Genomic DNA, 55584 nt, shown 5'->3' with positions numbered 1-55584 from the left:
TCGTCGCACGGCACGGCGGCACTCTTTGCCCCGTAAGCGGTGAAGCTGCCAACTACGATTACAGGGCCCACGAAAAACCCCGCGGCAACGCCCGGAGTGCGTGGCCGTGCGCCGCACTGTCCGTAAACTCCAACGTTCTTGAGGGAGGTGCCTAAAACGCCAATTCCATTATCACTGCTGCCCCACACGCCGTTACAAGCTGGCCTATCCGCCTGACCTCTCACTCCAACTGTGCCGCCAAGTCCAAAGACACCCGATCCTAACGATTGCCCTACGACCCCAAATCTGTTGAGGCCAGAACCCATAACGCCAACGTTGTCGGAGTCGCCTCGGACCCCAGTGCCCGCTGTCGTTACCGCATATACCCCATATCCGACGTCGCTTTCTCCGATCATTCCTGCCGCTAATTGGTCCCCGAATGAGCTGCCAAGCACACCTACATTGTCGAATGTCGGGGGAAGTCTTGAACGTTTGTTATCCGTCCGACCAATAACGCCAGCGGTTCCGACGCCGACGACTCCCGCATTATCAGAAAGCCCGAGCAGCGCGGGTGCTCCCTGTCCAAGCCCGAGCAGTGCGGGCGCTCCCTGTCCGACTGTTCTGATGCCGGCAACTGCGTGATCAGCCAATGTCTGAGCTTCGACTGCTAAGACGACGTCGCCATTGAAGGAGCCGTCAGCTTCACTGCGACCCGCCAATACCGTTGACGCTGTTGCAGTGTTGAAATCCTCCAAGGATAGATCGCCCATATTTCCCTCCCGAATCATTACAAGAGATCACTTGGAAAGTTGAACTGAGATATGCTGATGCGTCTTAGGGAAACAGGATGCTATCCAATAAAAATTGATGGTCAATGATTTGCTGAGTGGATGACTTCTCGGAAAGGCTGGGCAGTCGTAGATCGCTCACGTCGCGATCTCGTAAGATTCTGGTGAGCATCAGACTCGGGAATGACACGCTAAATTCCGTTCTAGAGCGAATGAACAACGCCGCCGACTAGGCACCGGGCGCTGACGACGTCACGCAGTTCCGCCTCGTTGCCGCCATCGCCGAAAGACGGCTCGCGGAGTTGCGCGCATCCGTCTAACAATGGCGGCAGGCCGCCAAAGACTGGGTCAGTTTCGGACCCGGTCATATTGCGTAATTTCATACCGGCGGAGCTTGCAAGATAACGCGCGAGCGGCTTATTGCGTTGCTGCGAGAGGGGCGCGAAGCGCCAAGGCCGCTGGCGAGGAAAGGACTGAGTATAATTACCAAGCGTCAATTGGCCTACGAGATTATGGCTCGCCACACCGACAAGCCTATGGAGAGCGTGGTCCCCATCATAGCCGCGGCGCTCGGCCTGTATCAATCAGATGCGCGAGCCTATTACCGCTGGATACAGCGGAAGGGCTGGCGCCCATCTGCGGGCCGTTAAAAAGGGAATTGCGCAAGGCGGTGCAATCACATGGCGGGACGGCCTCCCGCCGGCCGCCTTCTGCAAATCGTCGAGCAGCTTGTCAGCGCGGAGGCGGACGCAGCGAGCTGGCTTTTTTTGCGTCCCCCCAATATTTCATAGGCTCGACAACGGCCTCAGTTCTTACTCTGGGGCGGGAGGGAATAGATTGGTTACCGGGGGCGCTGTGTTGGCGGACGGCGGCATGTTTGCCTGAAGTCGAGCGAGGGCTTGCTGTCGTTCCATGTCGCGGATGATACGCTCTTGTTGCAACGCGTTTGGGATATAAACTCTGCTCAAGTCAGTGGCACCGAATTTATCGCCAAGACCAATGTCATTGGCCATCGTCGCTAACAGCCTTCGTAATTTTTCATCGAAACCTTGTCCGTGCGCAACTTGCTGCGAATTGAACGCAAGGTATAACTCTGCCCATGCCTCCCGGACCGGCTTGGAATCATGAAATACAACATCAATCAAGTTGAGCGCGCGCACCGCATTCTCGGTATAGACGGCTGATCTCTCCTGCATCAGAGTTGTAAAGATGATGAACTTTTGGCGCTGGCGCTCTTGGCTTTTCTCAGAGTCTCGACGCATCATTTCAGCAAGCGTTGCAGCGGCTTGAGGCCCACGCCACGTAGCGTAAACCGAAAGAGCAGCAGCAAGCGCTGACGCAGTTGCGGCGACGGCGCTCAGCGCTTGCGGGTCAATATCAATCATCTAAGGCTCGAATTTTCACGATCTTCGCATTGAGCGGTCCGTGCTTGGTGTCAATCCGCACGAAGCTCTGAGAAGTAAACTCGTGCGGCAGATTGAAACTCATCTCATAAGTGTCACCAAAAGGACCGCTCATCCCGCCTTGAATCAAAGGAAGATTGGGCGGCAGTCGAACGCCTAATATGACCTTGTAGGCGTCCGCGCCGTCTTGTTCGATGCGTCCGTCGTAAACAGCACCAAGCATATCGGATCCCACAAGCTTTCCCTTGCGGATGACGAACATCGAAAAGCCGCTTCCTGCCTTTCCGGTCAAAAATGCAGTGAAGAAACCATCCACAGATTCGCTCATACGAATCCCTTTGAATAGTTAATTTTCGCAGTATTTGAACCGATGGAGACGCCTGCGTCAAAGGTTTTGCGCCGATCGCTGGCCGTCTTTCACAACGAAGAAGATACACCGGCCCCGCAGCCCTTTCCCCTGACATGCCTTCCGCAGCCCCACGATGGATCTCGCGCACGTGCATGAGGATGGCGCGGGCCGGTGGAACTCCTATTTGAGATTAATCGTCTGACGCCTTTTGAAATTCGCTCGGCCGGAGCATTTCTTCAAGAAACAGCATTAGACGGACATCTGGCCGTTATTATCCTGGCGTGTCGTGACGCTCCAATGCTTTTGTAAGCCGGGTTTCAAAATGGACGCAGGTTCTCTTTACCGCGGGATCAATCGCGCGCAGCTCGGCGTCGTGTTCGTCACCGCTCATAGCGAACGACGCCAAGCTGCGTTCCAGATCGTGGCGAATTTCTGCAAGCATTAGCTCGAAGTCGTTGAGCACGTCGCCGACCTCGACCATGCCGGGTGGATTGTCTAAGGGCTACGAGGCGGCATTTATCGGCTTTCCCTATTCCCAACCCAAGTGGAAAAATTCACTTTTTTTTCACGCGCGAAAATCGGCCCTCCGCGCCGTGCCCCAAAGCGAATGCTTCGAAAGGAACCTTAAAAATAAAAGCATTGCATTCCAATGCCTTGCGCCTTCGTTGGTGTAGGGCGAGCAGGATGACGATCGGGTGTCCTGCTCGCCCCGGTTGCGTCCACACCATTGCGGCGAGTGCGGACGCAATCCTTGTTGGCTTGGGGCGGACGGCGGTCTGCAAGCGCCGCCCGCCCGTCATCGCCGCGCAACAGGAGCGAAGCGCGGCAATCCCGTTCAAAGCGGTCGAGAGATGATCGTCTCGGCAGCACGCGCGCCGATGGACGACGAGGAGGCCATGGTGCGCAGGAGCGCGATCGCCTGCTCGGCAGTCATGTCGGTTTCGAGGGCGAGGTGCTTCGCCTGCACCTCTCTGCCTTTCGCTTCCGGCGACTCAATGATCGCTTTGCAGCGCAGTCGGTATGCGATGCGCCCCTCGGCGTAGGACTTCGTGAAGGCGGCGGCGAAGTCTTCGAGATAAGCGCTGTTGTGGCCGTCGGCTCGCTCTTTGGTGAGTGCGGCGCCGAGAGAGGCGACGAAGTGCGGATCGTTGTCGTAGGTCGACATTGTCGTTTCTCCTCTTAAAACGAGCGACCGGGCGATGCCGTCCGCTTGGCGTTGATCTCTGCCCAGCTTGCATCGGCCGCGATGCGCCGCGCTTCATTGACGGCGGCGATGTTCTCGGGCGTGGCGTCGACGCCGCTGACCACAAGCATGATGGCGGTGCGGGGATCGCTCTCGGCGACTGAGCTCGTCAGCACGCCTTTGATCCGCTCGCGCTCGGCAGCGACTCCGCGGGCATAGGCGGCGTCGATATCCCCGGAAGAGGAGGCGGCTTCGCGGCGGCCGTCCTCAAAAGCTTTTTCGAGGTCTTTCTCGTCGTAAAGTTGCATTGATGGCCCTCCTTGGGCTGATTGTTTCTGTGTGCCGGCCGCCGCATGGCCAAAGGAATTAAACCAAGCGGCAGCCGGCTTCGTCAGCCCGGACGAAACTCAATCGTCACGCACCTCCGGCGCGGAGTCGGAAAGCTGCAAGATCGCGCGCGGGTCGGCGTCATGCCGGCGGCCAATGGTCAGACCGCTTTGGCGAGCCTGTTCGATCAGCGCCTCCTCGATCCTTTCGGCTTCGAGCAATTGCTTCTTAGCGTCCGCAACGCGCCTGCGGCGCTCGTCTGCGGTCAATGCGCTCGCATCGTCGGCGACGTCGGCGAGCGCGCCGTCGAGCGCGGCGATAAGCTGATCCTTGAACAACCAAGCGACGAGGCCGATCGCATCGGAAACGTCGGCGTGTCCGCGCTTGCTTTCGACGAAAACCTCAGCGGGCGTCGTCGGAAACTTGATGCGCTCGCCAAAATCGACCGCGCCCTGAACGCTCGGCCGACCAGATTCTGCGAGCTCCTCGATCTGCGCGCGCATCCGCTTTTTCACATCGGCGCTCGTGCATGGCGCGTCGATGGCGGCTTGAATGGCGTCGCGGTGCTCTTGGATTTTCTCCCGCGCTTGTACGATCGCGGCGACGATGGACGCGCCCTTGGGGAGCTTCACGGCGACCGCAGGAGCCATGCCGACGGAAAGAGGAAGCGAGGCGGTATAGGCTTCGAGTCGCCTGATCTGCTCGCCAATCGGACCGATCGCGGCGGAGCGGCGTGAGTATTCATCGCTCGCCAGCTTCACTTCCGCGCTAAGGCGGTCGAAAACTTCTTTCTCTGCGTCGAAAGCCGGGTGCCCCTCATGCATTCCGTTACGGCGTAGGCTTTCGAGACGGAGCCTGACCTTGTCGCGCTTCTCGCGCGCCTCGGCGAGCTTCTCGCGCGGAACGGTGAGGACCGCGCGCGCTTCGGCCAATTCGTTGCGGAGCGCCAGAAACTTCGCACGGGCGCCAGCGGGCAATTTGTCGGCGGCGTCCTTGTCGAGCGCGAAGCTCGCCTGCGCTTTCCACTCTTCGGGCGAAAGCGATCTGGCGACGGCGACCGGACCGTTCGCGTTAAAACTTAAAGCCATATTCGTCTCCGTTTGCTTGTCCGGATTATCGGGGTGATTCGAGCAGAAGGCATTCGCCGCTTTCGCCGCTGCGTTCGCCGTTTTCGCCGCGGCCGCGATCGAGGAGCGCGAGGAGCTTCGCTTTGTCGATCTGCCAGTTGCGCCCGTTGGCTGCGCGACGGGCGATTTCCGGGTGCCTTTCGATCATTCTGTAAATGGTCGACTCGCTGTTAACGCGCAGGATCTGTTGCGCTCGCCCTGTAGGGATCCAAGTCGGCTCCGCCGGCGCGATCGGCGCGCCGTCGAGAGCGTCCGCGAGCGCGTCGAGTCGATCGGCCTGCAATCGAAGTCTTGCGGCCTCGTCGCGGATGGCGGCGGCTGGCGTCATGACGGACTCCCGCCAAGCATTTCCGCAATTTTCATGAAGTGCTCACGCTCGCTCGCCTCGGCCGCCTTCAGGACGTCGAATTGATCGTGCGGCAAGTGCATTGTGATTGCGCTTTCGACGATCGCGCGCAGGCGGACCGTCATCGGCTTGCCGGCGGAGACGATGGCGAGAAGCGCGTCCCGCCGGGCCCCGACTTCCGATTTCGTCGAGCGGCGCCTTATGGGGCTAGCCTCATAAAGAGCGTCGACGGTCTGCGCCGCGTCAGCAAGGCCGTCCATGTTTTGTCCGGTTGTGTCCGCTTTAGCCCGGTCATACGGCCATCTCCTCAAGCGGTCGCTCAAGGCGCGCACGACGTATCGGCTGCATGGTCATCTGGTCGGGACGACGCACCAGCGCCAAGGCGCGCACGGCAAGGCCGCCGGGCTGCATCTGATAGGCCGGCGCGGGCTCGCCTTTGATGCGCTGATACCGCGCTATGGCGTCCTCAAAGTCGCCTGCCGCATAACCGGATGCAGCGCCGGACGATTGGCCATCATGCCGGCTCTCGCCGCCATCCCTGCGAAGCGTTTCATCCTTCGCGTCAGAAAATGATTGGTCACAGTCGCCTGTCAGTCGGCGCTCAAGCGCCGCCGCGCTGTCGCCTTCGCCGGGCGCCGCGTCGTTTGCAATCCCGTTGGCCGTTCCGCGGTCATTGCAGCCGGGTCCGGCCGGTCGGCGCGCTTGCGCCGCCTCGGCCTCGCCGCAACCCGGGACATGGTCGTTGGGGAATTCCCGAGGGCAACGCCCGTAGGGAATATTTGTCCCGGACGAAGTTGTGCCACGCTCACTTATTTGTCGCGGACGAAGTTGTGCCGGACGAAGTTGTGCCAACTTATTTGTCGCGGACGAAGTTGTGCCACCGCCATCATTGGGATCGTCCGGCGCTCCATTCTGGGCCGCCGCGATGCGGCGATACCATGTCCGGCGAGAGACGCCTTCAGCTTCCCATGGCCTGCGCTTGGACAAACTCTCGCCTTGCGGTCGCGCGCCTTCCGCGCGGCGCTTGTCCTGCTTTCGCATCTTGTCGCGCTCCTTCCTTGCCTGTTGCAGCGACTCCTTCGAACTGCCGTAGGGCGCGAGATTCCATGCTTTGGCCTCGCGCCAAATCTCTTCGGTCATGCCGATTAGTTCGCCGATCTTTTCGGCGCTCATGGCCATGAAGTGAGAGCGGCCGATGCGCCGCGATTCACGCGCGCGCCATTCGGACGTATCGGCGACTTGCGCCTCTATCTCTTCCGCCGGAGCCTCAATGCCGCAGCGCTGAGCGGCGACAAGCAAGCTGTTATAGGAAAGCTCCCAGTAGTCTGGAGCGTCTCGCCCGCTGCGCTTTCCGATGCGTCCGGCGGGTGCCGATGAGAGAACGTTGGCCAGGACCTTGAGCCATGGCCTTGGGTCCAAAAGCTCACCAGCGGCGCTCTGCGCCGCGGCAACGCGGTATAGCTGCGAGAGGGTGAGCGAAGCCCGCTGACGGCGACTGATTGTGCGTTTGGCCCTGCGGCTCGATTCCGTCATGGCCGAAACCCGAAGTTGAATGCGCTTCGGATTATCCGGTCACAGATGCCCTTCTGTTTCGGCGAGAGCGGCCTGTATGGATCGTCGCGGAGCGACACCAAGATGCTCTCGGCGAATGATTGCTCCCATGGCGAAAGGCACGCCTTCTCCGCGCAGATCGTGAGCCATGCGATGCGACCGGCGAGGGAAAGCGAGTCCCACGACGGCGCCGATCGCGGTGGCGGCTTGCGTGACGACGGCTTCGGTTCCGGCTTCGCCGCCTTCCTGTCGCGAATGATGATGACCGCCGCGCCGCGCGTGAAAGCTTCGGTGAGATCGTGCCAGTCTGCGCCGACGCTCTTGAGTGTGCGATCGATCGCTCTTGCCGTCGCGACGACTTCGCCATCGTGGTTGCTCGCAAGCCGCGGAAGAATCGCCGCAAGTTTGTTCGCGATGGCTGGGGTGAGCGTCATGAAGTCGCCTTCCTCTCAAGGAAGGCGCGCAACGACTCGACGTCATCGCCCCGCTCGCCGGTCGCGTCGTCGACCCATTTGAAATTGAATCTGTTGACGCGAAGGCGCGGCCATCTGCGCGCGAGCGTCGCCTTTGGCGGGAGTGATTTCCCTTGATTTTCGGGAGCGGATTTGGTTTTCTCGGAAGCGATCGCCTTGCCAGATCGATCAATTTTCCGAGCCCGCCTCTCGCCAGGAGGCGGGCTTTCGTTTGAGCGGCGCATGTCTCACGCCGCCGCCGTGTCTGACGTGCTTTTCTGCGCCGCGCCGATCTTGCTCATCGCCCATTCGTCGAGCGCTTCGGGCGTGTAGAGCCGAGCGGGGCCAGCCTTATGAAACTCAGGGCCGCCGCCAAGGCAGGCAAGCTTGTTCAGAGATTTTTCGGAGCCAAAGCCGAATTTGTCTTTGAGATAGACGCCGGCATCCTTGGCGCGCATGAATTTGCGGTTTTGCATCTAACCATTCCGCGTGAGCGAGCCCGCTCTTGGCGGGAATGGTTTTGCAGATTACGCACGTTTTCCGCCTAGTATAGAAGATCAGCCGGCTGACCGCCCTTTTCGTCTCAACAGCCGACCCTCGCGCTGCCATGCGCGGACGGCTCTTACGAGCTGCGACGTGGGACAGTGAATATTCAATCTCCAGCCGTTCTTGATGGTTTCGGCAAGGTCTTTCTGCAAAAGCAGCGTGGGGTCTTTCCGCTGCGCGTCCTGCGCCAATTGTAGTGCGTGAGGCTTCCACATTCCCTCGGCTTCCGCGCTAAGTTGCGCCCCGCGCCTTTTTCCGGCCGCGCGGCCTTTCCGTGTCGCTTCGATCCTGTCTCGCTTATCATTCGTGAGTTCGAGCGCGCCGAGTCGCATCGCCGTGACGAGCATGTCGTCAAGCATCATTAGTCCGTCCATCTGGTCTTGATGGACCGGCGAGGCCTTGAATATTTCTCGCATTCGATTCCGTTGCCACGTCATCTTGAACCGCAGAACTTCTGCTTCCGCTCGCGCAATCTCTGCGCCGTCGACCACGCGCGGCGCTCCGCCCGTCGCGGCGTCGAACGCGTTGCGACGCACATCTTGCGCCGCCGCAAACGCGGCCGCCCACTCGGCGAGGCTGCTATAGCTCTTGCTCATTTCGATGGGCCTTCGCCCTCGTCGGGAGGCTAACAACGTCCGCCCCCTGCCCGTCCATCGCAGCCGCTATTCGCGCGGCGACTCGATCGGCAGCGGCGACAAGCGCAGCATCGGGGCGGCGGATGTAGCTCCGCTGCGTCACGCCCCGGCGGCTATGGCCCAAGAGTTCGGCAATGGTCGCGTCGCCATAGCCTTCATCGGCGGCGATGCTTGCGAAGGTCCGGCGCAGCGTTTGCGACCGCGCGTCTGTCAGCTTGGCGTCGTCAAAGATGGCCGCGATCTGTTTCTTGAGATCGGCGGCGCCAGTTCCGTCGCGGTTCGGGAACACGAATTCATCGTGAAGGCGCGGCAGCGTTTGCAGATAGTCGAGCGCCGCCCTTCCGATCGGCCGCATGGAGCGCCCGGTCTTCGTCGCCTCAAGCCTCAAGCATTGAGTCGCCGCGTCTATCTCGCGCCAGCGAAGGCTGACGGCTTCCTCGCGGCGCATACCCGTTAGAGCAAGTATTCGAACGGCGGCCGCCGCCATCGTCTCGCGCTCGGCGGCCCCTCGCATCGCCTGCCCGAGGTTCGCCAGTTCATGCGCCGCGAGGATTCGTTCGCGCGTGGCGTCGGCGGCCATATCGACCCCGCGGGTGGGGTTAGCGCCCTCTACAAGCCCGCGCTTGCTCGCCCACGTCCAGATACCGCCGAACAAGCCAACGGCCCGTTTGGCGGCCGGCGCCCCGCCCTGCACGCGGGCCATCCCGCGGGTCTTCGTCTTGATCTTGCCAGCCGTCTTCCCGGCGGCGACGTCGTCATAGAACCGCTGCAACAGGTCTGCCCGGCCGGCAAGTGAATTCGCCGGGAGCTTTCCGAGTAGAGGAATGATATGGCGGGCGACCCTGCCCTCGTCGATTGAGACCGTCGACTCGGCTTTGACGCGCTTCTTGTTGGTCACGACGAGCCCAGCGCGGGCGGCGTCGAGATATTGCTCGCAGAGTTCGGCGACGGTGAGCGCGTCGCGTCTCTTCCGCTCGTCCGCGATCGGGTTTTCGCCGAGCGCGAGGCGCGCCAATAACTCGCGGGCCGCCTTGCGGCCCTGGTCGAGCGTCAAGAGCCCATAGGGGCCGATCGTCTTCTTGCCGGCGCCCTTCTTTTGAACGACAAACGTCTTGCGGAAGCCTTCGCCTTTCCTGATAGCACGCAGGCCGAAGCATTCGGTCGCTTCGTCCCATGCGACGTCATCGTCTTTTGAGGGTCGCCATGTGTCGCAGAATTGTTTGGTGAGCCTGACCTTCACGTGCGAGGACACCTTCGGAAGCCACTTTCGGAAGCCATTCGGAAGCCGCCAAAAGGAAAGCCGGGTAAATCGTGGGAAAAATAAATAAGCGGAAAAGCCAACAAACGCAAGGCGCTAGTCAAGTGAGGAAAAATTGAGTAATGGCCGGAAACCCTATCTTTTTTCCTTGCCAAGGTTGGGGTCGAGGGTTCGAATCCCTTCGCCCGCTCCAGTTCAAAGGGCTCCGCGAATTCGATCCCCACGTGCGGAGACCGGGGTTAGATGCTGACGACGCGCGCCCCGGCGAAGATCAATCTCACCCTTCACGTCCTCGGCCGCCGGCAAGACGGCTATCACGAGCTCGAAAGTCTCGTCGCCTTTTCCGGCGCAGGCGACACTCTATCCCTCACGCCGGACGAAACGCTGTCGCTCGACATTTCGGGACCCACGTCCTCGGCCGCCGGCGCCGGCGATGACAATCTCGTGTTGCGCGCCGCGCGACGCCTCGCGGAAGAAATAAAGGGCCTGCGGCTCGGCCGGTTTCGATTGGAGAAGCGCCTGCCCGTCGCGGCGGGCATTGGCGGCGGCTCGTCGGACGCCGCCGCCGCGCTGCGCCTTTTAGCGAAAGCGAATGATCTTTCCCTCGATGATCCTCGCATCCGAAAGGTCGCACGCGTCGTCGGTTCGGACGTGCCCGTCTGTCTAGAGCCGCGCGCGCGCATGATGCGCGGCGCCGGTGAAAGTCTCGACGCGCCGATTCGTCTTCCCCTGCTGCCGGCGGTGCTGATCAATCCCGGCGTTCCGGTCGCGACGGCGCCGGTCTTTGCCGCGCTTGGATTGAAGCCGGGCGCGTCGCTCGATCGCGCTGCGCATTTGCAGATCGGCGCCCGGCCAAGCGCAGAAGACGTGCTCGCCTTGCTGGCGAAAGGCCGCAACGACCTTGAAGACGCCGCCTGTCTACAGGCGCCTGTTATTGTCGATGCGCTCGCCATATTGCGCGCGGCGCGCGGCTGCAGGCTCGCGCGCATGTCGGGTTCGGGCGCGACATGCTTCGCGCTGTTTTCGACGCGACGCGACGCCGTTCGCGCCGCCCGCGTCATTCGCGCCCAACATCCCGGATGGTGGATCAAGACGACCGTGCTGAGATGAGCCGCCGACCGCCCCCGAAAGACCGCAGCCCACATGACACGGGCCGCCGCGCGCCGATCGCTAAAACGGAGGCGCGTGGGCCGTTCCGCCCCGCCTCGCCCGATCTCGTCGCGCTTTATGGCGCGCATCCGGTGCGCGCCGCGCTCACCGCGCGCAAGCGCAAGTTGCTGTCGCTCTATGCGACCGAGACCGCGCTACCGCGCATCAAGGATCTGGCGCAGGCGGCGGGTCTCGAGCCACGCCTCGTCGACGCGCGCGATCTCGCGCGGCGTCTCGGCGCAGAGGCCGTGCATCAGGGGCTGTTGCTCGAGGCGCGTCCGCTGCCAGAGGCTGATATTTCCGATATCGTCAGCGTCAGCGGCGTCGTGCTCGCGCTCGACCAGATCACCGACCCGCACAATGTCGGCGCGATCCTGCGTACGGCCTGCGCCTTCAACGTCGACGCGGTCATCGTCACCGAACGTCACAGTCCGGAATTTTCGGGCGCGCTCGCCAAAGCGGCGTCTGGCGCGCTGGAATTCGTGACGATCGTCTCCGTGGTCAATCTCGCACGCGCCCTCGACGAACTCGCCGAGCGTGGCTATGCGCGCGTCGGACTGGATTCGGAAGGTGGTGAATCGCTCTCGACCATCGCGCTGTCAAAGCCGCTGGTTCTGGCGCTCGGCGCCGAGGGTAAGGGATTGCGGCGTCTGACGCGCGAACGCTGCGACGCCGTCGCGCGGCTCGATCTTCCCGGACCGATCAAGAGCCTCAACGTGTCGAACGCCTGCGCCGCCGCTTTGAGCGTGGCGACGATGCGGCTCGGATGATGGCGCCGGGCGCGGGATTGACCTCCCCGCCGGCTTGGACGCATAGAGAAGTCGCGCGACGCGCCTCAAACGACGCTATGGGCCGGTTTAGCTCAGCTGGTAGAGCAACTGATTTGTAATCAGTAGGTCGCGGGTTCGAATCCTGCAACCGGCACCACCTGACTAAATATAATATTAATATATCAGTTTGTTACGCTTTGATGAGCGTTTTGGTCCCACATCCAGTCCCACGCTTCGCGTGATTTCGGCACGCCGCCGTGCAGCTCCCTGCCCTTCCGGCGATCGCGGATCTTCGCGCTGAGGCCGTCGACGGCGCGGCCTCTAGCTCTTCGCCTGAGCTCCGTTAGCGCTTGGCCTTGTCGAAAGCGCCAAGCGGGGGCATGCTGATATTTGATACGACGGCCACACGGCGAACGCCCGCTCAGATGGGCAAGGGCGCGCAGAGGCAGGCTTCGATTCAAGAGTACCAAGTTTCGGGAGGAACTCCATGGAATCGAATGAAACGACTGCGCTCGAACAGCGCCGCGAATTTACCGAAGTCGTAGGCCTGTTCGACTCGCTTGATAACTTGCGGTCTGCCATTGACTATCTGATGACTCACGGATTCGACAGATCCGAAATCAGCCTGCTCACCGAAGACGCGAAGACGCGCGAAAAGGTTGGATCGAAACGCTCGGTCGAAATCGAGGACAGCGATGAAGCTCCTCGCATTTCCTACATCGAAACCGAGTCGCTTAATGAAGGCAAAGCTGCGCTCATCGGCCTGCTCTTCTATGTTGGCGCCATTGCTGGCGCGATCACCGTTTGGACCATTTACGGCAGTTTCGCCGAGGCGATCTTTGCGGGCATTGGCGCTGGTATGGCCGCCAGCCTGATTGGCGTGGGCATCGGCGGATTCATTCGACGTCGTCAGCGCAATTGGGTGCAGGCGCAATTGGCGCGCGGCGGACTGTTGCTGTGGGCGCGAACCCGGACCGAGGAACATGAACGCGCCGCCATGTACGCTATGCAGAACAATGGAGGCCACGACGTGCATGTTCATAGGTTGGCGGCGTAGGCCTGACGATCCAGACTGAGCGCTGGTCGATCTGGCCTCGCCTTTATCATCGCCTCGATGCTTGCCGCGCTGACAATCGTCGACCTTCGCGCCGAGCGCGTTCATGGCGCTCGCGTCTGGTGCTTAAACCGCGCCTGCCAGCACTACGGAGTCGTGCCGTTCGAGGCGATCGGCGCGCCCGCGGGATTCACTTTCATCGATCTCCTGAGCCCTCCCGGCATGTGCGGCCGCTTCACGCAACATCTCTCTTGGGAGGAGCTTCACCGGCTCGCCGATCTGATCGGCCAACCGCGCAATCTCGTGCCCCGCTATACATCGCGCCGACGACGCAGATCGAAGAGATTGGCGACTCGAAGCTAATCGCTCAACTTCTCCCGAAGAGCCGCAATCCACACCGCATTGGCGCGTGGCGTGAAATGCAGCCCGTCGTCGCTCATCTCTGCACGGCGCACGCCATTGCGCGAAACATACGGATTGAGGTCCAACACCTCGATGCCTCGCTCTCTGCAAAGCTCCGCCATCATCGCGTTCGCTGCATCTATGCGGGGCGCTGCCTCTCTCTGGGCGACATAAGGCATCAAGGTAAAGATCGCGGAAGCGCCCGGATCAAGGACTTGCAGCATGCCTCGGAAATCGCGTTCAATGTCCGGGATCGGAGCGGCGGCGCCGAGAAGATCGTTCAGACCTCCGTCGATGATGAAGCGCCACGCGCCATTTCGTTGCGCACGATCCAACTGTCCGGCGATATCCGCGAGCCGCGCGCCGCCTTTGGCAAGGTTTATCACTTTGAAGCGGCGACATGACAGCGTGCGGAATGGGCAGCCGGCCGCGAGACTATCGCCGACGACGGCGGTGATGGCTCCGGTGGGTGCTGGAGTGATCGCCGCCACAACTGGTGCGATCGCATCAAGAAAAAAGCGTCGTGCGTGAGCGGCGATATTCGATCTCATACAAATCCTGGTCGTAGGCGCCGCAACGGATTTGGCGATTCTTAATCAGTAGGTCGCGGGTTCGAATCCTGCAACCGGCGCCATTCGAGTCATTCGGGACGACGGTAATGCCTTTCCAATAGCGGGGATCTTCTTGCATGCGGCAAAAGACCAACTCTGCGAATGGTCAGAAAGTTGCGCTCTTAACTTCGAAAAGGATTTTCGAAGATGGGCAACTTGTGCGCCTTCAGCGATAATCAGTATCAATCGGCGGCTCCTCTCCGATCCCATCCGCTTACCCGACGCGAGGAATCGCGAAGATGGCGATTCATTCAGTGATTCTCTCCTGTAGGGCCTTTGTAGCCCGGAGGCGGGCTCGATTGTGTGACAGTCGCAAACGGCAGCTCGCGTCCGTCGAGGAACGCCACGACGGCGGCGAAGAAGACGTCCGGCTGTTCGGCGAATAGTTCGTGGCCAGCTTCAGGCACGTAGACCATGCTCGCATGGGGAAGCGCGTCGCGATAATCAACTGCGCTTGCCCAACTCAGATAGTCACACTGCCCCTTCACGATCAGCGCCGGCGTGTCGAGGCGCCGCAGCGACGCATGTGGGTCAATGCCCCGCTGCGCCTCGGGACGCGGCAGCATCGTGTTCGCATAGAATCCGGGATCGCCGCCGTTCGTTCCATCCGGCGGATGGCAAAACAGCGCGGGCGCGAGCGCGGCGATGATCGCACGAAACCGCGCGTCCATTTCGGCGTCTCCAGCAAATGCATGCGCCGCACGCGAATTGACTTGTGCGAGAACCCACGCCGTGAACGCGCGCGGCTCGAACGCTTGCCGCAGCACCGCCCATAGATGTGCCGCGTCGAGCGGCCCTAGCAGGTTGACCAAATTGCTGTTGTCGCCCGCCATACGGTCCGGCGAGACGAAAACCACCTTCGAAACATGGTCCGCGTGGGCGCTTAAATAGGCGGCCGCGAGCCTCGATCCCCAAGAATAGCCGATGAGATCGACTTTCGGCGCTCGTATCGCCTCGCGAAACGCGTCGAGGTCGGCGACAGCGCGCGGCAATGTGTAACCCGTGGGATCGGCAAGCCGCGTCGAGCCGCCCGCGCCCAATTGATCGTAAAGGTAGACATCGTAGCCGCTCGCAGCGAGCCGCCGAAGGTACTCTGCGTCTCCCTCGATGTTGGCCACCCCGGGACCGCCGTGCAAGAAGACGACTGGCGCGGCATGGCGGGGCCCGACGGCGGCAAGCCTGAGATAGGCCAGGCGACTGCCAGTGCGTAGAGTCGCCCACTCGGTTCCCGGCGCCGGCGGCTGCCGTGTCTCCGTGGCAGGCCACAGCAGCGCGAACCCGCCAACGACCGACAAAACGGCCAAGAGCGCCACGGCCAGCGGCCAATACCGCCGAGGCGCGATGACACTTATTGCCCCACCATAGCAGATCGCAAAAATCGACCAGCCGGCGGTCAGGAATAACGCCGGACGGGATGTCAGCATCGCCGTGGCAACGAAACCCCCGACTCCTACCAGCATGGAAAGGAGCGCAAGGATGCCGTACGTGCCCAGGCATTTTGCGAGCTGCGAAATGCGGCCAACGCTTGATCCGTGGTCGCTGTCTCCAACCATCGGCTCATGTCCTATCATCGACCTTCGAAATGTAAATCCAAGCATGAGATCGAGCAACGCGGCGATGTGCCTATGCGAAACCAATGCCTCGCATGACTGGATCGCCGAACATATAGAGATGCCAAGGCTCTTCGAAAATCGCCATCAACCGAGTGTTCGGCGAGAACTCGAATGGTGGCGGAGGAGCCCCCCGGCGTTCAAGCCGCGCCGCGCACTGTCATTGTGTTTCGGATATAGGAAAACGGGCCGTGATGACGAACCACTCGCCTCACGAGAGCCTGTCAGCATCCGACGCGATCGCAATCAGTCTTCGCGTCGCGCCGGCCACAAACGAAGCGTCTCGAAAGGTCCCCAAGCGAATTTGCCATTGTCGCAGGCAAAATCGCCGTCATCGACATATTCGACGACAAGCTCCGAAATCTTCCGCCACTCTTCTGGAGTCGGCGCTTCCCAAATGGCTTCAGGCGTTCGCTCGTCACTCGATAGCGCGAAAATCGCTTGAGCGATTGCAGGATGCGTTTGCCGGTTAGCGCTCCACCCGACCGGCGGCGGGACGCGTGAGCATATCCCATTCCCCATCGTCGCCTCCTCGGGCTTACAACGCGCCCGGCGCGAGGCGCGCCGTATGTCACAATAGCATAAAACGTAGAAAACCGGATACTGCTATGCCGATCCTTCGATTACAGGCGGCGCCTTAACTAAAATTGAGGCGGTGCCGAAGCAATGTTGCGCGCATGACTACGGCCGATGCGAAGATCTTCTTCGTTGGTCTAGCTTCTGGAGAAGCCTGCGCATCTCTTCCGGCAGAGGCTCGGCGGCAGTTTCTGAATGAAGATTTTTCAGTTGCTTGCCGATCTCATTTACTGAGTTCCGATGATTTTCGTTGGCCTTCGCCAACGTCCGCTTCAAGCTCTCGTTATTGGGGGGCATGGAGAAAGCCTCGACAAGGAAGTTTGAACCACTTGATCGGCAATAACGTTCCATCTGCGCCCCCTATTCGAGGAATAGAAGCCCAAACAGACGGTAGCTCAGCGCATCAGGGAAGCTCTCGCGCGGAAGGCAATCACGTTGCCGCCATTCATCGACGCAGCAAGCACGGCCGCCTGAACCTCGGTCGCAGCCTCTCGTATAGAACGCCGAATGAATGAAGTGGCCGCGCCTTCATAATTCATGCTGAGCAGATCATGGGCGCATTGTTCGCCGCGCAGGAGCGAGATTTCCGCCAAGGGCGGAATGGGATCGTCGCCCGATAGAGTCGCGAGCGACTCCAATTCGCTTTCGAGTGCGGGACGCGCGAAGTCGGACAGCTCCGCAAGCACTTCCCGCTCGAAATATGTGCGAAGCTTATTGGCGGCGTCCTCAAAGAATGCGACAGCTTTACTGTCCATCGAAAGCCTGGCGTTTTCTGCATTCATATGCACTAACCTACATCTTAGCGTTAAACTGCAAAGCAACGCAGAGTTTGTTTGTCGCCCCTGCACCTGAATTACAGAATTGCGGCAAACAAAAGGAGACGGCCGCGATGAACAAGCTTCGCCAGCGCTGGAGCCTGTGCGCTGGAGGCTGGAAAGCGCGTAGCAGGTTTTATTGACGCTACTGCGAAGTTGATGAATTCCAGACGTTATTGAGGATGGCGTCACGCCCCGCGCGCGACGGCTTGCTTGTGGGCGCCGGCGATCCGCCAGATCACGCGTTCAACTGCGATCCGGCATAGAACTGGCGACGCGCAACCGAGCGAGACGTCGTCTCATCGGCGATCCGCACTGGCGGTCACCTTACGGTTTCCGACAGCCCCGCCGTTTCAATCGTATGGCGCGCGATCATTGCTTCCTCGTCAGTCGGCGTCACGAATATTGGGATGCGCGATTGGGACACGGAAATCAGCGAGTCGTCGCGCGCATTGGCGGCCGCGTCGAGCGCCAACCCCAGCCAGCCAAGACCTTCAACCACGCCGGCCCGTATGCGCGGCGAGCGTTCTCCTATTCCCGCCGTAAATACGAGCGCATCCAGACCGCCGATGACCGCCGTCAGCGCCGCGATCTCTATTTTGACGCGATGAATGAAGTAGGCTATCGCGGCCTGCGCGCGAGGCTCTTTAGAAGCCTCTAGCGCGCGCATGTCATGCGATACGCCGGAAAGGCCAAGAAGACCTGAGCGCTCGTAAAGAAGGCGCGACAGCTCCTCAGGCGCCGTCGCTTCGCTCTGGAGCAGATACAGCAGCAGCCCGGGATCAATCTGTCCGCAGCGCGTGCCCATAGGCAGGCCTTCAAGCGCGGAAAAGCCCATGGTGGTGGCGATCGAACGCCCGCCTTTCATCGCGCAAAGCGATGCGCCATTGCCGAGATGCGCGACAATGACGCCGCCTTCTGCGTGGATCGGATCAATCGCCCGCAGACGCCGAGCGATATACTCATATGATAGGCCATGGAAGCCAAAACGGCGCAACCCGCGCTCGTAGTAGGAATAGGGAAGCGCATAGGCGTCGTCGACGAAGGCATGTCCGCGGTGGAAGGCCGTGTCGAAACACGCGACCTGCGGCACGTGGGGGAAGGCCTCGCAGGCGCCTTCGATGCCGGCCAGATTATGCGGCTGGTGCAAGGGCGCAAGAGAGATGAGTTCGCGCAACTGCGCGAGCGTTTCCGCGTCAATGATGACGGGCGAGGCGAAACGCAGCCCGCCGTGCACGACACGGTGTCCGATCGCGCTTACCGCCGCCCCGGGGTAAGCGTCTTCGATCCACTCGAAGATCGCTGCGATCGCCTTCTTGTGGGTGAGCTTGGGAGGAAGCGGTATGTCGCTCGCTCTTCCGCCGACGACGGCGACGTGAAAGCGCGGCTTCGCGCCGAGCCCTTCGACGCGGCCGGAAACGATCAGTCGCGGCCATTCCTCATCCGCTGCGTAGAGAGCGAACTTCACCGAGGAAGACCCGGCGTTGAGCGTAACGACGTGATCAGCCATGTGCGCCCCGCCTACAGGCCACGTCACCAGACGCGGCGACGTTTCTCTGCTTCGAACGTCTTGCCAAGGTAGACCACGCGTTCCAGTCGCAGTTCGCCTTTGGAAAGGAACGCGTCGGGGCGCAGTTTCAATTCGCCGTTCTCGAATTCGAGCCCGAGCAGCGCATAGGCCGCCGACAACATCCGCGCCGCTGCGCCGGTATACCAGCTCCACCCGCCCCGACCTTCGTAGCCTTCGCCGTTATAGACGTCGGCCGGCTGCTGATGCGGCGGCAGGCCGTAAATGTCAGACTCGGCCGGCGTCGTCAGCTTGGAGATCGGCGAGATCGCGATCCACGTCTCGAACGCCGTGCGAAACAACTCCTCGGCGGCGCGCGAGTCCCCTTCCTTTTGCGCCTGCGCGGCGAGCTTCGCCAGCGCATCGACGAACCAGGAAACGCCATGCGAATATTGCCCGCCGTTTTCGCGCACGCCTGGCGGATATTCGGCGCTGCGTCCGGGATAAGGCCGCGAATGCTCATCGTAGGGCGGCTGAACGAGCAACACGCGATCGCCGAGGCCAAGAATGTCGAGGGCGTTTTCGATCGCCTCGCGTCCGCGCGCGGCGTCTACGGCGTTCGTCAAAGTCGGCCAGGAGGAGGTCATCGCGCTCATCGGCGCGACTTCCTCGCCGTTGTCGGCATAGGCGCGAATATAGCGGTCGCCGCGCCAGCAGTTTTCAAGCGCGGCGCGAAGTTTTTCGGCGCGTTCACGATAACGCTCGGCGCGGGCGGCGTCGCCTTTCGCCTCGAATATCGGTGCGATGTCGAGAAGGATGCCGTGCAGGAAGAAGCCGAGCCACACGCTCTCTCCGCGGCCTTCGTCGCCGATAAGATTCATCCCATCGTCCCAGTCGCCGGAGCCCATTAGCGGCAGGCCATGGGCACCGAAACGGTCGAGGGTCCATTCGATGGCGCGCGCGCAGTGACCGAGCAGCGTGTCCTTGTCGCGCGAGGTCAGCGGCACGGTGGCTTCGCCCTCCTGATCTTTCGGAACAGGAGCGGCTTCGAGGAAGGGCTCGACCGCATCGAGGATGGCGTAGTCTCCGCTCCCGCGGACATAGCGGATCGTCACATAAGGCAGCCACAGATGCGGATCCGACGCATGTGTGCGGTCCGCAAGGCCAGTGCCGCCGTTGGGCGCGCGATGCCACCATTTGCAGGCGTCGCCCTCGATATATTGATGCGCGGCATGCAATAGGATTTGCGCGCGGGCGCGTTGGGGCGCGAGATGAATGAGCGGAATGACGTCCTGCAACTGGTCGCGATAGCCCGTCGCGCCGGAACGTTGCGCGGGACCGGTGCGTCCCCAAAGACGCGCGGCGAGCAATTGATAAGGCAGCCAATCGTTGACCAGGCGATCGAAGTCGGGACGGTTGGTCTTGATGCGCAACACCGATAGCTGATCATCCCATGCGCGCGCATTCGCCGCGAACGCGGCATAAGCGTGCTCGGGATCGCGCGCATAATCGGCAAGTCTCTTCGCTTCTTCGATGGACGTCGTCTGTCCAAGCGCTACGACGACAACGGCCTCTTCTCCAGCCGGCACGTCGATCGCGCAACTGAAGGCGGCGACCTTTCGTTCATGCGCGGGCGCGCCGGCGTCAGGATGGCCGTGCTCGACCATGTACGGCAGGTAAGGGTCGCGGCTTTCATGCCCGAGGAAGCGGCGACGGGACGTCTCAGCAAACTCCGCCGGCAATGAGGTCGTCACAAAGGCCCAGCCCTGCACGAAATTATTACGAGGATTGCGGAAGTAGATTGAATGCACATTCTCGTCGATGACCGACTCCAGCACGCCAAGACTCTCGTTTGGCGTTTCGGCCAAGACAATTTCCATCGCCGGCGTAATCTGCAATAGCCGCTCGTGAAGAGTCTTGTTACGAATCTTCAAGATCTTGAACTCGATCGGCTGCGTGGGACTGACGAAAACTGTCATCTCGAGTTCGAGATGATCGCGCTCGGCGCGATAGACGGCCGAGCCGAGAGAAAACGTCACTTCATATTCAGCATCGCGACGACGTAGCGGCACGAAGGTCGGACTATGCGCATCCGTACGCGCAAGATCGTAGACGTAGAATCTTTGACCCGCGGGGGCCATGCGGCCCTCGCCCATGCGAAACGGCGTAAAACTGTTCAGACGCGAGTTGCCGTGGAACGAAAAAATCTCGCCGTCATTCGTCAGCACCGCGCCCTGCCCGAAGGCGTTGGCGATAACATGGGCGAACGGACGCGGCGTGCCTGGCGCGACCGTCACGCTTCGTCCGTCCTGCGAAAAGGCATAGCGGGGCTTCTTCGGCGGGGGCGGCAGTATGAGCCCGCGGCGGCGCGACAAAGCTTGGTTCAGCGTCTCAGGCGCCACTGGCGCAATGCGCAGATGGCGCGCGATCGAGTCCGTGGCTCGGCCCATATCGCGGGCCCATCCATCGACGATGATCAGCTCTGTCGCGCCGCTGGCCGCAAGTTCGATTTCGACGCGCAGACTGGCGCATGGCTCAAAGCCGTAGAGTAGCCCTTCGTCATTAGGGTCGCGTGGCGCCGCCAGGCCATGAAGGCTGTCCGGCGCATGCACCGATCCCATTCCGTAAAAACGCGACTTCACGTCCTCATAGCCGAGGACCGAAATTTTCGCTTCCGCGCCGGCGCCGATGGCATGAAAGCCGATCTCAGGCGACAGGCGACGATCCGACTGACGGCGCGCCCCACCTTTGAGCAGGCGGTTCTGCGCGAAAATCGCGTTCAGCGAACGAACGTACCAGGTGCCGATATGAATGGCGTTATAGGCCGGGTCGCGAAGCTCGACGCCGGTCTCATTGAGCACCCATTCGCGCAGCGACGCGAGAACCAGTTTACGAGGGCGCTGCTCGAGATTTACGATCTTGAGTTGGGTGACCTCGACCGCCTCGTCGGGCGCGAGCGAAACTCGCGCTTCGACAGCAAATCCATTGCGCTCCGCCATGAAGAACAGGCAGTTCTCGCCTGCGTCGGTGAGCGACGCCTGAGCGGCTCTACAACGTGTCGGCGCCTCGCCGATCGACCAAAGCTCGCCGCCATCTTCGCGCAAGAAAAGGAAACGTCCGCGCGGATGCGCATGATCGTCCGGGCGCCGGGTCAAGTCGATCGGAGGTCCGCCACGCGCCACGCCTTCAATGCCGATGGCGCCCTGTCCGTCCTGAAACCACTCACTGGTCATTAGGCCATTGGTGAGCTTCAGCGGGCGGGAGCCGGGAACGCCGCCTGCGCCAGTGATGCCTTCGATCGTCACTTTCTGCGCGCGCGCGAGCCGTCCAAGAAGGAAGATGACGAGGCCAAAGGCGACGAGCGCCGCATAAATTAAATAGCCGCTGACGAGATAAGCGTAAGACGGAGGCCGCGTGTGGGCCAACTGCTCAGACGCGCTCCACGCTCTGTCCCAATCCACGCCGCGCGGAATGTAGAAGGGCAGCAAAAGCGGCGCCCATGTGCCGAACCGACGGATGCCCTCCGGGATCGCCCTGCTCGTCTGCGACTTTCCAAGAAAGCGCGCGGCCCTTTCATCCGCGACGTCGCCGCCGACAAACGAAAGATTGACGAGCGTCGCGACCCGCAATCCCATATGGTCGAACCAGATCAGCACGCGGAGCGCGTCATAGGCGAGGAGCGCCGTGAAGATGTCGAGGCTCCATGCGCGGAAGTCGGAGTCCGGCAGGATATAGCTCATCCAACTCGCGACGCCTGTTCGGATGAGTCCGTCCTGATTGTACCAGGCCGGGTCCGGCGACGCCTTCAGGAAGGAATAGATCACCGGCGCCATCCAAAGGCCCCAACGCAGAACGCGCACGGCGTTTTCGATGAGCATGTCGAGGCCCTGCCAGCTCGCGAGTTGGCGAAGCGGCTGCAGGCTGCGCTCGACAAGCGCGGTGAGGAAGAAAAGATTGATCGAAAAGAGCGGCGCCGCGAACACCCATTGAATGACGCCGGAGAATGACTCATCGAAGAACAGCCTCACGCCGCCGTCGACCTTGCCGAGATCCGTCGCGCCCCATTTCGAAAAGAGTGGGCGAATAATGTATTCATTGACGGGACGCCCGTCGGCTGCGTAATCGAGCGACGTATAGGCGAAGAATTTCGCGACGATCGTTTCGACCTGCCCGGCGTCCAAATACCAGGCGACGGCGCCTCCTACGAGCGCGCCAAGGAGCACGCCCAGCGAATAGACCCGCCAGCTGCGCAGATGCTGCCGGCGTCCTTGCGTCAGCGCAGCGAGATCAATCGCGGCGTCGACGCCGGCATAAGCCAGCGCGCCGGTCAGCGCGCCGAACAGAAATCGGTCGCCGCCGCTCGCGGCTGGAAGCCCGATCATTAGAGCGAGAGCGACAGCCGCGCCTGCTACTCCGCCACGAAAATAGTTGGAGGGATGCAGATAGAGCTCTTCTACCCGCCCAAAGAACGGGGGCGTCGAGTCGGTGCTTTCGACAATCGCGCGCGCGAGCGGGAAAAGCGCCGCGCCGATGAGCGCGCCGCCGATCGGCCCTGAAGCCGAAAGCGCCGCCATCGCCGGCGCGAAGGATACGCCCAGTTCCGCCGCAAGCAGCAGCGCCATGAACACGAAGCCGTAGACGGCGCCCTTTTCCGCGCCCGTTCGCCAGTCGTGAAACACCACGACTTGCAACGAAGGCGTCGCACGCAAAAGGCCGGCCATGGCCTGCGTGACGAGATAGGTTTGCCCCCATAGGCCCGCTTGCGCGAGCGCCGCCGCAGCCGCCGCGATCGCCGCCGCCAGCGGGTAAGGCAAGTAAGGCGCGACGAAATAGGAGACCGAGGTCGCGATATAAGGCGTCAGCGACGCGACGAAGGCAGAAGCGAACAGAATGCCATGCGGACGCCATTGGTGGGGAAGAAATCGACCGAGCGCCAGAGGCACGCCGACGACGACAGCTTCATTGAGCAGAAACAGAACCAGCGTGCGCCCCGCGATGTTTCGCAAAGGCTCCGGAACGTCCAAGCCCAAGAGCAACGCGCCGCCGATTTGCGTCACGGGCGGCGAGCCGAGCGCGATGAGGAGGCTGAACTGCAGCGGCAGAACGAAGAGCGCCGCTCGAACCGCCATGCGCGAACGCGCTCTAAGCGTCACGACGCCTGCGAGGTAAAGAATCGTGGCGGTCGCCGCGCCAACCGGTGAGAAGCGGAACAGCTCGGCGAAAGTTTCCGGCGACCGCCACAACATGCTCGAGCGATCGCAGAGCAAGGTGAAAATCGCGACGGCCAGGAAATCGACCGCGAAATCCGCCGCCTGGCGCGCGCTCTCAGACGAGCGACGCAGAACAAATATCGCAGCGCCAGCGAAAAAGCCGGCGACGATCGCGTGTTCGCCCCCGCCAGCCGCCTCCAGCGCGGCGAAGGCCGCAAAGCCCATGCCGATCAGGATGCGCTCGAATAATGCGCTGTTGAGATTCGATTCGCCTGGAGTGACCGCCATGAACTCCCTTCTCGGCTTAGGTTGAATCGACCGTTTTTATCGTTAATGATCGGAATCAGCGGCTATCGTAAGGAATCCCTTGCCGGAGGCGGGAGAAAAAGTCGACTCCCGCGTCCCTTCGTCGCGCTCCCGCTTCGCACCGTCCCGGAGAGCCGCTATAGTCCACAATGCTTTATCGCCCTGGCCGCGCCACGAGGGCTTCAGCGAGTGGACGAAATGGAAGAGCCCCTGCCCGCGCCGCCAGCCGACGCCCGCGACGCCGTCCAGCGAAACGCGTCCCCGACGCCCGCTGAGCGTCTGACGATTGTGACCGAGCGAGAGCGGGCGGCGCGTAGGGGAACAAGGGGTCCGCTGGACGAGCGCATGGCGAATTTGGCCGACGCGCTTCGCCGCGCGCGCCTTGAGAACGCCGAGCGTTCCGCAGCCTTCTCCGATTTACGCGCCGGGGAAATCGCCCGACTGGAGATGCTCGGCGACGCGCTGGCCCCGGTATTGGCGCAAGTGCCGCGCGACTGCGATATTTTCGACGTTGGGGTTGCGCCGACTGAACGGCCGCGGCTGTTCATCGATCAGATCGGCTTCGTCGAGATGGATCGCGACCGACGGACATACCGCTTTCTCCAGGACACGCGTCACGGGCGGGTGACGCTTCGCGAAAGCGACAGCGTCGACGAAATCGTCGACGCTGTCACCGGCTATATCGCGCATCGCTTGATCGAGCGCGAAAAGGCTTTGGCGGTCGATTACGCGAGCGGCGGAGCCGCGCAAGCGCTCGGGGTGAAGATCTCTGCGCGCGCAAAAGACACATCGTTCTCGGGCAAAGTCACTCGCGCGGCTGCATTCATAGCGGAATTTTTTGGCGCAGCGGCGTTCTTCGGCCTCTTGGCCGTTTTGGCGGCGTGGGCCTATCGCGTCTATTTCGAAGGCTGACTAAACTGGAGCGCTCGTTGTCGCCGAACGAGGCTTTCTCTATGGAACGTGGGGAATTTCGTAGCGGACATGCATCAGTCCTTTTGCGAATTTCGCCGTCAACCTCTTGCGATTATATGTTCCTGGCACCGACCACGGTATGATCCAGGTTTCACAGCTTAATGGATTCAAGCTCGATGATCTCTCCAGTCTCATCGAAGCCGCGCCTGCGCAGCAGAATGTTCAGACCGTCGTCGTTGCGCTCGATCTCGTAAAGATTATAGGCGGCGCCTGGATAGTGTCCGCCAGGCTTGGCTGAAGCCGACGCCACGCCAACAACAGGCGCAAATGCGTCGGGCCCGGTCAGACGGTGCAGGCTCGGTTTGTGATTATGCCCATGCAGAATGAGCTCGGCGCCATGACGGGCGATGACGTCTTCGAATTTCGTCGCGTCTTCAAGCCCGCGCAGCAGCCTCGCGCCGCCGACATGCGGCGGGTGATGGAGGCAGACGACGCGCGCGAGCCTCTCCGCTTTCGCGCGGTCCAGCAACTCCGCGAGCGCCGCCAGCTGCTCAGCGCCGAGCCGACCGGAAGCGACGAAAGGCGCCGTCGGCACGCCTGTGTCGAGTCCGATCAGCGCGACGCCGCCGCGCCGGCGTAAATATGGAAAGCCCGCGACTTCAGTCTCGCTTGTCGTCCAAGGCGCGAAAACTTCGTGAAGAAGGTCCGTGACGCTTGCCACATAGGCGTCGTGATTTCCGGGCGTGAAGCTGACATCGCTTGGCGCGCCTAGGATGGAGAGCCAGTCCTTGGCGAGCGCGATTTCCCCGGGAAGTCCGATGTTGACGATGTCGCCGGTCATGACGACGTGATCTGGCGTCTGCGACTTCATGTCCGCCACTATTTTGGCGAGCACGCCCATGTCGTGCTGATCGCCGCGCTTGTAAAGCCAATTCACATAGCCCGTGACGCGCTTGCCAAGGAGCTCCGCGAGATTTGGACGCGGAATTGGACCGATATGAGCGTCGGACAGATGCGCGAGTCGAAAATTCAAGAAAGCCTCATGTTCCTCTAAGCCCGTTTAACTGCGGCGCTTTTCTGTTAGGATGGGCTGGCGATTGCTAGAGCCGTCGCACATCATTTGCCATAGTTTGTGCAATCGGAGCCAGCTTTGACGGAGCAAGAGCAAGCCGACGAGACCCGTTCGGCGCGAGATCGTCTCGCATCGAGGCTTATTGCCTTGGGCGCGCGATTTCAGCGTCCCATGACTTTGGGCGTGCGCGGCCTTGTGCTTGACGATCAAAACCGCGTGCTGCTCGTTCGTCACACCTATGTGAGCGGATTCTATCTGCCGGGCGGCGGAGTCGAAAGCGGCGAAACGCTCATGGATGCGCTCGAGCGCGAACTCCACGAAGAGGCGAACGTTCTCCTCGACGAACCGCCCGAACTCTTCGGCTTATATTTCAATCGACGTTTCTCGGCGCGAGATCACGTCGCGCTTTACCTCGTGCGCTCTTTTCGACTGACGCAGCCGCACGTCCCGGACCGCGAGATCGCCGAGGCCGGCTTCTTCACGCTCGACGCTCTGCCGGCCGATACGACGCCCGCGACGCGGGCGCGCATATCCGAGGCGTTGGAGAAGGCGCCCATTTCACCCTATTGGTGAGGCTGGCGACTAAGGTTTCGACTGGCGCCGGCGGCTTCAGCGAGGATGCGTAGATCGCGCCACCCATGGGCGAGATCGGGAAGGACAGCGCCCGCGATCTCCCACACGCCTTCGACGCCAAGAGGCGCCGCGCCTAGCGTCTCGTAAAAGCCGCGCGCCTCAGCCGCGTCACGCAACACCCACACCGCGGCGCTCGCGCAGCCGATAGATATCAGATGCTCGGCGAGCCGCGTCATCAAGCATCTGCCCAACCCAAGGCCTTGGACGCGCCTCAGCAGATAAATCGACGCGATATCGCCGTCGAAGCCAAGCGGAACGAGCTTCGGGTTGGACTGGCGGCTGCAGCGGGCGAAGCCGACCGGAACTTCGTCTTCGAGAGCCACGAAGACGGCCTGATCGTCTTCGCTCGAACCGATCCGTTCCAGCCAGCGCCGCATCCAGTCGTCCAGATCGATGCTTGCCAGCGCCTCGGCCGACATGAGCCCGACGTAGGTCTCGCGCCAGGCAGCAGCGTTGATCTCGGCGATTGAGCGGGCGTCCTCCAAGTTTGCCCGCCGCAAGCGATATGCCGCCATGAGCTTCCCCTGCTGCGCAGATATCGCGCCGCAACCTGGCATTTTGCGGCGCAGAGAACGCGTGATATGGCCTGCGCATAGATCACGCTGCATTTGGGCGGAATCGCCCAAATGCAGATAACGTCATCGATTCCAAAAGTTTAGAGCGCGCTCTACGCAAAAAAACCGGTTACCACTTTTTCGCAGCGCGCGCTCTAAGGTCAAGCCGCAACATGATCGATCTTGCCGTTAAATTTGGGCCGCTGACGGCCGCCGACGACGCGCATATCGACAAGCTCGATGAGCGAGCGTTCGGTCCCGGCCGATATGCGCGCACGGCCTATCGCCTGCGTGAAGGCGTCGAGCCGGATCGCACGCTGTCATTCGTCGCGCGGATCGGCACGTTGCTCGTCGGCGCCAACCGCATGACGCCGATCCTTGTCGGTTCGACGCCCGCGCTTCTGCTTGGACCGCTGACTGTGGAGCCGGCGTTTCGCCAACAGCGCGTGGGCGAGACGCTGGTCAAATATTCGCTGGACGCCGCCCGCGAAGCCGGACATGGCCTCGTCCTGCTTGTCGGCGATGAGGAATATTACGCGCGCCTCGGATTCGCGCGCGTGCCGCGGGGCCAAATCACCATGCCGGGGCCGGTGGACCCGGACCGCCTGCTCTATTGCGAACTGCGCCCCGGCGCCTTTGCAGAGGCGAATGGCCGGATGCGGCGCATATGACGCCGCGCGCCCAGACCATCGTCCAGAAGTATGACTCGCTCGTCGCTCAAGGCGCGCTGGAGCGCGACGCCTCGCAGCGCGCGGCGATCGAAAAGCTTCAGACGCTCGCCGATGCGCTCTCGGGCCGAACGCCGAAGAGCGCCAGGTTGACGCAATCGCTTCTTGCGAGATTTCGTCGTTTGGCGCAGCGCCCACGCGGCCTTTATCTCTGGGGGCAGGTCGGACGCGGCAAGACCTTCCTGATGAACCTGTTCTTCAGCGAACTTTCCGTGGAGAAGAAGAGGCGCGCTCATTTCCATGCCTTTATGGCGGACGTGCACGATCGTCTGCATCGGCTGCGTCTAAATCCGCGTGCTTGCGAAACCGATCCCGTGACCTGTGTTGCGCGGGAGATCGCGCGGGAAACGCGCGTGCTCTGTTTTGACGAATTCGCAGTGAATGACATTGCGGACGCCACAATATTGGCGCGTCTTTTTTCCGCGCTGCTGGCGTCAGGCGTCATCATCGTCGCCACGTCCAACGTCGAGCCATCGCGGCTTTACGAAGGCGGCCGCAACCGCGATTTATTTCTTCCGTTCATCGCTCTTTTGCAGGAACGAATGGACGTTATACGTCTCGAAGCATCGAGCGATTATCGCCAGCGGCAAGGAGATCTCGGACAAATCTATTTCACGCCCGTTGACCTGCGCGCGAGAGCTGCGATCGATGCGCTGTACTCCACGCTTGCCGGCGGCGCGCTGGAGTCGCCGACGACGATAGAAGTCAAACGACGGCGCATCGACATCCCTCAGGCGGCGGGCCGCGTCGCGCGCCTCACCTTCGCGCAGCTTTGCGGTCAGGCCCTATCGGCTGCCGATTACATGGCCATTGCCGACAACTTCGAGGCGCTGATCCTCGAAGACGTTCCAGTGCTGGCGCCCGAACAGCGCAATGAGGCGCGCCGCTTCATCACGCTCATCGACATTCTTTACGAAGCGAGAATTCTGCTGATCGTTTCCGCTGCAGCCGAACCCTCCGAGCTTTACCGTGCGGCCTTCGGCGCTGAAGCGCGCGAATTCGAGCGCACGGCGTCGCGGCTGATTGAAATGCGCGGAAAGGATTACATCAACGCGCGCAACGCGCTCATGGCTTCGACATGCACTCCTTGATGTCGCTTTCCCGCTTCATCAACTCGAATCGATCGGCGCAATAGCGTTCGAGATCAGGCCGTTTCGACGGATCTGTCGCCGCGGCGCGAATGCCGACCGCGCCGTCGAGCAGTTCTTTTTGCGCAGCATGAACCTGTTGCGGCGGTAGTTGTCCTGAACACGCCTCATAGCGCTTCAGCAACGCGTCGCATTGCGGGACGCCGGTCGGATCAACGGCGAATGCGGGCGTGGCGGCGAGAAGGAGCGCGAGAACGAAACAATGCTTCACTGTGCGTAACCCTTCGTTTTGCGGTCCGCGGGTATAGCATGTTCGCCTGCATGGAAGAGCAAAAGACGACGGCGGGCCTTTCTTGGGACCCGCCGCCTTAAATCTCCGACGCCTATGTCTCGCGTGCGCCAGAGAACTGGCTACAAACCTGCCAAATAGCTCGTCGGATCAACCGGAGTAGACCCCTTGCGCAGTTCGAAATGGAGCTGCGGCGAGCCGACATTGCCGGACTGGCCCGACTTGGCGATCGTCTGGCCGCGCTTGACCTGATCGCCACGCTTCACGTCGAGCTCGCCGTTATGGGCGTAGGCGGAGACGAAGCCATTCGGATGGCGAATGAGCACGAGATTGCCGTAGCCCTTGAGCTCGTTGCCGGCATAAGCGACGACGCCGCCTTCCGCAGCCTTGACCTGAGTTCCTTCGGGCACTGCGATGTTAATCCCGTCATTGCCGCCCGAGGAAAATCCCTGAATGATGCGGCCGCGGGCGGGCCAACGAAATTCGGGTTTGCCCTCGTCGGAAGCGACTGTCTTCGTCTCGCCCGCGGGAGGGATGGAGGCGGTCGCGGTCGTGTCGAGCTTCCGCGCGGCGGCCGTCTCCGGCGCCGGTTCGGCGGTCTTACTCCGAGCGTCGGCAACCTTGGACTCGACCTCCGCGGGCGAAGCGCTAGCGCCCCGCGCGATCCGCTCGGTTTTGACAGGGCGAGCCGGCGTCGCTTCAGCGATGCGCGGCTCGGCTTTGCCGAGAGTCTTCTCCGTTGCAGGCTTAGCTGCGACTTTGGCTTTTTCCAGTTCAGACTCGGTCTTCCGCAGAGGCCTTGCCTGCTCCGCCGATTTGGCGGCGGCCCCAGTCTTCGCTGGAGCGGCGATTTTTGCGGCCACGGGCTTGGCGCCCGGCGCGGCGGTCTTGGAGGCGCCCGGCGCGCTCGCCACGGCCGCTGGCGCCGCCCCGGCGCGATAGACGGGGATCACCAGGCGAGAGCCCGGCTGAACCTGAGACGCGGCGTTAAAACCGTTGGTGCGCAGCAGGGCGTCCGCGGGGACGCCATAGCGGGTCGCGAGCAGCGCCGCCGTTTCACCCTGGGCGACGACGATGGGCGTGCCGCCTTCAGCGCTCCAATGACCATTCCCGGAGGCGGCCGCGACACGGCCGGGCGATGTGGCGGCCGGAGCCGGCGCATGGGCTGAAGAAGCGGCGCCGGCGGCCGGAGCGGATGCGCTGGCGTTCGGCGCCGGCAGCGGACGGGATTCCACCGCGGTCGACGGCGCGCTCTGAGCCGGAGCGGAGGCGATCGCGCCAACCGGCGCGCGGTCGACGCCGCGCGAGGCGGTTTTGACGCCGTTCGAGAACGGATCAGAGAAGGGATCGCCCGCGAAACGTGAAGCGTCGGAGCAACCGGCAAGGGCAGCAACGCCAGCCGCCGCCAAAAAACGCCCTGCGGCGCGTGAATAAGCAAATGGACGCTTGATAGCCATGACGCGACCCACCCGAACGCAACATTGAACGGCCTATGGGTAACAGCGCGGCGGTTAAGGAGGCGTTTAAGATGAATGCGAAGCGTACGCGACTATGAAAATTTTCAACGTTAGGACTCGGGCCTTTCAGAGCGCCTGAGCAAGGCCGGGAATCGCTGGTCCGAGGCGGCAGGGGCCGAAATCGGTCTCTCGCAATTCGCCGCCCTCAATGAGATCAACCTTAATCAATCGTTCCTTCGCGCGCGCCCCGGCCATGGCGTGCTCCCTTCGGGCGAAGAGCATAAGGCCGCCGGGCGTAAGCATCTCGATGAGCGCCGCCGGCGCGGCGATGACCGAAGCCTGAACGACGATCCGGTCGAAGCGCCCCAGGTCGCGCGGCGGATCAAGGCCGTCGGCGTAGATCGCCTTCGCGTTCGTTACGCCGTGGCTCACGAGGCGGCGCGAGGCTTCGATCGCGAGCGTCTCGAACCGCTCCAAGCTCACGACCTCGCGCGCGAGCTGGGCGAGCGCCGCGGCCCCATAGCCGGACCCTGCCCCGACCTCAAGCACTCGATGCCCTCGACCGACCCGCAACGCCTCGAGCCGCCGGGCGAGTTCGACCGGACGCGACATGGTCTGGCCGCAGCCGATTGGCAGGGAAAGATTGCGATTGGCGAGATCGCGAAAACGATAGGGCGCAAAAGCCTCGCGCGGGGTCGCCTCGATAGCGCGAAGCACCGCCAAATCCCGTACGCCCGCCTGGCGTAAGGTCAAGAGCAGCGCCGCGCGTTCCTCGATTTCGGGGGCGCGGCGCTCGTCCGTCATTCCTTGCCCTCGAACGCCGCCGCGAGTCGCGTCACCGTCGGGTGATCGGTGAAATCGAGCTGCAGCGGCGTGATCGATATCTTCTTTTCTTCGAGCGCCAGCAGATCGGTGCCCTGCCCCGGCTTGAAGTCGCCGCGCTGGAAGGAAATCCAGTGATAAGGGTTGCCGCGGCCGTCCTTACGATCCTCGATGTTCATGATGTCGCTGCTGCGCCTGCCCTGCATGGTGATCGCGACGCCCGCGACCTCTTGCGGCGGACAGCTCGGGAAATTCACATTCATCAGCACATTCTTTGGAATTCCCGCCTTGAGCAGACGGCGCACGACCTCAGCGCCATGCGCCTCGGCGCACTCCCAATGCACCATCCGGCGGTTTGCAAAAAAATCATAGACCTGAGACAGCGCAATCGATGGAATGCCAAGAATCGTGCCCTCCATCGCGCCGGCGATGGTGCCGGAATAGGAGACGTCCTCGGCGATATTCTGGCCGCAGTTCACGCCGGAAATGAGGAGATCTGGCGGATGATCGAGCAGGAGCTTGCGTACGCCCATGATCACGCAATCGGTCGGCGTGCCCTTGACGGCGAAATGGCGCGGCGAAATCTCGCGCAGCCGCAGCGGATCGTTGAGCGACAGCGAATGCGAGACGCCCGATTGCTCGAATTCCGGCGCGATGACAAAAATATCATCGGTAAATTCGCGGGCGATCGCCTCGGCGATTGCAAGGCCGCGCGCGTGAACGCCGTCGTCATTGGTGATGAGAATGCGCATGCTTTCGCTTCGCTTGGCGGGCGTCTGACGAAACCCAGGTTTTCTTTGGACGATTCGGCTCTGAACGTCCACAATGACCCTAAACGTCCTGCCCCATTCTCTGGAGGTATTTTGATGCGCTTACGACTTGCGTTCCTGCTCGCCGGAGCGCTTTTCGCCGTTCCCGGCAGCGCCCTCGCTTTTGAAGCCTATGTGGCCGCCGTGATGCCGCTTCAGGTCAGCCCGAGTTCAGACGCGAGGCCGGTCACGACCATGGCGCCGAATATCTCCTTCGATGTCCTGGGATGCGGCCGCTGGTGTCAGGTGCAATATGGCGGGACCATGGGCTATGTGCCCGCGGACTTAGTGATCCCTGGCGCGCCGCCGACAGCGCCGGGATCCGGTCTCGCAGGATTTCTGGCGGCGCCGGTGACGCTCAACGTCGCAGCGCCCGGCCTGCTCAGCGACGGATATGCGCCGCGCGCGGATTACGGCTACGGCTGGACGCCATTTTTTGGAACATCGCCCGAACCCGATTGCGAAGAGCCTGCGAGGCGCAAGCACTGCGGCGCGCGAAAAAGAGCTCAACGGGAGATGCGCGACAAGCCGCCCATGTAAGGCCGCAGAGCGCGCGGCACGTCGACCGAGCCGTCGGCCTGCTGATAATTCTCCAGCACAGCGACCATGGCGCGGCCGACCGCGACGCCCGAGCCATTCAGCGTGTGGACGAAACGGGGACCCTTGCTCTCTGCGGGGCGGTAACGCGCGTTCATGCGCCGCGCCTGGAAGTCGCCGCAAACCGAGCATGAGGAAATCTCGCGGTATTTCCCCTGCCCCGGCAGCCAGACTTCAAGATCATAAGTCTTCTGCGAGGCGAAGCCCATGTCGCCGGTGCAGAGCACGACCTTGCGATAGGGCAGTTCGAGAAGCTGCAACACCTTCTCCGCGCACCCCGTCATGCGCTCATGTTCTTCGAGCGATTGCTCCGGCGTCGTGATCGAAACGAGCTCCACCTTGTAGAACTGATGCTGGCGGATCATGCCGCGCGTGTCCTTGCCGGCGGCGCCCGCCTCGGCGCGGAAGCAATAGGTGCCGGCTGTCATGCGCATCGGCAACTGCGACTCGTCGAGAATGGATTCGCGCGCAAGATTGGTGAGCGGCACTTCGGCCGTGGGAATGAGCCAGAGACGCAATCCCGACATTAACGCGGCCAAACGCAAATCAAATTCTTTGGCGGGAAAAGTTCCGCTATCAAATTCAGCCAAAGCTTGTTTCACGGCCTCAGGAACGAAAGTGACGTTGCTTGCAGAGAATTGATCTTCTCTGAACTTCGGCAATTGCGCCGTGCCGAACATCGCGTCATCGCGCACGAGCAGCGGCGGGCTGACTTCCATGTAACCATGCTCGTTCGTATGCAGATCGAGCATGAATTGCGCGAGCGCTCGTTCCAGTCGCGCCAGCCCGCCCTTGTTGACGACGAAACGCGCGCCGGAAATTTTCGCCGCCGTTTCGAAATCCATCAGCCCAAGGCCTTCGCCGATTTCGAAATGCTCTTTCGGCGTAAAGTCGAAATTGCGCGGCTCGCCCCAGCGCGCGACTTCCACATTGTCGTTCTCATCGGCGCCGTCGGGCACTTCATCGAGCGGCGTGTTGGGAATGCTCGCGAGCGCGTCATCGAGCTTCTTGATCGCGTAGCGCTCCGCCTCTTCGAGCGCCGGCCAATTTTCCTTGATCTGCGCGACTTCGGCTTTGAGCGCTTCGGCCTTGGCGCTATCGCCAGCCTTCATCGCCGCGCCGATTTCTTTTGAGGCGGCGTTGCGGCGCTCCTGCGCGCGCTGCAATTCGCCGATCGCCGCGCGCCGCGAATCGTCAAAGGCGAGAAGCTGCGTCGACATGGGGTCGAGCCCGCGCCGCGCGCGGCCGCGATCAAAAATTTCAGCGTTCTCGCGAATCCATTTGATGTCGTACATTTCGGCCTGCTGGCGCTTCGGGAGTAATGGAGAAACCGTGCAAACGCGTCATGCCCGGCCTTGCGCCGGGCATCCACGCAAGGCCGCTGCGGCGCCGTACCCAAGTGGAGCGCAGCATCGCGGCGTGGATGGCCGGGACAAGCCCGGCCATGACGGCGGGGGCTTTGTCGAGGGCGCCTTTCTCTCGCGAGCGCTGAAAAGGGTCAAGCGGCGAGATGTCGCCTATGATCCCCCCGCCGCCGCTTGGGCTGCGGCGCGCTTCTTCTCAACCATGCGCACGGCATAAATCGATGCTTCGTATAAAAACACGCCGGGCAGCGCGAGCGCGAGCTGCGAGAACACATCGGGCGGCGTTAAGACGGCGGCGACGATGAAGACGAGCACGACCGCATAGCGCCGCTTCTCTTTCAGAAAGTCGGAAGTGACGATGCCGACCTGGCCGAGCAGCGTCAGAACCACCGGCAGCTGAAACACGATGCCGAAGGCGAGCACGAGCGTCATGATCAGCGAAAGATATTCGGAGACGCGCGGCAGCAGTTCGATCTGCGCCTTGCCAGGCTCATTCGCCTGCTGCATCCCGATGAAGAAGTGCAGCAGATTGGGCATCACCAAAAAATAGACGACGAGCGCGCCGATCGCGAAAAAAATCGGCGTCGCAAAAAGGTAAGGCCGAAACGCCGAGCGCTCGTGCCGATAGAGTCCTGGCGCGACGAAGGCGTAGATCTGCGCCAGCACGATCGGACAGGAAAGAAACGCCGCCGTGAACAGCGCGACCTTGATCTGGGTGAAGAAATATTCCTGCGGCGCGGTGTAGATGAGCTTCGCTTCGGGTCCCGCGACCTGCGTATAAGGAATGACAAGCAGATTGTAGATGTCCTTGGCGAAGAAAAAGGAGACCACGAACATCGCGAGGAAGGCGAGCAGCGCCTTGATCAGGCGCTCGCGCAATTCCATCAGATGTTCGATCAGCGGCGCCTTGCTGGCCTCGATTTCGGCTTCATCGGCCTCGTTCATGCGCCGGCCTTCTTCGACGAATCCGCCTGCTCAGCCGGAGCAAAACCAGAGTCCTCATCCTGAGGAGCAGCCGAAGGCCGCGTCTCGAAGGATGCGATCGGCGCGTCCTCGCCCTTTAGGTCGCCGCTGCGCGGCTCCTCGGGATGAGGCGCTTCTGTGCGCGAAAGCGGTTCGCCTTTGAATGAGTCCGTAATCTGCTTGCGCGCTTCGGCCATTGGATCGAAAGCGCCGTCGAGCTTCACGCTCTCCTTTACGGCGTCCCGCATCTCGCTGACCTCTTTGCGCAGATCCTCAAGCTCGGCCTCGCGCATCGCTTCCATGAACTGGCCCTGAAACTCCGCGGCCATGCGGCGCATTTTTCCAGTGAACTGCCCAAGCGTGCGCAAAACGCGCGGCAAATCCTTCGATGGAATCGCAATGAGGGCGACGATGGCGATGACGATGAGCTTGCCGGGTTCGAGATCGAACATGTCGTTACCTGCTCTCACCCCCACCTCAACCCTTCCCCCGCTACTGAGAGAGGGAGCGGGAGCCGCCCTTCATCCGCTCTTTGACGCTGCTCGTAAGGGTCCCTCTCCCGTGAGAGCGGGGGACAGGGAAGGGACGCTAGACCTTCTTACCGTCGGCCTTGTCGCTTTCCAGAGCGCGACGTTCGCTCGTCTGGCCTTCCAGGGGCTTTTTGGCGTCATCTGCCGCGGCGTCGTCTTCCGACATGCCCTTTTTGAAAGCCTTGATGCCCTTGGCGACATCGCCCATCACGTCGGAGAGCTTGAACTTGCCGCCGAAGAGAATGAAGACGACCGCGCCGACAATGATCCAGTGCCAGATCGACAGACCGCCCATGGCGCGCATCCTTCCTAAAGAGAAAACCGGGACGACCGGCGTTTGCCCGGAAACTATGCGTCCAGCGGCTTAAAAACAAGGATGGGAAGCGCGGAGGCCGCGCGGTGGCTTGCTTGCAATTCGGAAGGGTTCATCGCTTGACTGCGCGAAGGCGCGGCGGCGTCAAAGCTCCTCGCCGTCGGGCTCCTCAGGAGCCTCGGGCTCGTCCGGGAACTCCATGTCGAGGAGCGCCGGCGCTTCATCCTCCAGCGGCTCCTCGTCATCGCGCAAGGCGGCATCGTCGGAAGGCTGCGGCACGCCGAAGCCTTTCGGCAGCCGGCCATCGAAGAGCCCCGCGCCCTTCAGCTCATCGAGCCCGGGCAGATCGCCGATCTGCTCCAAACCGAAATGCATCAGGAAGGCGTCGGTCGTGCCATAGGTGATCGGCCTTCCTGGCGCCTTGCGGCGGCCGCGCAGCCTGATCCAGCCGGTGTCGAGCAGAACGTCGAGCGTGCCCTTGGAAATGGCGACGCCGCGAATCTCTTCGATTTCGGCGCGGGTCGTCGGTTGGTGATAAGCGATGATCGCCAGCGTCTCCAGCGCGGCGCGGGAGAGCTTCTTCTCCTCGACCTGCTCGCGCGCGAGAATCCAGTTGAGGTCCGCGGCGGTGCGGAAAAACCACTTCTTGCCGACGCGCGTGAGATTGACGCCGCGGCCGGCATAATGCGCGCGCAGCCGCTCAAGGACGCGATCGAGTTCGACGCCCTCTTCGAGTCGCCGCGTCATTTCGGCTTCGTCGAGCGGTTCGGCCGAGGCGAACAACAGCGCCTCGATGATGCGCTCCGCTTCGCGCAGCCGGGTCTCGTGACGCGCAAGCTCTTCGTCGCTGTTCACGTCAAACAGTTCGATTTTCTCCGCAGCCTGCGCCACGACGCGTCCTCCTGAAATTCCGGGCTATGACGCGCCCGCAGACTCATCCGCTTCCTCTGGCGCGCGCCGCCGCACCCAAAGCGGCGCAAAGTGCCGATCCTGACGCATGTCGAACCGACCCTCCCGCACCATTTCGAGCGAAGCGGTGAAGGCCGAAGCGCGCACGGTGCGCGCCGTTTGCATGTCGACACAGTAATGCAGCAAAAAATCGTCGAGCACGGTCCATTCCGTCGCGACGCCGATGAGCCGTTCGAGCGCCTCGCGCGCTTCGGCTAGAGACCAGACCGCGCGTTGGCGCAGCACGACGCGGGAGGTCGCGGTCTTCTGGCGCTGCCGGGCGTAGGCCGAAAGAAGATCGTAGAGGCTCGCCTGAAATTTGGGATGCGAGATCGTCTCCACGCCTTCCGGTCCGCCGCGCAAAAACATATCGCGGCCGAGCCGGGCGCGTTCGGTGAGCTTGTCGGCGGCGCGCCGAATAAGCTCCAGCCGGCGCAGGCGTTCAGCAAGCGCGGCGGCGAGGTCGGACGCCGAAGGCTCTTCGCCCTTCGGCGGCTCGGGTAGCAACAGCCGAGACTTCAGGAAAGCAAGCCAGGCGGCCATGACCAGATAGTCGGCGGCGAGCTCCAGTCGCACGCGGCGCGCAGCTTCGATGAAGGCGAGATATTGCTCGGCGAGCGCGAGTATGGAAATGCGCGCGAGATCGACCTTCTGCCGGCGCGCGAGTTCGAGCAGCAGGTCGAGTGGCCCCTCGAACCCGTCGACGTCGACGAGAAAGGCGTCTTCGCCCTCGCCTCTCGGCTCGTCCAATTCGAAGGTCAGTTCCTGAGCCATACGGGCTTTGCGCCTGTTTCCTTTCGCGAATCGGCGTCGCCGAACAATTCCGCCCGAGATTGGCCCCGATGGCCTGCTATCGCAAGCGCGGCCTGCGCTGGGGAAAGGCCGTCCACAGGAACCCGGCATAGCGAAAACTACGAGCGCCGACCGGCGCAGAGTTCAGCGGTATTATGGCGCAAACGGGCGTTTGCGCCATAATACCGGAGTTCAGGCCACCGCGCCCATTGAGGCGTCGAACTCGCGCGTGGCCTGGGCCACGTCGAACGGCGCGATGTGCCCCACGCATTCCAACGCCTTTTCGGCGCGCGCCAGCGCCGCGCCCTCAAGCAGCGGCGCCCCTTCGGCGACAGGCCGCGCTTCGGCGAGCTCGCCGTTGCAGTGCAGAACAACATCGCATCCGGCGCCGATCGCGCGCTCCGCGCGCTCGCGAAAGCTTCCCGAAAGCGCCTTCATCGACAAATCGTCGGTCATCAGGAGGCCGTCGAAGCCGATATGACCGCGTATGATCTTGTGGACTACAGTCTTGGAAAGCGTGCCCGGCGCCGTCGGATCGATCGTCGTGTAGACGACATGTGCGCTCATCGCCATCGGCAGATCGGCGTTGGTTTTGAAAGGCGCGAAGTCGATGCGCTCCAAATCCTCGCGGCTCGCGTCGACCGCCGGCAGCTCCATATGGCTGTCGGCGCGGGCGCGCCCATGACCGGGGATGTGCTTCATCACCGGCGCGACGCCGCCCGCCATCAAACCCTCCGCAGCAGCGCGGCCGATCGCGGCGACGCGCGCCGGATCGCGGCTATAGGCGCGATCGCCGATGATGCTATGAGAGCCCTCGGCAGGCGTATCGAGCACCGGCAGGCAGTCGACGTCGATTCCGACTTGTCTTAGATCATGCGCGATGAGGCGCGCGCCGAGCCAAGCGAGCCGCTCGGCCTGCGCGGCGTCTTTAGCCGCCTGCTCAAAGCGCGCGGCAGCCGGATAGGCGCGCCAATGCGGCGGACCGAGCCGCTGCACGCGGCCGCCTTCCTGATCGACGAGAATAGGCGCGTGGCGCCCGAGAGCGTCGCGAACTTCGGCGGTCAGACGGGCGACCTGCTCGGGCGCATCGATATTTCGGCGAAAGAGGATAACGCCCCATGGCGCGCTGTCTCGAAGGAAGGCGCGCTCTTCTTCATCGAGCGCGACGCCCTTTAATCCGCATATGAACGCGCGCATGTCGGCGGGTCAGTTCCCCGCGACGAAGCACGCGCCGCCGGTCGCCTTCACCTTGCTGCAGATCGCGTTGGCGGATTCCTTGCTCACCCCGGCGACGCGCACGCGGTAGACTGTCTTGTCGTTGACGGTCGCCATTTTGAAGGTCGGCTTGAGCCCGCCAAGCTCCGCGCGATATTTGCCGACGATCGTCTTCATCAAGGCGCGTGCATCGTCCTCGCTGTCAGCCGCGCCGAACTGCACGGCGAAGCCGCCTTTGCTCAGCGAGGCCGCCTGACCAGCGTCCGCATCCGCCTCAGGCGATTGTTCGGCGGAGGCGACTTTCGGCGCTGCAGGCTTGGGTTTGGCGATTTTCGGCGGCGTCGCCGTCGGTTTGGCTGCGCTCGCGGGCGTCGTCGTCGCTACGGCGTTGCCGCTCGTCGCGGCAGGCGGGGCCGTTTCGGGCGCAGGTCGGCTTGCCACCGCGACGGCGGGCGGCAAGGCGGCGTTATCTACCCGGGTGCCGTCGGGACGGACGGTGACCGTCTTCACCTTCTTTGGACCGGCAATAGCCGCAGGCGGCGGTTCATGCGGCAGGTCGACGGGGCCATTGCCGAGTTGCGCCACGCTCGGCGGGACGGAGGGGTCAACCGCCTGCTCCTGATTCGCGACAACCTTCTGAACCGGCGCCTGCTCCTTGCGATCCAGAACGAGAGCGCCGCTTCCATCGGGCGCCGATGTCTCGGCCTCGGCGGCTGGCTTTACCTTCACCGGTCCTTCTGGCGCGACGATCGTTGCAATTTCTCGGGATGCGTTAGAGCCGCTGCGATGCCAGAACGCGAAGCCGATGCTCAGAAAGGCGATGAGCGAGATTGCGACGACGGCGTGCCATGGCCGGAACCACGATCGCCAGCCCTGCCCATACCCCTCGTATGCCTCATCGTCCCGGCCATAATCCAGATATTGCGAATCCTCGCTCCACCCGGCTTCGGCTTCATAGTACGCTTCTCCGCCACCCGCGTGCTGGTGGTCGTATCCCGTCGGCGAATCCCTATAGTCGGCATCGAGCGGATAGGAGGGCTCAAGAGGCTGCTCTATCGAGGGCTCGGGATAATAGCCTGGTTCAGACGCCACCGGCGGCGCGGCGTCATAGGAGCCACGCATTTCGCCGGCCTGTGCGCGGGCGCCCAGCGCTTCAGCGAGGATTCGGCCGTAGGGATCGGACGCCGAGTTTTCACCATGCACTAGCCGCGCAAGTTCGCTGAGCGGATCGTCGACTTGAGACTTTCGTTCGGCGCCGCGCAGCCGCCGCTCGAATTCGCCCAGATCGATCGCCGGGCCTCTAGCAGATGTCTCGCGCATATTGCACCTCGCTTACTAATCTCTGGGGCGCGAAGCAAAATGAGTAAGCGCGTCCCGCGCTGGTTCTGCCGCTCAAGCGTCTTGTTAGCGCATCTCGTCGGGGGCGCTCACGCCGAGCAGCCTCAAGCCTGACCCCAGGACGACCGTTAAAGAACCAACCAGCGCAACCCGAGCGATTGTTAATTCTCTCTCATCTAACTTAACAAAGCGTAAGTGTGGCTGGTCTTTGCCGCGGTTCCAATGCGAATGGAATACGCTCGCCAGTTCATGCAGATAGAACGCCACCCGGTGCGGCTCATGCGCCGCAGCCGCAGCTTCGATCGCGCGCGGATACTGCGCGATGATCTTGGCCAAAGCAAGTTCGCCCTCGTCTGTCAAAAGGGCGAAATTGGCCTCCGCCAAGCTTTGGGCTGAGACGTCCATATCCGGAAAAGCGGCGAGCGCCTGCCGCATCGCAGACTTACCACGGGCATGGGCGTATTGGACGTAAAAGACCGGATTGTCCTTCGATTGCTCGATGACCTTGGCGAGATCGAAGTCGAGCGGCGCGTCATTCTTGCGATAGAGCATCATGAAGCGCACGGCGTCGACGCCAACCTCGTCAACGACCTCTCGCAGAGTGACGAAGTCCCCCGCCCTTTTGGACATTTTGACCGGCTCGCCAGCGCGCATCAGCTTGACGAGCTGGCAGAGCTTGACGTCGAGCGTCACGCGCTTGTCGGAAAGCGCGGCGACGGCCGCCGTCATGCGCTTCACATAGCCGCCGTGATCAGCGCCCCACACATCGACGAGCGTGTCATATCCGCGATCGATCTTGTCCTTGTGATAGGCGATATCTGCCGCGAAATAGGTCGGCGAGCCGTCTGATTTCTTTAAAGCCCGATCGACGTCGTCGCCAAAGAGCGTCGATTTGAACAGGGTCTGCTCGCGATCCTCCCAATCCTCGGGCAATTGCCCCTTGGGCGGCGGCAAGCGTCCCTCATAGACAAGGCCTTTCGCCCGCAGCCAATCGATGGCGGCGTCGATCGCCGAGACGCCATTCTTCTTTTCGTGCAAGGCGCGCTCGGAAAAGAACGTCTCATGGGTGATGTTCAAGGCGGCGAGATCGGCGCGGATCATCTCCATCATCGCGTCGATGGCGGCGTCGCGAACGATCGGGAGCCACTCATTCTCGGATTTGCCGACGAGCGCCGCGCCATGCACGTTGGTGAGCGACTCTCCGACGGGCTTCAAATAATCGCCTGGATAAAGTCCCTCGGGGATCGTTATCGCTTCGCCCAGGGCCTCGCGGTAACGCAGATAAGCGGAACGCGCCAAGACATCGATCTGCGCGCCGGCGTCGTTGATGTAATATTCGCGCGTCACCTCGCAGCCGGAAAAGGCCAAAAGATTTGCAAGCGCGTCGCCGAAGACCGCGCCGCGGCCGTGACCGACATGCATCGGCCCGGTCGGATTGGCCGACACATATTCGACATTCACCTTGCCCTGCAGGGCGGTTGCGCGGCCCTTAGCGACGCGGCCGAAGTTTGCCGGGTCGTGGAGCGCCGCGCGAAGAACTTGAGCGAAAATCTCGGGCTTCAGACGGATATTGATAAATCCAGGGCCAGCGACTTCCGCGGACGCGACATTCTCGGTCTCGGCAAGCGCAAAGCAAATCTCGACCGCCAATTCGCGCGGGGAGGCGAAATGCGGCTTCGCCTCCTTGGCGAAGACCATGGCGGCGTTCGACGCAAGATCGCCAAGCGTAGGGTCTTTCGGCGGTTCGACGACGAAACGCGCGTAATCGAGCTTGGGCAGACGGCCGTCCGCGGCGATGCGATCAAGTATTGCGGCGATGCGGGCGTGAAAGTCGTCGAAAATGTTCATGGAGGTCCGGGAGAAAGGAGTTCCGCGGCGGTTTATCAGCTTGAGCCAGCGAAATCATCCCGGCCCCGCCTAGCCGCCAAACACCCGTTTCACCTCATTCAGCGCATATCGGTCGGTCATGCCGGCGATGTAATCGGCGACCATTATCGCGCGCTCGGCTTCTTGCAGCCTTACGGCCTGGGCCGCCCATTCCGCCGGCATCAACTCTGGCCTCTCGAAAAATGCCGGAAACAGCCGCGAGATCGCGTCGCGCGCGCGCTCCCACACGCCCGCGACCTTCTCGTGCCGATACATATTGTCGAAGAGAAATCTCTTGATGTCGCGCTCGGCCTCGGCCATCGGCGGCGAAAGGCCGACGAGGGTTTCGCCCGCTCCTCGCGCGTCGTCGGCGCTCGCCGGGGCGACGCGCGCGAGCCGACGCAGCGATTCGCCAATCGCGTCCTCAACGAAGGCGGTGATGACACGACGCACGAGTTCATGAATGACGCGCGGCCGTTCGAGCCCTGGATGCTCATCGTGGATATGCGTGAGCACCCCTGCAATGAAGGGCGTTCGCGCGATGTCGTCTAGCGAAAACAGTTCGGCGCGCAGGCCGTCGTCGATATCGTGGCCGACATAGGCGATATCGTCGGCCTGAGCCGCAGCCTGCGCCTCAACGCTCGCGAAAGTCGCGAGCGCTAGCGGAAAGATCGCGTCGAATTCGGCGATATAGGGCGAAAGCCGACGATCATGCGCCACGCGTGCAGGCTCCTCAGGGTGAGGGAGAGAATGGTGATGGCTCACATCTTCGCGCCCCAAGAGCGGCCCGTTGTGCTTGACGATGCCTTCCAGCGTCTCCCAGGCGAGATCGAGGCCGTCGTAGCGCGCGTAACGGCGCTCCAGCAATGTCACGACACGCAGCGCCTGAGCGTTATGATCAAACCCGCCATAAGGCGCCATGCAGGCTTCGAGCGCCCCCTCGCCGGCGTGGCCGAAAGGCGTGTGACCGAGATCATGGGCGAGCGCCACGGCTTCAGCGAGATCCTCGTCGACGCGCAAAGCGCGGGCGAGCGCGCGGGCGATCTGCCCGACCTCGATCGTATGGGTCAGCCTTGTGCGGAAATGATCGCCGTCGAGCGGCACGAAGACCTGCGTCTTATGCGCGAGCCGGCGAAAGGCGGTGCAATGGATGATGCGGTCGCGGTCGCGCTGGAATTCGCTGCGCGTCGGCGACGGCGCCTCCGGATAGAGCCGCCCACGCGAGCGCATAGCGTCGCTGGCGTATGCTGCAAGAGGGCCGCGAACCGCCACATGCGCTCCTTTCATTGAAAGGCCTCAGATTTGGACCTATCTTGCGGCATGGAGCATATCCCGCAAAGCGCCGGCGAGGCGCGGAATTGGATATGCCGGAATTCGATTTTCGGGCGAGTTCTTTTCGATTGCGCGACGGCGCTCGAGTCGCGCTGTAACGCGCGACGGCGCGCGTAAGCAAGTGACGGAGCAAGGAATGACGACGGCGGCAGGCGATATCGCGCTCACCGAACAGGCGGCGCGGCGCATTCACGCGATCCTCGCCAATGAGTCGCCCGGCGCGGTGTTTCGCATTTCCGTCGAGGGCGGCGGCTGCTCTGGTTTCCAATATCACTTCGCCGTCGATCCGGCCCCCAGCGAAGAGGACGCGCTCGTTGAGCAGGCTGGCGCAAGGGTCGCGATCGACCCCGCGTCTCTCGGTTTTCTCGCAGGCGCCAGAATCGACTTTGTTGACGATTTGATGGGACAGTCCTTCCGTATCGACAATCCCAACGCCGTCGCCTCCTGCGGCTGCGGAACGAGCTTTGCGGTCTGACGCGCAAAGCCTCGGTTTCGCGCGTGGCGCGTCATCACCGCTTACACATTTTCGGAGTTTAAGCCTTGGACGCGCTTTTCATCGGCCACGCCTACATCGACGTCACCATGCGCGCCGAGCGCCTGCCGACCGGCGACCAGAAGACGCTGGCGCGCGACTATGCGGTGAGCTTCGGCGGCAACGCCGTCACGGCGGGCTTCGCCTGCGCCAAGCTCGGCCATCCGATTGGCTTATTGACGACACAGGCGCCCGATTGGCTCGGCCACATGTTCATGGATATGGCCCATACCTACGGAATCCACGTCCATCCGCGACGGGTGGCGCGCTCGTCGCTCTCCTTCGTGTGGCCCAATGACGGCAAACGCGCGATCCTGCGCGCGCGCGACGACAATTATCTGCAGGCCTTTCCCCGACTCGACATTTCGGAAGCGCGGCTCCTCCATCTCGATGGGCATATGGCCGACGCGGCGCTTCACTACGCCAAGGCGGCGCGCGCTCTCGGCGTGCTTGTTTCGCTCGACGGCGGCGCGCTGCGGCCCTGCATCGAGGAGTTAACCGGCTATGTCGACGTGGCGATCGTCGCCGAAAAACTCTGCGAGCAGATGTCGCTCTCGGAACTCGACATGCTCGGCTGGCTGAAATCCAAAGGCTGTCGGATCGGCGGGGTGACGACCGGCGAGAAGGGCATGTTGTGGTATGACGAAAACGGCGAGATTTCGCAGATGCCGTCACTCGCCGTGCCACATGAGCTCATCATCGACACGTCGGGCGCCGGCGATGTTTTCCACGGCGCCTATTGCGCCTCCTATCTCGAACGGCCGGATGCGCCCTGGCGCGAGCATTTCGAATTCGCCCGCGCGGCGTCGGCGCACAAGATCCAGCATCTTGGCAATGAGGCGGGACTGCCGACGCCTGACGACGTCGCGGCGGCGCTTGCCGCCTTTGCTCCGGCGGACGCGCTGAGCCCTGTTTGAGCGCGGTCATTCCCGGCAAGCCGAAGGCCGACCGGGAATCCAGAGCCGATCCAGAAGCGCCGGTTTTGCTCTGGATTGCCGATCGCGCAAGACGCGCGTCGGGAATGAAATGCGAGCGGTTCAGATGGTTACACCGGGCTTGGCAAACCGCGCCTCGGCCTGTATAGCCGGGACCGCATTCCCCGATAGCTCAGCTGGTAGAGCACGCGACTGTTAATCGCTAGGTCGTAGGTTCGAGTCCTACTCGGGGAGCCATCTCGGAACGAAACTGCAAACGCCGTGCGTCGCCGTTTCCATTCCATAGTCTCCTTCCGACGCCACAAGCGCCTGGAACAGCCTTGGCCTCGAACCCTCGTCGGAATCCCCGTCACGCGCCCTAATCTTCTTGCGCGCTTCGATCCCGAACGTGCGCAAAGGCTCGGGGGTAGGCCGGTTTGTTTTAGTGAGAGAGAACGGCCTCCCGAACACGATCGGCGCCGGCATTCGCGTCAGGCGCGCCGGGTGATAATGCGGCACCCGCCCGCGCCGGCACATGATGGTCGGCGGCGAGCACCAGATAAACGGCCGGCAGGACGAACAGCGTGAAAAGCGTGCCGATCGAGAGGCCCGAGGCGATGACAAGGCCCATATTGTAGCGCGAGGCTGCGCCGGCGCCGCTCGCCGCGATGAGCGGCAGCACGCCGAGCACCATGGCGGCGGTGGTCATCAGAATCGGGCGCAGTCGAATGGAGGTCGCCTCAAGAATCGCCTCGCGCTTCGACTTGCCGGAATGCTGCAGCTCATTGGCGAATTCGACGATCAGGATGCCGTGCTTGCTGATGAGGCCCATCAGCGTGACAAGGCCCACTTGCGTATAGATGTTGATGCTCGCGTCGCCGAAGCCGAGCATGATGAACACCAGCGCGCCGGCGATCGACATGGGCACGGAGACGAGAATGATCAGCGGATCGCGAAAGCTCTCGAACTGCGCGGCGAGCGCCAGGAAGATGATGATCAGCGCGAAGCCGAAAGTGACGGCGAAGCCGCTCGACTCCTGGACGAATTGGCGCGACGGGCCGGCATAGTCGATCGTATAGGTCGGCGGCAACGCCTTGCGCGCGACTTCTTTCAACGTGTCGAGCGCCTCGCCCGCGATGACGCCAGGCGCGGCGACGCCCGAAATCGTCACGGAATTGATCTGCTGGAAGTGATTGAGCGACTCTGGGACGATCGTGGTCTTGAGCTTCGCGACCGTCGAAAGCGGCACCGAGGAACCGTCCGCCGTCTTGATGTAGTAATTCAGGATTTGATCGGGATTGAGCCGAAACTGTTGCGCGACCTGCGGAATGACCTTGTACGAGCGGCCGGCCAGCCCGAAATATTGCGTATAGCCGCCGCTCAGCGCAGTGGTGAGCGCGCCGCCGACATCGAACATTCTCAAACCAAGTTGCGCCGTCTTTTCGCGGTCGATGACGAGCGACAGCTGCGGCTGGTCGATCTTAAGATCGGTGTCGAGGAACATGAACTTTCCCGTCGCCAACGCTTTTGACAGGAATTCGCGGGAGATGGCGTCCATCTTCTCGAAGGGGTCGGTGCTCTGGAAGACGAATTGAATCGGCAGGCCCATCGAGCCGGGCAGCGGCGGCGGCTGGAAGGCGACGAAGCGCACGCCGGGGACGGCGCTGAGCTCCTGCTGAAGCGCGCGCTGCAACGCCTCGGCCCCGACCTTGCGCTCGTCCGCAGGCTTGAGCACCATGCCGTTCAGATTCATCGCCGCCGAATTGATCTGAAAGACGCTGTCCGTCTCGGGGTGCTTGGCGATGATCTTATAGGCTTGATTGGCATAGTACAGCTTTTGCTGAAGAGTCGCGTTCGGCGCCGGCGTCGCCTGCGCCAGAATAATGCCCTGGTCCTCGTTTGGCGCGAGTTCGCTCTTGGCGTTGGAATAGAGCCAGTAGATGCTCGCAAGGATCAAACCGCCGAAGACGAGCGTGACGGGAACGAAATTGAGCGAGGAGTCCAACAGGCCGTGATAGCGATCCCTGACGGCGTCCATCCTGGCGTCAATGAAGCCGACGATGCGGGATTCAAGCGTGTTCTTGCCCGGCTCCGGCGGCTTGAGCGCCAGGGCGCAGCTCACCGGCGATAGGGTGAGCGCGACGATGCCCGACACGGTCACGGCGGACGCTAGCGTAAAAGCGAATTCGACAAAGAGCGCGCCGGTGAGGCCGCCCTGGAAGCCGATCGGCACATAGACGGCGATCAGCACGATCGTCATGGCGACGATCGGTCCGGCGAGTTCGCGCGCCGCCAGCAGCGCGGCGTCGAAAGGCGTCAGGCCTTCTGCAAGATGCCGGTTGACGTTTTCGACGACGATGATCGCGTCGTCGACGACGAGCCCGATCGCCAAGACGAGCGCGAGAAGCGTTAGCAGATTGATTGAAAAGCCCAGCGCGAAGAGAAAAGTCAGCGAGCCGATCAGCGAAAGGGGGATCGCCACAATCGGGATCAACACCGATCGCCATGATCCCAGAAAAGCGAAGACGACCAAGCTGACGATGAGGATCGCTTCGATGAGCGTGTGAATCACCTCGTCGATAGAGCTGTTCACGAAATTCGTCGTATCGTAGACGATCTCGCTGTTCAGCCCCTCGGGCAGCGCTTTGACGATGTCCGGATAGGCGTCTTTCACGCCTTTGACGACATCGAGCAGATTCGCGCTCGGCGCCACCAGAATGCCGATATAGACCGCCTGTTTGCCGTTGAACGACACTGAGGATTCATAGTCGTCCGCGCCAAGCGTGACATTGGCGACGTCCCTCAGCTTCACATTGGCGCCGTTCACCTGCTTGACGACGAGATCGCGAAACTCTTCGAGCGAGTGAAGCGAGGTCGCCGCCGAGAGATTGACCTGCACCCACTGGCCCTTGGTCGCGCCGAGGCCGGCGATATAGTCGTTGGCCTGGAGCGAGGCGGCGACCTCGGCCGCCGTGAGTCCATAGGCGGCGAGCTTGACCGGATCGAGCCAGGCCCTCAGCGCGAATGTCTTGCCGCCGATAAGCTCCGCCGTCTGCACGCCGGGCACGGATTGCAAGCGCGGCTGCACGACGCGGATAAGATAATCCGTCACCTGGCTCGGCGTCAGCATATCGCTCTTAAAGCCGAGATACATGGCGTCGGTCGTCTGACCGATCTTGACGGTGATGACGGGACGCTGCACGGCCTGCGGCAATTGGTTGAGCACGGAATCGACTTTGGTGCTGATCTCCGTCAGCGCCTTGCCGGAATCGTAATTGAGCCGCAGATTGGCGGTGATCGTGCTCACGCCGATCTGGCTCGTCGAAGTGAGATAATCGATGCCGTTCGCCTGCGCGATGGCGTTTTCGAGCGGGGTCGTGACGAAACCGGCGACGGTCGCGGGATCGGCGCCGAAATAGTACGTCATCACCGTGACGACGGCGTTTTGCGTGCGCGGATATTGCAGCACGGGCAAGGTTGTCAGCGATCTCAGGCCGAGCACCAGGATCAGCAGACTCACCACGGAGGCGAGCACCGGGCGACGCACGAAAATGTCGGTGAAACGCATCAGCGAGCTCTCCGTTCACTGATCCACGGGCTTGGGATCGGCGTCGACAGGCGGTTGCGGACTTTCCGAAATGGCGAGCGGCGCGCCGTTTCGCAGCTTGACCTGTCCCGCCGTCACGACCGTGGCGCCTTCGGGCACGCCTTCGAGCACCGCCACTTCATCGCCGCGCGTCTCGCCGAGGCGAACAAAGGCCTGATGCGCGACGAGGCCGGAGCCTTGCGGCGCTTTCTGAGCAGCGCTCTCCTCGTTTTTTTGCGCAAGGAACACCGAATTGCCGAAAGGCGCGTAGACGATCGCCGTTTGCGGCAGCGTGACGAGGCGTTGGGGCTTGCCTGTCGCGATCTCGACCGAGGCGAACATGCCGGGCCGCAGCTTGCGATCGGCATTGGCGAGACTCGCGCGTATCTGCACGTTGCGGCTCGCGAGATCGACCTTGGAGCTGATGGCGTCGATCTTGCCGGTAAAGCTCTGGTCGGGAAAAGCGTCGACCTTCGCGGAAATTGTCTGACCGACCGTGACGCCATTCAGCGCCTGCTGGGGCAGGACAAAGTCGAGAAAGATCGGATCCAGCGCCTGCAAGGTCACGATCAGCGTTCCCGCGCCGATATATTGGCCGATATCGATCTGGCGGATGCCGAGCCTTCCGGCGAAAGGCGCAAGCAGGGTCTTCTGCGCGATCACCGCCTCCTGCTGCACGACCTGGGCGTTGGCGCTTCTCAGATTGGCGACGTCGGTGTCCACCGTCGCCTGACTCGCGGCGTGGATTTTGAGCTGCGCCTGATCGCGGCGCAGGTTGATGGCGTTGAGCTCCGCCGTGGCTTTCAAGGATTCGAGCCTGGCGTTGTCGGTATCCTTGCGCAGCTCGACGAGAATCGTCCCCGCCTCGACGTCCTGCCCCGATTGGAAGTGGATTTTCTCCACGATGCCGGAGGTTTCGACCGAGAGGTCGGCGCCATTGACGGCGCGGAAGGTGCCGATGGCGGAAAGCTTCGGCCGCCATTCCTGATAGGCGGCCGTGGTCACCGAAACGGTTTGTGGCGGATTGGCCATGGAGGCGAGGAACTGCCCGATCATCACCGAGCGGAAACTGACGAAGCCGTAAAGGCCCCCGAATACGACGGCGACGCTCGCCAGCATGATCATCATGGGCTTGAACATCGATCCGAGACGGTCTTGCAAAAACGTCTTAACGGGCATTGGCGCGTTCCTCAGCCTCGGCGCGTATAGCCGCCGCGATCGGCATGGTCGAAATAAGATCGGTTGGTTTGGGCAACGACGCCGGCGTCTCGTCGAGGCGATTCCACCAGCCGCCGCCGAGCGCCTGCATCAGCGCCGCCGTGTCGGCGAAGCGCGCCGCCTGCGCCTGGACGCGATTGAGACGGGCGCTGAGCAGGGTCTGCTCGGCATTGAGCACCGTCGTGTATGTCGTCGAGCCGGCGGCGTATTGGGCTTGCGAAATGTCCAAGCTCTCGGCGGCGGCTTTTTCCGCCGCCACCTGCGCGCGCAGCGTTTCGGCGTCATGCTTGATCGCCTGCAAGGCGTTGGCGACATTTTGAAAGGCATTGATCGCCGTGGCGCGATATTGCGCTTCGGCCTGTTGTAGCGCTGCGAGTTTCGCCTCGCGCTGGTGGAACAATCTTCCGGCGTCGAACGCCTGACCGGAGAGCTGCGCCGCGAGATTGTAGACCGACGTCTGAGGCCAGAACATTTGAGAGAAATTGGGCGCCTGGCTGCCGCCATTGGCCGTCAGCGTGAGCTGCGGCAGCATGTTGGCCGTGGCGACGCCGACATTGGCGCTCGCCTGATGCAATTGCGCTTCCGCCGAAAGAACGTCGGGACGCTGGCGCACCAAATTAGACGGCAGGCTGACCGGCAGATCGCGCGGCAGATGCAAATGCTCTATGTCGATCGCTTCGCCTTTATCGTCATTGGGAAAGCGGCCGAGATAGGCCATGAGCTGAATACGCGTTTGCGCCCGAGCCTTTTCGAGCGGGGGGAGCGTCGCTTGCGCCTGAGCGACCAACGCCTTCTCCGAAACCACGTCCGCGGCGCTCACGGCGCCGAGGTTGAAGCGCTTCTGCAATATGTCGAGCTGCTTCTGATAGGCCGCGATGAGATCGCGCGTCACCTTGATCTGCGATGCGTAAGAGGAATCGGTGATCGCAGCGGTCACGACATTGGCTGTCAGAGCCAGGTAAGTCGCCTCGAGCTGGTAGCGCTGATATTCGGCGGCCGCGAAATCGCTTTCGACTGTGCGCGCCGTTTTGCCGAAGACGTCGGGCGTGAACGACACCGCGGCGTTCGAATTGTGGAGCGTATAGATGAGCGCGGTCGGTCCGCTCGACGAGGCGGTTTGCGATCCGCTCGACGAGGAGCTTTGCCCGAAGCCCCCAAACTGCGCGGTCGTCATTTGCGTGCGCGCGACACTCTGGGTCAGAGTGGCCGACGGAAAGAAAGAGGCGACATCGGCTTCCGAGGTCTCGCGCGCTTGGCGAAGGGCGGCTTCTGCGGCCTCGATCGTTGGATGATTCGCAACCGCCTCCGCGACAAGCGCCGAAATTTGCTTTGAGCGGAACAACCGCCACCATTCGCCCGGCACGTCTCGCCCCGAGACGAGCCGCTGCGACGCGCCGCCCGCGGCTGCGGCGGATTGAGTGACCGGCGAGAATTTGCCCGACGTGTAGCCAGCGCCCTCCGGCGTCGGAGGCCCGAGAAAATCGGGACCAACCGCACAACCCGAGAACGATAGGGCGCTCACTATCGCGGCCGCCCTCGCAACGCGAAGACGCAGGAAACGCCCTCCGCGCGCGAGCGGCTGACAGGTTTCGCTTTGCGCGTTGATGTGGGCGACAGGAGGACCCTGCGGCGGAAACGACGGCATTAACAACCCTGTCTGAAAAACTGAACGGTTCAGTTCTATTCAGTCATTATGTTGATGCGCGAAGCCCAAGTCAATGCTAAACTGAACCGTATAGTTCAGTTGGCCGACAGGAAAGCCGAACCGCCCATAGACCTGAATTCAGGAGAAAATAACCTGATTTAGGCGTGGTCTTTTCGGCGAGAGCCGGTATCGTCCTTTTTGGAATATTTCCGTGTGTGAGCGGGAACCAGCGGTAAACGGAGCGGCGGCAAAGAGCAAAGACGGGAAGATCGAGACCACATGACGACGAGCGCACAGCCAGCTTCAGGAGTGGCGGAAGAGCCTGTCCACGGCCGCAAGGAGGCGCAAGTCCTCTCCGCGGCGCGCCTAGAGTTCCTGAAGCATGGATTTTCGGAAACGAGCATGGACGCCATCGCCCGCGCGGCCAGCGTTTCGAAGGCGACGCTCTACGCCTATTTCCCGAGTAAGGAGGCGCTGTTCAGTCATCTCGTTCAAAAAGAGTGCGACGAGAAATGCCGCGACATCCCCGCTCCCGATCTCGACGGCGGGCTGACGCCCGCGCTCGAAACGCTATGCCGGCACTTCATCTCGCGCTTTCTAACGAAGGAGTCCGCAGCCTTTTTCCAGACCGTCTCCAGCGAACGCTGGCGCTTTCCCGAACTGTGCCGCCTCTATTTCACCACCGGCAAGAAGACGGTGCTCGACTTCGTCGCCGGCTATCTCGACGAGGCGAAGAATAGAGGCCTGCTCCTATTCGACGACGCGCATATGGCCGCCGAACAATTGCTCAATCTCGCCGTCGCGGATCTTCCGCTGCGCGTGGCGCTGGGCCTCGAACTGCGCAGCGAAGCGGAATATGAAAAGATCATGCAGGCCGGGATCACGGTTTTCCTGAAGGCTTACGGCGCCTCAAACGCTTCTTTCGTTTGAAACTCGCCGAGCGCGCGGGCGCAAGGACCGCACGCCTCCGCACCCGACACGATTCGAACATGTGGCCTCCACCTTCTAGGGCGGTTTTTGAATACGACCGAGTGAATTTAAGCTGCGCGAAATGCAAGCCTGAACACAGGTGATTCGAAATCGGGGCTGCAAAAATGAACGCCAATCGATCGAGTGAACCACGTTTCAACATCATCATCTGGAAGGGCGCGAAGCAACTCGGAACGCTGCGAGATCGCGACGCCAGCCGGGCGCGCAGCAATTTCGGCGGCGTTGTGGCGCGCTATAAAAATTCCACCGACAATCACCGGGTCGAACTTTACGACGGAGCGGACCTGATCGAGGCCTGGTCGAGTGAGGACGGAAACAAGCTTCCTTCCGCTGAGACGCCTGTCCCCGCCAGCGGAAAAATTCATCGCGAGGGCGAGCGCATCGGGCGAGCCATTTCGATCCCCTGTCCGCTTGTGCCGTCACGTTCCGCGAAAGCGTGAGCTCGCGTGAGAAAGCGGGAGATTCTCACGTCTCTCACGCGCCGCCGTGCTTACGCTTCCCGGATCCGCTCGCCGGCGATCTCGGCGAGGTGAGGGTTCGCCACCCCTACACGCTAATTCCGGTTCCCGGCGCGATCCCGGAGCGATGGGGGCGGACCGCCGGCCAAGCGTAGCGCTTCCGCGCGATCCTGGTCGCGCTTGCGCATCTTCGGCGACTGTGACGCATCCCGGCGGAGGGTGATGGCGAATTCATAGTTCTCAGTTTCGTCGACCCCGGCGAGCCAGCCAAATCAATTACATGCATTGGACGTGACCGCGAGGTTCTCGGCTCATTGCGGCTTCTGCGCCCGCGGCTTCCCTTTCCACGATCTTCGGAAGACGCCGGCGTTTCATCTCCCCGGAATGCGGCGTCAGGGAAGTTTGACTTTCCGCGTGACTGATTGAGGCTCTCTACGGCGTCGGGACCAGCGCTTTGCCGGCGCCATTATTTGGTTCGGCCAGGCGCGACGTGTTGCCATTTGCGAAAACAATACGATGTGTGCAGTGGGGGCTTTTCCGCGGCTGGGCATGAGGACGCAAACCGGACGCTGTTGAAGATTATCCGCGAGGGCCCGATGGCCATTCTGAACAGAAAAACTTTAGAGGCGGCGCAGCTCGTGGCGGGAACCGCTCTCCTCGTCCTGATCAGCGCCCCGTCCGCCGAACGCGGGCCAAGCGCCAGTTGGGCTTTGGAAGCGGAGCATCAACCGCAACAAGTCGCTCGCCGCGACACTTTTCGCTATCAGGGTTGGCGCCGCCCATCCTCCGAGGAGAACCCCAAGGAAGAATCCGAAAATGCCGCGTCCACGAGCAGCAGCGGGGCGCTGGCGGCGGCGCTGGCTTCCTGCGAAAAAGGCTCGGACAAAACGGAAAGCCTAATGTTGCCCAGCGCCAAGGGCGCGATCAAATTGGACAGCTGCTATCGCGGGCGCGACCAATTCGTTTGTAGCCTTAATATGCTTTTGGATGAAGCCAAAAAGCTCAACAGCGAGTTCGGACACATCATCGAGGCGAAATATCCCGCAGTCGGCAGCGTCGATGCGATCTGTCGCATCAGGCCCGACGCTCTTTCGGCGGATTTGACAAAGGCGGGCACTTTCGCCGCCAGATTTAAGGACTTGAGGACCGAATACGACCAGCGCATCAGCTGCGCCCTGAAAGTCGAGCAAAACCTGAAACAGGTGAATCTGAGCGATATGCCCCACTCGGCGGAAATATTGAAGTCGATGAACGACACGCTTGAGGCTGACTTGAAGGATGTCGCCGCCACAAGACAACAGATTTTCGATCTCAACGAGAAAATGCAAGCCTCGCAGAAGGCCATCGTAACGATCGAAAAGCTTCGTCCGACGATGTGTCTCTCGACATCGGCGCCAACAACCGTCGAGGGCGCTGAAAAACCTGTCAGCGGAGGCCGGTAGGCAAAGGACGCCGGCTGGTCTTCAGAAGATAGGCGCCTTGGCCCGTTTGGAGAATCGCCGGCCCGACCCCCACATCGTGCCTCCCCCTCTTGTCGGCGTTTCTCCCCGGCTGATCGTCTCCCCGGTCGCGCGGGCGCCGCCATCGAATTTAGGAGCAACCAGTCGCCGCATCATGGCGGCGTCCGGGTAAATCGACTTGTTTCCCGAGATGGTCCCGTCGATCAGGGTTTTTGAGGCGAGGACGCCGTTGGCTACGCCAGTGAAATTCGTGTTGCGGGCGGCTATATCCGGCTGCAGAAGGAAGTCAATGAATGCATACGCTTCTTCGACATGCGGGGCGTTCGTCGGAATAAGGAGACTGTCGAGTAGAATAGGCGCGCCCTCGCGAGGGATGAAAAAGTCGATCTCGACGAATTTTTTCACCATGCCGGCTATATAGCGGGCGCGCAAGCTATCCAAGGAATAGCCGACGGCGACGCAGACATCGCCGTCGACCAGCGCGTTGACATATTCGCTAGAGTCGAGGCGTTTCCCATCTCGCCGGAGGGCGCTCAACAGATCGGCGGCGCGTACGACGTCGGTGCGGCGGTCCAACCCAGGCGAAAGTTTCCAGTCCGACCACAGATATTGTAGCGCCGCTGAAAGCAAATTTTCCTGACTGTCCGGTATTCCCACCCCGCAGGTCGAAAATTTTTTCAAATTTTTCTGTGTGAACAGCAGCCCCCATGAGTTGAACGAGGAATTCGACACCCTCTGCGCGTTGCCCAAGAGTTCCCTAGCTTTCACTACGTCATAGGCGATGCCCATCGCAAACCACGCGTAATTGACCGCGTGTTCGTTCCCGGGGTCATAGACGGCAAGGCGCTCCATGACCTCGGGCCAAAGATTGACGGCGTTTGGAAGCTTGCTCTTGTCGAGCTTCTGATAGAAGCCCCTGGTAATCTGCTTTGCCAACACACGGCTGGAGACGATCACAACGTCGAAAGCAGCATTGCCGGGCTGAATCGTCTTCTCTGCGCTCTCATCCGAATTATAGCTTTCGTATGTCACCTTGATGCCGGTCGTCCTGGTGAAATCTGCGAGCACGCCCGGATCGACGTAGTCGGTCCAGCCGTAAACGTTGACGATCCTTTCTTGGCCGATTGCGGGAAAGACGCCGCAAGAGAGCGACAAAAAAAGGCTGGCGACGGCAACCCGAAGGACGCGTACGGGAATCATCGAGG

At 62.0% G+C, this 55584-nt stretch carries 54 protein-coding genes and 2 tRNA genes (1 of these 56 only partly in view); 16 read left to right on the top strand and 40 right to left on the bottom strand.

Features of this window, described 5'->3' with window-relative positions; all coding sequences use genetic code 11:
- The 14 genes from FEV16_RS11680 to FEV16_RS11615 all read right to left on the bottom strand — a co-directional run.
- A protein-coding gene (locus FEV16_RS11680; RefSeq protein WP_138167804.1) for a hypothetical protein crosses the window boundary here: on the bottom strand, positions 1-749 show its 5' portion. Its footprint begins 406 nt before the window's first position; only the first 749 of its 1155 coding nucleotides appear in the window; it begins with the start codon at positions 747-749; the stop codon falls past the left edge of the window.
- A gap of 830 nt (positions 750-1579) precedes the next feature.
- On the bottom strand, positions 1580-2152 hold the full coding sequence (locus FEV16_RS11675) for a DUF6680 family protein (protein WP_138167803.1): 573 nt from the start codon (positions 2150-2152) through the stop codon (positions 1580-1582).
- Complete coding sequence (locus FEV16_RS11670) at positions 2145-2498, bottom strand: hypothetical protein (RefSeq protein ID WP_138167802.1); 354 nt, start codon at positions 2496-2498, stop codon at positions 2145-2147. Before FEV16_RS11670 ends, FEV16_RS11675 begins: the two co-directional genes overlap by 8 nt.
- Positions 2499-2790: 292 nt before the next feature.
- Positions 2791-3000, bottom strand: coding sequence for a hypothetical protein (locus FEV16_RS11665; protein WP_138167801.1), 210 nt, complete (start codon positions 2998-3000; stop codon positions 2791-2793).
- 354 nt (positions 3001-3354) lie between these two features.
- Positions 3355-3684, bottom strand: coding sequence for a hypothetical protein (locus tag FEV16_RS11660; protein WP_138167800.1), 330 nt, complete (start codon positions 3682-3684; stop codon positions 3355-3357).
- Between the two features lie 14 nt (positions 3685-3698).
- Positions 3699-4010: a hypothetical protein gene (locus FEV16_RS11655; RefSeq protein WP_138167799.1), complete on the bottom strand. Its 312-nt coding sequence runs from the start codon at positions 4008-4010 to the stop codon at positions 3699-3701.
- 99 nt (positions 4011-4109) lie between these two features.
- Entirely contained in the window at positions 4110-5117 is a 1008-nt protein-coding gene (locus tag FEV16_RS11650; protein ID WP_138167798.1) for a hypothetical protein, read from the bottom strand.
- 25 nt (positions 5118-5142) lie between these two features.
- The gene (locus tag FEV16_RS11645; RefSeq protein WP_138167797.1) at positions 5143-5484 is read right to left on the bottom strand and encodes a hypothetical protein; all 342 of its coding nucleotides are present in this window, start codon (positions 5482-5484) and stop codon (positions 5143-5145) included.
- The gene (locus FEV16_RS11640; protein WP_138167796.1) at positions 5481-5762 is read right to left on the bottom strand and encodes a hypothetical protein; all 282 of its coding nucleotides are present in this window, start codon (positions 5760-5762) and stop codon (positions 5481-5483) included. Before FEV16_RS11640 ends, FEV16_RS11645 begins: the two co-directional genes overlap by 4 nt.
- Before the next feature lie 31 nt (positions 5763-5793).
- Positions 5794-7035, bottom strand: a complete 1242-nt coding sequence (locus FEV16_RS11635) for a hypothetical protein (RefSeq protein ID WP_138167795.1) — start codon at positions 7033-7035, stop codon at positions 5794-5796.
- Complete coding sequence (locus tag FEV16_RS11630; protein WP_138167794.1) at positions 7032-7487, bottom strand: hypothetical protein; 456 nt, start codon at positions 7485-7487, stop codon at positions 7032-7034. Before FEV16_RS11630 ends, FEV16_RS11635 begins: the two co-directional genes overlap by 4 nt.
- Before the next feature lie 266 nt (positions 7488-7753).
- Positions 7754-7981 (bottom strand): hypothetical protein, encoded by a 228-nt coding sequence (locus FEV16_RS11625; protein ID WP_138167793.1) that lies wholly within the window; start codon positions 7979-7981, stop codon positions 7754-7756.
- Between the two features lie 81 nt (positions 7982-8062).
- Complete coding sequence (locus FEV16_RS11620; protein ID WP_138167792.1) at positions 8063-8647, bottom strand: hypothetical protein; 585 nt, start codon at positions 8645-8647, stop codon at positions 8063-8065.
- On the bottom strand, positions 8631-9938 hold the full coding sequence (locus FEV16_RS11615) for a site-specific integrase (protein WP_138167791.1): 1308 nt from the start codon (positions 9936-9938) through the stop codon (positions 8631-8633). Before FEV16_RS11615 ends, FEV16_RS11620 begins: the two co-directional genes overlap by 17 nt.
- A 249-nt stretch (positions 9939-10187) precedes the next feature.
- Here FEV16_RS11615 and FEV16_RS11610 point away from each other — a divergent pair, with 249 nt between their 5' ends.
- The 5 genes from FEV16_RS11610 to FEV16_RS17275 all read left to right on the top strand — a co-directional run bounded on the left by FEV16_RS11610 (position 10188) and on the right by FEV16_RS17275 (position 13280).
- Entirely contained in the window at positions 10188-11054 is an 867-nt protein-coding gene (locus FEV16_RS11610) for a 4-(cytidine 5'-diphospho)-2-C-methyl-D-erythritol kinase (RefSeq protein WP_138167790.1), read from the top strand.
- Positions 11051-11863: an RNA methyltransferase gene (locus tag FEV16_RS11605; RefSeq protein ID WP_138167789.1), complete on the top strand. Its 813-nt coding sequence runs from the start codon at positions 11051-11053 to the stop codon at positions 11861-11863. The genes FEV16_RS11610 and FEV16_RS11605 overlap by 4 nt, the downstream gene beginning before the upstream one ends.
- Positions 11864-11944: 81 nt before the next feature.
- A tRNA-Thr gene (locus FEV16_RS11600) sits at positions 11945-12020 on the top strand.
- A gap of 330 nt (positions 12021-12350) precedes the next feature.
- Positions 12351-12920: a hypothetical protein gene (locus FEV16_RS11595; RefSeq protein ID WP_138167788.1), complete on the top strand. Its 570-nt coding sequence runs from the start codon at positions 12351-12353 to the stop codon at positions 12918-12920.
- A 57-nt stretch (positions 12921-12977) separates the two neighbouring features.
- Positions 12978-13280, top strand: a complete 303-nt coding sequence (locus FEV16_RS17275) for an SOS response-associated peptidase (protein ID WP_246657298.1) — start codon at positions 12978-12980, stop codon at positions 13278-13280.
- On the opposite strand, the gene FEV16_RS11585 is transcribed toward FEV16_RS17275, so the two are convergent.
- The 6 genes from FEV16_RS11585 to FEV16_RS11560 form a co-directional block, all read right to left on the bottom strand.
- Complete coding sequence (locus tag FEV16_RS11585) at positions 13277-13870, bottom strand: GDSL-type esterase/lipase family protein (RefSeq protein ID WP_138167872.1); 594 nt, start codon at positions 13868-13870, stop codon at positions 13277-13279. The genes FEV16_RS17275 and FEV16_RS11585 overlap by 4 nt on opposite strands.
- A 311-nt stretch (positions 13871-14181) precedes the next feature.
- A complete protein-coding gene (locus tag FEV16_RS11580) occupies positions 14182-15390 on the bottom strand; it encodes an alpha/beta hydrolase (RefSeq protein ID WP_171015213.1) in 1209 nt (402 codons plus the stop codon).
- Between the two features lie 396 nt (positions 15391-15786).
- The gene (locus tag FEV16_RS11575; protein WP_138167786.1) at positions 15787-16062 is read right to left on the bottom strand and encodes a hypothetical protein; all 276 of its coding nucleotides are present in this window, start codon (positions 16060-16062) and stop codon (positions 15787-15789) included.
- A gap of 449 nt (positions 16063-16511) precedes the next feature.
- A complete protein-coding gene (locus tag FEV16_RS11570) occupies positions 16512-16871 on the bottom strand; it encodes a hypothetical protein (RefSeq protein WP_246657297.1) in 360 nt (119 codons plus the stop codon).
- Positions 16872-17253: 382 nt separating this feature from the next.
- Positions 17254-18441 (bottom strand): acetate/propionate family kinase, encoded by a 1188-nt coding sequence (locus tag FEV16_RS11565; RefSeq protein WP_138167784.1) that lies wholly within the window; start codon positions 18439-18441, stop codon positions 17254-17256.
- Positions 18442-18464: 23 nt separating this feature from the next.
- The gene (locus FEV16_RS11560; protein WP_138167783.1) at positions 18465-23936 is read right to left on the bottom strand and encodes a glycosyl transferase family 36; all 5472 of its coding nucleotides are present in this window, start codon (positions 23934-23936) and stop codon (positions 18465-18467) included.
- 216 nt (positions 23937-24152) lie between these two features.
- Here FEV16_RS11560 and FEV16_RS11555 point away from each other — a divergent pair, with 216 nt between their 5' ends.
- Positions 24153-24866 carry a hypothetical protein gene (locus FEV16_RS11555; protein ID WP_171015218.1) on the top strand — a complete coding sequence of 238 codons (714 nt, stop codon included), beginning with the start codon at positions 24153-24155 and terminating at the stop codon, positions 24864-24866.
- Positions 24867-25017: 151 nt separating this feature from the next.
- On the opposite strand, the gene FEV16_RS11550 is transcribed toward FEV16_RS11555, so the two are convergent.
- Positions 25018-25899, bottom strand: a complete 882-nt coding sequence (locus FEV16_RS11550; protein ID WP_138167782.1) for a metallophosphoesterase — start codon at positions 25897-25899, stop codon at positions 25018-25020.
- A 180-nt stretch (positions 25900-26079) separates the two neighbouring features.
- On the opposite strand from FEV16_RS11550, the gene FEV16_RS11545 reads away from it, so the two are divergent.
- A complete protein-coding gene (locus FEV16_RS11545) occupies positions 26080-26511 on the top strand; it encodes an NUDIX domain-containing protein (RefSeq protein WP_246657302.1) in 432 nt (143 codons plus the stop codon).
- Here the strand turns inward: FEV16_RS11545 and FEV16_RS11540 are convergent.
- Entirely contained in the window at positions 26502-27086 is a 585-nt protein-coding gene (locus FEV16_RS11540; protein WP_138167781.1) for a GNAT family N-acetyltransferase, read from the bottom strand. The genes FEV16_RS11545 and FEV16_RS11540 overlap by 10 nt on opposite strands.
- A gap of 212 nt (positions 27087-27298) precedes the next feature.
- On the opposite strand from FEV16_RS11540, the gene FEV16_RS11535 reads away from it, so the two are divergent.
- Both FEV16_RS11535 and zapE read left to right on the top strand, forming a co-directional pair.
- Positions 27299-27796: an N-acetyltransferase gene (locus FEV16_RS11535; protein WP_138167780.1), complete on the top strand. Its 498-nt coding sequence runs from the start codon at positions 27299-27301 to the stop codon at positions 27794-27796.
- Positions 27793-28944 (top strand): cell division protein ZapE, encoded by a 1152-nt coding sequence (zapE, locus tag FEV16_RS11530; protein ID WP_138167779.1) that lies wholly within the window; start codon positions 27793-27795, stop codon positions 28942-28944. Before FEV16_RS11535 ends, zapE begins: the two co-directional genes overlap by 4 nt.
- On the opposite strand, the gene FEV16_RS11525 is transcribed toward zapE, so the two are convergent.
- The 4 genes from FEV16_RS11525 to surE form a co-directional block, all read right to left on the bottom strand.
- The gene (locus FEV16_RS11525) at positions 28919-29212 is read right to left on the bottom strand and encodes a hypothetical protein (protein WP_138167778.1); all 294 of its coding nucleotides are present in this window, start codon (positions 29210-29212) and stop codon (positions 28919-28921) included. The genes zapE and FEV16_RS11525 overlap by 26 nt on opposite strands.
- 140 nt (positions 29213-29352) lie before the next feature.
- A complete protein-coding gene (locus tag FEV16_RS11520) occupies positions 29353-30687 on the bottom strand; it encodes a peptidoglycan DD-metalloendopeptidase family protein (RefSeq protein WP_138167777.1) in 1335 nt (444 codons plus the stop codon).
- A 126-nt stretch (positions 30688-30813) separates the two neighbouring features.
- Complete coding sequence (locus FEV16_RS11515) at positions 30814-31491, bottom strand: methyltransferase domain-containing protein (RefSeq protein ID WP_138167776.1); 678 nt, start codon at positions 31489-31491, stop codon at positions 30814-30816.
- Positions 31488-32261 carry a 5'/3'-nucleotidase SurE gene (gene surE / locus FEV16_RS11510; protein WP_138167775.1) on the bottom strand — a complete coding sequence of 258 codons (774 nt, stop codon included), beginning with the start codon at positions 32259-32261 and terminating at the stop codon, positions 31488-31490. The genes FEV16_RS11515 and surE overlap by 4 nt, the downstream gene beginning before the upstream one ends.
- 114 nt (positions 32262-32375) lie before the next feature.
- Here surE and FEV16_RS11505 point away from each other — a divergent pair, with 114 nt between their 5' ends.
- Positions 32376-32858 carry an SH3 domain-containing protein gene (locus FEV16_RS11505; protein ID WP_138167774.1) on the top strand — a complete coding sequence of 161 codons (483 nt, stop codon included), beginning with the start codon at positions 32376-32378 and terminating at the stop codon, positions 32856-32858.
- Here the strand turns inward: FEV16_RS11505 and serS are convergent.
- The 10 genes from serS to FEV16_RS11455 all read right to left on the bottom strand — a co-directional run bounded on the left by serS (position 32825) and on the right by FEV16_RS11455 (position 43516).
- On the bottom strand, positions 32825-34210 hold the full coding sequence (gene serS / locus FEV16_RS11500) for a serine--tRNA ligase (protein WP_138167773.1): 1386 nt from the start codon (positions 34208-34210) through the stop codon (positions 32825-32827). The genes FEV16_RS11505 and serS overlap by 34 nt on opposite strands.
- Positions 34211-34432: 222 nt before the next feature.
- Positions 34433-35224, bottom strand: coding sequence for a twin-arginine translocase subunit TatC (tatC, locus tag FEV16_RS11495; RefSeq protein ID WP_138167772.1), 792 nt, complete (start codon positions 35222-35224; stop codon positions 34433-34435).
- The gene (locus FEV16_RS11490) at positions 35221-35694 is read right to left on the bottom strand and encodes a preprotein translocase subunit TatA (protein WP_138167869.1); all 474 of its coding nucleotides are present in this window, start codon (positions 35692-35694) and stop codon (positions 35221-35223) included. Before FEV16_RS11490 ends, tatC begins: the two co-directional genes overlap by 4 nt.
- Positions 35695-35830: 136 nt before the next feature.
- Positions 35831-36067, bottom strand: a complete 237-nt coding sequence (locus FEV16_RS11485) for a twin-arginine translocase TatA/TatE family subunit (protein WP_138167771.1) — start codon at positions 36065-36067, stop codon at positions 35831-35833.
- Between the two features lie 162 nt (positions 36068-36229).
- The gene (gene scpB, locus FEV16_RS11480; protein ID WP_138167770.1) at positions 36230-36976 is read right to left on the bottom strand and encodes an SMC-Scp complex subunit ScpB; all 747 of its coding nucleotides are present in this window, start codon (positions 36974-36976) and stop codon (positions 36230-36232) included.
- A gap of 24 nt (positions 36977-37000) precedes the next feature.
- Entirely contained in the window at positions 37001-37807 is an 807-nt protein-coding gene (locus FEV16_RS11475; RefSeq protein ID WP_138167769.1) for a ScpA family protein, read from the bottom strand.
- A 210-nt stretch (positions 37808-38017) separates the two neighbouring features.
- On the bottom strand, positions 38018-39022 hold the full coding sequence (gene nagZ / locus FEV16_RS11470) for a beta-N-acetylhexosaminidase (RefSeq protein ID WP_138167768.1): 1005 nt from the start codon (positions 39020-39022) through the stop codon (positions 38018-38020).
- Positions 39023-39031: 9 nt separating this feature from the next.
- Complete coding sequence (locus FEV16_RS11465) at positions 39032-40360, bottom strand: SPOR domain-containing protein (protein WP_138167767.1); 1329 nt, start codon at positions 40358-40360, stop codon at positions 39032-39034.
- Between the two features lie 84 nt (positions 40361-40444).
- Positions 40445-42226: an arginine--tRNA ligase gene (gene argS, locus FEV16_RS11460; protein ID WP_138167766.1), complete on the bottom strand. Its 1782-nt coding sequence runs from the start codon at positions 42224-42226 to the stop codon at positions 40445-40447.
- A 69-nt stretch (positions 42227-42295) separates the two neighbouring features.
- On the bottom strand, positions 42296-43516 hold the full coding sequence (locus tag FEV16_RS11455) for a deoxyguanosinetriphosphate triphosphohydrolase (protein ID WP_138167765.1): 1221 nt from the start codon (positions 43514-43516) through the stop codon (positions 42296-42298).
- Between the two features lie 196 nt (positions 43517-43712).
- Between FEV16_RS11455 and FEV16_RS11450 the strand changes: the two genes are divergently transcribed.
- The 3 genes from FEV16_RS11450 to FEV16_RS11440 all read left to right on the top strand — a co-directional run bounded on the left by FEV16_RS11450 (position 43713) and on the right by FEV16_RS11440 (position 45280).
- Entirely contained in the window at positions 43713-44051 is a 339-nt protein-coding gene (locus tag FEV16_RS11450) for an iron-sulfur cluster assembly accessory protein (protein ID WP_138167764.1), read from the top strand.
- Positions 44052-44116: 65 nt separating this feature from the next.
- Positions 44117-45025 (top strand): sugar kinase, encoded by a 909-nt coding sequence (locus FEV16_RS11445; protein WP_138167763.1) that lies wholly within the window; start codon positions 44117-44119, stop codon positions 45023-45025.
- Positions 45026-45204: 179 nt separating this feature from the next.
- A tRNA-Asn gene (locus tag FEV16_RS11440) sits at positions 45205-45280 on the top strand.
- Positions 45281-45464: 184 nt separating this feature from the next.
- On the opposite strand, the gene FEV16_RS11435 is transcribed toward FEV16_RS11440, so the two are convergent.
- From FEV16_RS11435 to FEV16_RS11425, 3 genes are read right to left on the bottom strand one after another with little or no spacing between them, the layout of a single operon-like run.
- Entirely contained in the window at positions 45465-48590 is a 3126-nt protein-coding gene (locus FEV16_RS11435; protein ID WP_246657296.1) for an efflux RND transporter permease subunit, read from the bottom strand.
- A gap of 15 nt (positions 48591-48605) precedes the next feature.
- Positions 48606-49787: an efflux RND transporter periplasmic adaptor subunit gene (locus FEV16_RS11430; protein ID WP_138167762.1), complete on the bottom strand. Its 1182-nt coding sequence runs from the start codon at positions 49785-49787 to the stop codon at positions 48606-48608.
- Positions 49777-51471 (bottom strand): efflux transporter outer membrane subunit, encoded by a 1695-nt coding sequence (locus FEV16_RS11425; protein WP_246657295.1) that lies wholly within the window; start codon positions 51469-51471, stop codon positions 49777-49779. The genes FEV16_RS11430 and FEV16_RS11425 overlap by 11 nt, the downstream gene beginning before the upstream one ends.
- A 279-nt stretch (positions 51472-51750) precedes the next feature.
- Between FEV16_RS11425 and FEV16_RS11420 the strand changes: the two genes are divergently transcribed.
- From FEV16_RS11420 to FEV16_RS11410, 3 genes are all read left to right on the top strand, one after another.
- Positions 51751-52401, top strand: a complete 651-nt coding sequence (locus tag FEV16_RS11420; RefSeq protein ID WP_138167761.1) for a TetR/AcrR family transcriptional regulator — start codon at positions 51751-51753, stop codon at positions 52399-52401.
- Between the two features lie 164 nt (positions 52402-52565).
- The gene (locus FEV16_RS11415) at positions 52566-52901 is read left to right on the top strand and encodes a hypothetical protein (protein WP_138167760.1); all 336 of its coding nucleotides are present in this window, start codon (positions 52566-52568) and stop codon (positions 52899-52901) included.
- 614 nt (positions 52902-53515) lie between these two features.
- Entirely contained in the window at positions 53516-54361 is an 846-nt protein-coding gene (locus FEV16_RS11410) for a hypothetical protein (RefSeq protein WP_138167759.1), read from the top strand.
- Between the two features lie 21 nt (positions 54362-54382).
- Here the strand turns inward: FEV16_RS11410 and FEV16_RS11405 are convergent, their stop codons facing one another.
- Complete coding sequence (locus tag FEV16_RS11405) at positions 54383-55579, bottom strand: extracellular solute-binding protein (RefSeq protein ID WP_138167758.1); 1197 nt, start codon at positions 55577-55579, stop codon at positions 54383-54385.
- Positions 55580-55584 lie beyond the last annotated feature (5 nt).

This window comes from Methylocystis sp. B8 (assembly GCF_005771425.1).
GTDB lineage: Bacteria > Pseudomonadota > Alphaproteobacteria > Rhizobiales > Beijerinckiaceae > Methylocystis.
The sequence above is the reverse complement of the archived record's forward strand: the minus strand, read 5'-3'. Positions and strand labels throughout refer to the sequence as shown.

What these genes read in the sequence shown, in the direction of transcription:
- FEV16_RS11675 (WP_138167803.1), bottom strand. Translation starts at nt 2,152, where the DNA reads ATGATTGATATTGACCCGCAAGCGCTGAGCGCCGTCGCCGCAACTGCG.
- FEV16_RS11670 (WP_138167802.1), bottom strand. Translation starts at nt 2,498, where the DNA reads ATGAGCGAATCTGTGGATGGTTTCTTCACTGCATTTTTGACCGGAAAG.
- FEV16_RS11665 (WP_138167801.1), bottom strand. Translation starts at nt 3,000, where the DNA reads ATGGTCGAGGTCGGCGACGTGCTCAACGACTTCGAGCTAATGCTTGCA.
- FEV16_RS11660 (WP_138167800.1), bottom strand. Translation starts at nt 3,684, where the DNA reads ATGTCGACCTACGACAACGATCCGCACTTCGTCGCCTCTCTCGGCGCC.
- FEV16_RS11655 (WP_138167799.1), bottom strand. Translation starts at nt 4,010, where the DNA reads ATGCAACTTTACGACGAGAAAGACCTCGAAAAAGCTTTTGAGGACGGC.
- FEV16_RS11650 (WP_138167798.1), bottom strand. Translation starts at nt 5,117, where the DNA reads ATGGCTTTAAGTTTTAACGCGAACGGTCCGGTCGCCGTCGCCAGATCG.
- FEV16_RS11645 (WP_138167797.1), bottom strand. Translation starts at nt 5,484, where the DNA reads ATGACGCCAGCCGCCGCCATCCGCGACGAGGCCGCAAGACTTCGATTG.
- FEV16_RS11640 (WP_138167796.1), bottom strand. Translation starts at nt 5,762, where the DNA reads ATGGACGGCCTTGCTGACGCGGCGCAGACCGTCGACGCTCTTTATGAG.
- FEV16_RS11635 (WP_138167795.1), bottom strand. Translation starts at nt 7,035, where the DNA reads ATGACGGAATCGAGCCGCAGGGCCAAACGCACAATCAGTCGCCGTCAG.
- FEV16_RS11630 (WP_138167794.1), bottom strand. Translation starts at nt 7,487, where the DNA reads ATGACGCTCACCCCAGCCATCGCGAACAAACTTGCGGCGATTCTTCCG.
- FEV16_RS11625 (WP_138167793.1), bottom strand. Translation starts at nt 7,981, where the DNA reads ATGCAAAACCGCAAATTCATGCGCGCCAAGGATGCCGGCGTCTATCTC.
- FEV16_RS11620 (WP_138167792.1), bottom strand. Translation starts at nt 8,647, where the DNA reads ATGAGCAAGAGCTATAGCAGCCTCGCCGAGTGGGCGGCCGCGTTTGCG.
- FEV16_RS11610 (WP_138167790.1), top strand. Translation starts at nt 10,188, where the DNA reads ATGCTGACGACGCGCGCCCCGGCGAAGATCAATCTCACCCTTCACGTC.
- FEV16_RS11605 (WP_138167789.1), top strand. Translation starts at nt 11,051, where the DNA reads ATGAGCCGCCGACCGCCCCCGAAAGACCGCAGCCCACATGACACGGGC.
- FEV16_RS11595 (WP_138167788.1), top strand. Translation starts at nt 12,351, where the DNA reads ATGGAATCGAATGAAACGACTGCGCTCGAACAGCGCCGCGAATTTACC.
- FEV16_RS17275 (WP_246657298.1), top strand. Translation starts at nt 12,978, where the DNA reads ATGCTTGCCGCGCTGACAATCGTCGACCTTCGCGCCGAGCGCGTTCAT.
- FEV16_RS11585 (WP_138167872.1), bottom strand. Translation starts at nt 13,870, where the DNA reads ATGAGATCGAATATCGCCGCTCACGCACGACGCTTTTTTCTTGATGCG.
- FEV16_RS11580 (WP_171015213.1), bottom strand. Translation starts at nt 15,390, where the DNA reads ATGCTGGTAGGAGTCGGGGGTTTCGTTGCCACGGCGATGCTGACATCC.
- FEV16_RS11575 (WP_138167786.1), bottom strand. Translation starts at nt 16,062, where the DNA reads ATGGGGAATGGGATATGCTCACGCGTCCCGCCGCCGGTCGGGTGGAGC.
- FEV16_RS11570 (WP_246657297.1), bottom strand. Translation starts at nt 16,871, where the DNA reads ATGGACAGTAAAGCTGTCGCATTCTTTGAGGACGCCGCCAATAAGCTT.
- FEV16_RS11565 (WP_138167784.1), bottom strand. Translation starts at nt 18,441, where the DNA reads ATGGCTGATCACGTCGTTACGCTCAACGCCGGGTCTTCCTCGGTGAAG.
- FEV16_RS11560 (WP_138167783.1), bottom strand. Translation starts at nt 23,936, where the DNA reads ATGGCGGTCACTCCAGGCGAATCGAATCTCAACAGCGCATTATTCGAG.
- FEV16_RS11555 (WP_171015218.1), top strand. Translation starts at nt 24,153, where the DNA reads ATGGAAGAGCCCCTGCCCGCGCCGCCAGCCGACGCCCGCGACGCCGTC.
- FEV16_RS11540 (WP_138167781.1), bottom strand. Translation starts at nt 27,086, where the DNA reads ATGGCGGCATATCGCTTGCGGCGGGCAAACTTGGAGGACGCCCGCTCA.
- FEV16_RS11535 (WP_138167780.1), top strand. Translation starts at nt 27,299, where the DNA reads ATGATCGATCTTGCCGTTAAATTTGGGCCGCTGACGGCCGCCGACGAC.
- zapE (WP_138167779.1), top strand. Translation starts at nt 27,793, where the DNA reads ATGACGCCGCGCGCCCAGACCATCGTCCAGAAGTATGACTCGCTCGTC.
- FEV16_RS11520 (WP_138167777.1), bottom strand. Translation starts at nt 30,687, where the DNA reads ATGGCTATCAAGCGTCCATTTGCTTATTCACGCGCCGCAGGGCGTTTT.
- FEV16_RS11515 (WP_138167776.1), bottom strand. Translation starts at nt 31,491, where the DNA reads ATGACGGACGAGCGCCGCGCCCCCGAAATCGAGGAACGCGCGGCGCTG.
- surE (WP_138167775.1), bottom strand. Translation starts at nt 32,261, where the DNA reads ATGCGCATTCTCATCACCAATGACGACGGCGTTCACGCGCGCGGCCTT.
- FEV16_RS11505 (WP_138167774.1), top strand. Translation starts at nt 32,376, where the DNA reads ATGCGCTTACGACTTGCGTTCCTGCTCGCCGGAGCGCTTTTCGCCGTT.
- serS (WP_138167773.1), bottom strand. Translation starts at nt 34,210, where the DNA reads ATGTACGACATCAAATGGATTCGCGAGAACGCTGAAATTTTTGATCGC.
- tatC (WP_138167772.1), bottom strand. Translation starts at nt 35,224, where the DNA reads ATGAACGAGGCCGATGAAGCCGAAATCGAGGCCAGCAAGGCGCCGCTG.
- FEV16_RS11490 (WP_138167869.1), bottom strand. Translation starts at nt 35,694, where the DNA reads ATGTTCGATCTCGAACCCGGCAAGCTCATCGTCATCGCCATCGTCGCC.
- FEV16_RS11485 (WP_138167771.1), bottom strand. Translation starts at nt 36,067, where the DNA reads ATGGGCGGTCTGTCGATCTGGCACTGGATCATTGTCGGCGCGGTCGTC.
- FEV16_RS11475 (WP_138167769.1), bottom strand. Translation starts at nt 37,807, where the DNA reads ATGGCTCAGGAACTGACCTTCGAATTGGACGAGCCGAGAGGCGAGGGC.
- nagZ (WP_138167768.1), bottom strand. Translation starts at nt 39,022, where the DNA reads ATGCGCGCGTTCATATGCGGATTAAAGGGCGTCGCGCTCGATGAAGAA.
- FEV16_RS11465 (WP_138167767.1), bottom strand. Translation starts at nt 40,360, where the DNA reads ATGCGCGAGACATCTGCTAGAGGCCCGGCGATCGATCTGGGCGAATTC.
- argS (WP_138167766.1), bottom strand. Translation starts at nt 42,226, where the DNA reads ATGAACATTTTCGACGACTTTCACGCCCGCATCGCCGCAATACTTGAT.
- FEV16_RS11450 (WP_138167764.1), top strand. Translation starts at nt 43,713, where the DNA reads ATGACGACGGCGGCAGGCGATATCGCGCTCACCGAACAGGCGGCGCGG.
- FEV16_RS11435 (WP_246657296.1), bottom strand. Translation starts at nt 48,590, where the DNA reads ATGCGTTTCACCGACATTTTCGTGCGTCGCCCGGTGCTCGCCTCCGTG.
- FEV16_RS11430 (WP_138167762.1), bottom strand. Translation starts at nt 49,787, where the DNA reads ATGCCCGTTAAGACGTTTTTGCAAGACCGTCTCGGATCGATGTTCAAG.
- FEV16_RS11425 (WP_246657295.1), bottom strand. Translation starts at nt 51,471, where the DNA reads ATGCCGTCGTTTCCGCCGCAGGGTCCTCCTGTCGCCCACATCAACGCG.
- FEV16_RS11420 (WP_138167761.1), top strand. Translation starts at nt 51,751, where the DNA reads ATGACGACGAGCGCACAGCCAGCTTCAGGAGTGGCGGAAGAGCCTGTC.
- FEV16_RS11415 (WP_138167760.1), top strand. Translation starts at nt 52,566, where the DNA reads ATGAACGCCAATCGATCGAGTGAACCACGTTTCAACATCATCATCTGG.
- FEV16_RS11410 (WP_138167759.1), top strand. Translation starts at nt 53,516, where the DNA reads ATGGCCATTCTGAACAGAAAAACTTTAGAGGCGGCGCAGCTCGTGGCG.
- FEV16_RS11405 (WP_138167758.1), bottom strand. Translation starts at nt 55,579, where the DNA reads ATGATTCCCGTACGCGTCCTTCGGGTTGCCGTCGCCAGCCTTTTTTTG.